General features: G+C 38.1%; 58 protein-coding genes (1 of these 58 only partly in view). 48 read left to right on the forward strand and 10 right to left on the reverse strand.

Features of this window, described 5'->3' with window-relative positions; translation table 11 throughout:
• Window positions 1-1,230, forward strand: the 3' portion of a protein-coding gene (locus ACOZIR_RS21955; RefSeq protein WP_045293794.1) for a CTP synthase. Its footprint begins 378 nt before the window's first position; only the last 1,230 of its 1,608 coding nucleotides appear in the window; its start codon lies beyond the left edge, outside the window; the stop codon is at window positions 1,228-1,230.
• 38 nt (window positions 1,231-1,268) lie between these two features.
• Here ACOZIR_RS21955 and ACOZIR_RS21960 read toward each other — a convergent pair whose 3' ends face one another.
• Window positions 1,269-1,799, reverse strand: a complete 531-nt coding sequence (locus ACOZIR_RS21960) for a DUF2529 family protein (RefSeq protein ID WP_045293793.1) — start codon at window positions 1,797-1,799, stop codon at window positions 1,269-1,271.
• Window positions 1,800-2,036: 237 nt separating this feature from the next.
• Between ACOZIR_RS21960 and ACOZIR_RS21965 the strand changes: the two genes are divergently transcribed.
• The 40 genes from ACOZIR_RS21965 to fabZ all read left to right on the forward strand — a co-directional run bounded on the left by ACOZIR_RS21965 (window position 2,037) and on the right by fabZ (window position 38,053).
• Window positions 2,037-2,411, forward strand: coding sequence for a response regulator (locus ACOZIR_RS21965; protein WP_087944205.1), 375 nt, complete (start codon window positions 2,037-2,039; stop codon window positions 2,409-2,411).
• 225 nt (window positions 2,412-2,636) lie between these two features.
• Entirely contained in the window at window positions 2,637-3,494 is an 858-nt protein-coding gene (locus ACOZIR_RS21970) for a class II fructose-bisphosphate aldolase (RefSeq protein ID WP_013059826.1), read from the forward strand.
• Window positions 3,495-3,631: 137 nt separating this feature from the next.
• Window positions 3,632-4,276, forward strand: a complete 645-nt coding sequence (gene fsa / locus ACOZIR_RS21975) for a fructose-6-phosphate aldolase (RefSeq protein ID WP_013059825.1) — start codon at window positions 3,632-3,634, stop codon at window positions 4,274-4,276.
• A 207-nt stretch (window positions 4,277-4,483) separates the two neighbouring features.
• Window positions 4,484-5,770 (forward strand): UDP-N-acetylglucosamine 1-carboxyvinyltransferase, encoded by a 1,287-nt coding sequence (locus ACOZIR_RS21980; protein WP_028411974.1) that lies wholly within the window; start codon window positions 4,484-4,486, stop codon window positions 5,768-5,770.
• Between the two features lie 524 nt (window positions 5,771-6,294).
• Entirely contained in the window at window positions 6,295-7,569 is a 1,275-nt protein-coding gene (rho, locus tag ACOZIR_RS21985) for a transcription termination factor Rho (RefSeq protein ID WP_013059823.1), read from the forward strand.
• 154 nt (window positions 7,570-7,723) lie between these two features.
• On the forward strand, window positions 7,724-7,924 hold the full coding sequence (rpmE, locus tag ACOZIR_RS21990) for a 50S ribosomal protein L31 (protein ID WP_013085477.1): 201 nt from the start codon (window positions 7,724-7,726) through the stop codon (window positions 7,922-7,924).
• A 203-nt stretch (window positions 7,925-8,127) separates the two neighbouring features.
• Entirely contained in the window at window positions 8,128-8,742 is a 615-nt protein-coding gene (locus tag ACOZIR_RS21995) for a thymidine kinase (protein WP_153252841.1), read from the forward strand.
• 138 nt (window positions 8,743-8,880) lie between these two features.
• On the forward strand, window positions 8,881-9,948 hold the full coding sequence (gene prfA / locus ACOZIR_RS22000) for a peptide chain release factor 1 (protein ID WP_013059820.1): 1,068 nt from the start codon (window positions 8,881-8,883) through the stop codon (window positions 9,946-9,948).
• The gene (gene prmC / locus ACOZIR_RS22005) at window positions 9,948-10,799 is read left to right on the forward strand and encodes a peptide chain release factor N(5)-glutamine methyltransferase (RefSeq protein ID WP_328120443.1); all 852 of its coding nucleotides are present in this window, start codon (window positions 9,948-9,950) and stop codon (window positions 10,797-10,799) included. Before prfA ends, prmC begins: the two co-directional genes overlap by 1 nt.
• A 121-nt stretch (window positions 10,800-10,920) precedes the next feature.
• Window positions 10,921-11,811 carry a stage II sporulation protein R gene (gene spoIIR, locus ACOZIR_RS22010; RefSeq protein ID WP_421535821.1) on the forward strand — a complete coding sequence of 297 codons (891 nt, stop codon included), beginning with the start codon at window positions 10,921-10,923 and terminating at the stop codon, window positions 11,809-11,811.
• A gap of 85 nt (window positions 11,812-11,896) precedes the next feature.
• Entirely contained in the window at window positions 11,897-12,343 is a 447-nt protein-coding gene (locus tag ACOZIR_RS22015) for a GNAT family N-acetyltransferase (protein WP_033580397.1), read from the forward strand.
• 192 nt (window positions 12,344-12,535) lie between these two features.
• The gene (locus ACOZIR_RS22020; RefSeq protein ID WP_045293789.1) at window positions 12,536-13,576 is read left to right on the forward strand and encodes an L-threonylcarbamoyladenylate synthase; all 1,041 of its coding nucleotides are present in this window, start codon (window positions 12,536-12,538) and stop codon (window positions 13,574-13,576) included.
• A 67-nt stretch (window positions 13,577-13,643) separates the two neighbouring features.
• The gene (locus tag ACOZIR_RS22025; protein ID WP_028411979.1) at window positions 13,644-14,204 is read left to right on the forward strand and encodes a manganese efflux pump MntP family protein; all 561 of its coding nucleotides are present in this window, start codon (window positions 13,644-13,646) and stop codon (window positions 14,202-14,204) included.
• A 228-nt stretch (window positions 14,205-14,432) separates the two neighbouring features.
• A complete protein-coding gene (locus ACOZIR_RS22030; protein ID WP_071269972.1) occupies window positions 14,433-14,861 on the forward strand; it encodes a low molecular weight protein arginine phosphatase in 429 nt (142 codons plus the stop codon).
• Window positions 14,862-14,941: 80 nt separating this feature from the next.
• Complete coding sequence (rpiB, locus tag ACOZIR_RS22035; RefSeq protein ID WP_045293787.1) at window positions 14,942-15,403, forward strand: ribose 5-phosphate isomerase B; 462 nt, start codon at window positions 14,942-14,944, stop codon at window positions 15,401-15,403.
• 14 nt (window positions 15,404-15,417) lie between these two features.
• Window positions 15,418-15,990 (forward strand): TIGR01440 family protein, encoded by a 573-nt coding sequence (locus tag ACOZIR_RS22040; protein WP_045293786.1) that lies wholly within the window; start codon window positions 15,418-15,420, stop codon window positions 15,988-15,990.
• A 117-nt stretch (window positions 15,991-16,107) separates the two neighbouring features.
• A complete protein-coding gene (glyA, locus tag ACOZIR_RS22045; protein WP_013059811.1) occupies window positions 16,108-17,352 on the forward strand; it encodes a serine hydroxymethyltransferase in 1,245 nt (414 codons plus the stop codon).
• Between the two features lie 214 nt (window positions 17,353-17,566).
• The gene (gene upp, locus ACOZIR_RS22050) at window positions 17,567-18,196 is read left to right on the forward strand and encodes a uracil phosphoribosyltransferase (protein WP_013059810.1); all 630 of its coding nucleotides are present in this window, start codon (window positions 17,567-17,569) and stop codon (window positions 18,194-18,196) included.
• 22 nt (window positions 18,197-18,218) lie between these two features.
• Window positions 18,219-19,370 (forward strand): non-hydrolyzing UDP-N-acetylglucosamine 2-epimerase, encoded by a 1,152-nt coding sequence (gene wecB / locus ACOZIR_RS22055; protein ID WP_340141664.1) that lies wholly within the window; start codon window positions 18,219-18,221, stop codon window positions 19,368-19,370.
• Between the two features lie 67 nt (window positions 19,371-19,437).
• Window positions 19,438-21,630 carry a S8 family serine peptidase gene (locus tag ACOZIR_RS22060; RefSeq protein ID WP_045293784.1) on the forward strand — a complete coding sequence of 731 codons (2,193 nt, stop codon included), beginning with the start codon at window positions 19,438-19,440 and terminating at the stop codon, window positions 21,628-21,630.
• Window positions 21,631-21,927: 297 nt separating this feature from the next.
• Window positions 21,928-22,149 carry an AtpZ/AtpI family protein gene (locus ACOZIR_RS22065; protein WP_013085464.1) on the forward strand — a complete coding sequence of 74 codons (222 nt, stop codon included), beginning with the start codon at window positions 21,928-21,930 and terminating at the stop codon, window positions 22,147-22,149.
• Window positions 22,150-22,155: 6 nt separating this feature from the next.
• Complete coding sequence (locus tag ACOZIR_RS22070) at window positions 22,156-22,527, forward strand: ATP synthase subunit I (RefSeq protein WP_013059806.1); 372 nt, start codon at window positions 22,156-22,158, stop codon at window positions 22,525-22,527.
• Between the two features lie 18 nt (window positions 22,528-22,545).
• Window positions 22,546-23,256 carry a F0F1 ATP synthase subunit A gene (atpB, locus tag ACOZIR_RS22075; protein ID WP_013059805.1) on the forward strand — a complete coding sequence of 237 codons (711 nt, stop codon included), beginning with the start codon at window positions 22,546-22,548 and terminating at the stop codon, window positions 23,254-23,256.
• A gap of 90 nt (window positions 23,257-23,346) precedes the next feature.
• The gene (gene atpE, locus ACOZIR_RS22080) at window positions 23,347-23,559 is read left to right on the forward strand and encodes a F0F1 ATP synthase subunit C (RefSeq protein ID WP_013059804.1); all 213 of its coding nucleotides are present in this window, start codon (window positions 23,347-23,349) and stop codon (window positions 23,557-23,559) included.
• A 102-nt stretch (window positions 23,560-23,661) separates the two neighbouring features.
• Window positions 23,662-24,180, forward strand: a complete 519-nt coding sequence (locus ACOZIR_RS22085) for a F0F1 ATP synthase subunit B (RefSeq protein ID WP_013085463.1) — start codon at window positions 23,662-23,664, stop codon at window positions 24,178-24,180.
• A complete protein-coding gene (locus ACOZIR_RS22090; RefSeq protein WP_340141665.1) occupies window positions 24,177-24,722 on the forward strand; it encodes a F0F1 ATP synthase subunit delta in 546 nt (181 codons plus the stop codon). Before ACOZIR_RS22085 ends, ACOZIR_RS22090 begins: the two co-directional genes overlap by 4 nt.
• A gap of 15 nt (window positions 24,723-24,737) precedes the next feature.
• A complete protein-coding gene (gene atpA / locus ACOZIR_RS22095) occupies window positions 24,738-26,246 on the forward strand; it encodes a F0F1 ATP synthase subunit alpha (protein WP_045293783.1) in 1,509 nt (502 codons plus the stop codon).
• A gap of 105 nt (window positions 26,247-26,351) precedes the next feature.
• Entirely contained in the window at window positions 26,352-27,209 is an 858-nt protein-coding gene (locus tag ACOZIR_RS22100; RefSeq protein ID WP_013059800.1) for a F0F1 ATP synthase subunit gamma, read from the forward strand.
• Between the two features lie 36 nt (window positions 27,210-27,245).
• Window positions 27,246-28,667, forward strand: coding sequence for a F0F1 ATP synthase subunit beta (gene atpD / locus ACOZIR_RS22105; protein ID WP_013059799.1), 1,422 nt, complete (start codon window positions 27,246-27,248; stop codon window positions 28,665-28,667).
• A 26-nt stretch (window positions 28,668-28,693) separates the two neighbouring features.
• The gene (locus ACOZIR_RS22110) at window positions 28,694-29,098 is read left to right on the forward strand and encodes a F0F1 ATP synthase subunit epsilon (protein WP_045293782.1); all 405 of its coding nucleotides are present in this window, start codon (window positions 28,694-28,696) and stop codon (window positions 29,096-29,098) included.
• Window positions 29,099-29,373: 275 nt separating this feature from the next.
• Window positions 29,374-29,610: a DUF1146 family protein gene (locus tag ACOZIR_RS22115; RefSeq protein WP_013059797.1), complete on the forward strand. Its 237-nt coding sequence runs from the start codon at window positions 29,374-29,376 to the stop codon at window positions 29,608-29,610.
• 160 nt (window positions 29,611-29,770) lie between these two features.
• Entirely contained in the window at window positions 29,771-30,511 is a 741-nt protein-coding gene (locus tag ACOZIR_RS22120) for a YwmB family TATA-box binding protein (protein ID WP_013059796.1), read from the forward strand.
• Window positions 30,512-30,542: 31 nt separating this feature from the next.
• Window positions 30,543-31,847, forward strand: coding sequence for a UDP-N-acetylglucosamine 1-carboxyvinyltransferase (murA, locus tag ACOZIR_RS22125; RefSeq protein ID WP_028411990.1), 1,305 nt, complete (start codon window positions 30,543-30,545; stop codon window positions 31,845-31,847).
• Between the two features lie 161 nt (window positions 31,848-32,008).
• The gene (spoIID, locus tag ACOZIR_RS22130; protein WP_045293781.1) at window positions 32,009-33,031 is read left to right on the forward strand and encodes a stage II sporulation protein D; all 1,023 of its coding nucleotides are present in this window, start codon (window positions 32,009-32,011) and stop codon (window positions 33,029-33,031) included.
• Window positions 33,032-33,192: 161 nt separating this feature from the next.
• A complete protein-coding gene (locus ACOZIR_RS22135; RefSeq protein WP_045293780.1) occupies window positions 33,193-34,023 on the forward strand; it encodes a M23 family metallopeptidase in 831 nt (276 codons plus the stop codon).
• A 275-nt stretch (window positions 34,024-34,298) separates the two neighbouring features.
• Window positions 34,299-34,562 (forward strand): sporulation transcriptional regulator SpoIIID, encoded by a 264-nt coding sequence (spoIIID, locus tag ACOZIR_RS22140; protein ID WP_013059792.1) that lies wholly within the window; start codon window positions 34,299-34,301, stop codon window positions 34,560-34,562.
• Between the two features lie 187 nt (window positions 34,563-34,749).
• Complete coding sequence (locus tag ACOZIR_RS22145) at window positions 34,750-35,751, forward strand: rod shape-determining protein (RefSeq protein ID WP_045293779.1); 1,002 nt, start codon at window positions 34,750-34,752, stop codon at window positions 35,749-35,751.
• Window positions 35,752-35,865: 114 nt separating this feature from the next.
• Complete coding sequence (locus tag ACOZIR_RS22150; protein WP_045293778.1) at window positions 35,866-36,690, forward strand: flagellar hook-basal body protein; 825 nt, start codon at window positions 35,866-35,868, stop codon at window positions 36,688-36,690.
• A gap of 23 nt (window positions 36,691-36,713) precedes the next feature.
• Complete coding sequence (locus ACOZIR_RS22155; protein ID WP_045293777.1) at window positions 36,714-37,535, forward strand: flagellar hook-basal body protein; 822 nt, start codon at window positions 36,714-36,716, stop codon at window positions 37,533-37,535.
• 83 nt (window positions 37,536-37,618) lie between these two features.
• Window positions 37,619-38,053: a 3-hydroxyacyl-ACP dehydratase FabZ gene (gene fabZ / locus ACOZIR_RS22160; protein ID WP_013059788.1), complete on the forward strand. Its 435-nt coding sequence runs from the start codon at window positions 37,619-37,621 to the stop codon at window positions 38,051-38,053.
• 28 nt (window positions 38,054-38,081) lie between these two features.
• Here the strand turns inward: fabZ and ACOZIR_RS22165 are convergent, their stop codons facing one another.
• Both ACOZIR_RS22165 and ACOZIR_RS22170 read right to left on the reverse strand, forming a co-directional pair.
• Window positions 38,082-38,504, reverse strand: a complete 423-nt coding sequence (locus ACOZIR_RS22165; protein WP_045293776.1) for a helix-turn-helix domain-containing protein — start codon at window positions 38,502-38,504, stop codon at window positions 38,082-38,084.
• A 523-nt stretch (window positions 38,505-39,027) separates the two neighbouring features.
• Window positions 39,028-39,465, reverse strand: a complete 438-nt coding sequence (locus ACOZIR_RS22170) for a YwpF-like family protein (RefSeq protein ID WP_045293775.1) — start codon at window positions 39,463-39,465, stop codon at window positions 39,028-39,030.
• Window positions 39,466-39,561: 96 nt separating this feature from the next.
• Here ACOZIR_RS22170 and ssb point away from each other — a divergent pair, with 96 nt between their 5' ends.
• Window positions 39,562-39,924, forward strand: a complete 363-nt coding sequence (gene ssb / locus ACOZIR_RS22175; RefSeq protein WP_028411997.1) for a single-stranded DNA-binding protein — start codon at window positions 39,562-39,564, stop codon at window positions 39,922-39,924.
• Window positions 39,925-40,408: 484 nt separating this feature from the next.
• Here ssb and ACOZIR_RS22180 read toward each other — a convergent pair whose 3' ends face one another.
• The 3 genes from ACOZIR_RS22180 to ACOZIR_RS22190 form a co-directional block, all read right to left on the reverse strand.
• Window positions 40,409-41,455, reverse strand: coding sequence for a LysM peptidoglycan-binding domain-containing protein (locus tag ACOZIR_RS22180; RefSeq protein ID WP_421535822.1), 1,047 nt, complete (start codon window positions 41,453-41,455; stop codon window positions 40,409-40,411).
• Between the two features lie 297 nt (window positions 41,456-41,752).
• Window positions 41,753-44,383 carry a DEAD/DEAH box helicase gene (locus ACOZIR_RS22185; protein ID WP_045293772.1) on the reverse strand — a complete coding sequence of 877 codons (2,631 nt, stop codon included), beginning with the start codon at window positions 44,381-44,383 and terminating at the stop codon, window positions 41,753-41,755.
• Window positions 44,376-45,938 (reverse strand): hypothetical protein, encoded by a 1,563-nt coding sequence (locus tag ACOZIR_RS22190; protein WP_045293771.1) that lies wholly within the window; start codon window positions 45,936-45,938, stop codon window positions 44,376-44,378. The genes ACOZIR_RS22185 and ACOZIR_RS22190 overlap by 8 nt, the downstream gene beginning before the upstream one ends.
• Before the next feature lie 241 nt (window positions 45,939-46,179).
• Here ACOZIR_RS22190 and galU point away from each other — a divergent pair, with 241 nt between their 5' ends.
• From galU to ACOZIR_RS22205, 3 genes are all read left to right on the forward strand, one after another.
• On the forward strand, window positions 46,180-47,064 hold the full coding sequence (gene galU / locus ACOZIR_RS22195) for a UTP--glucose-1-phosphate uridylyltransferase GalU (protein WP_028412001.1): 885 nt from the start codon (window positions 46,180-46,182) through the stop codon (window positions 47,062-47,064).
• Window positions 47,065-47,310: 246 nt separating this feature from the next.
• A complete protein-coding gene (locus tag ACOZIR_RS22200) occupies window positions 47,311-48,594 on the forward strand; it encodes a nucleotide sugar dehydrogenase (RefSeq protein WP_088049183.1) in 1,284 nt (427 codons plus the stop codon).
• A gap of 66 nt (window positions 48,595-48,660) precedes the next feature.
• Window positions 48,661-49,368: a WecB/TagA/CpsF family glycosyltransferase gene (locus tag ACOZIR_RS22205; RefSeq protein ID WP_045293767.1), complete on the forward strand. Its 708-nt coding sequence runs from the start codon at window positions 48,661-48,663 to the stop codon at window positions 49,366-49,368.
• A gap of 36 nt (window positions 49,369-49,404) precedes the next feature.
• On the opposite strand, the gene ACOZIR_RS22210 is transcribed toward ACOZIR_RS22205, so the two are convergent.
• On the reverse strand, window positions 49,405-50,934 hold the full coding sequence (locus ACOZIR_RS22210; protein WP_045293765.1) for a flotillin family protein: 1,530 nt from the start codon (window positions 50,932-50,934) through the stop codon (window positions 49,405-49,407).
• A gap of 29 nt (window positions 50,935-50,963) precedes the next feature.
• The gene (locus ACOZIR_RS22215; RefSeq protein ID WP_045293763.1) at window positions 50,964-51,488 is read right to left on the reverse strand and encodes an NfeD family protein; all 525 of its coding nucleotides are present in this window, start codon (window positions 51,486-51,488) and stop codon (window positions 50,964-50,966) included.
• Between the two features lie 629 nt (window positions 51,489-52,117).
• Here ACOZIR_RS22215 and ACOZIR_RS22220 point away from each other — a divergent pair.
• Window positions 52,118-53,170 (forward strand): glycosyltransferase family 4 protein, encoded by a 1,053-nt coding sequence (locus tag ACOZIR_RS22220; RefSeq protein WP_013059776.1) that lies wholly within the window; start codon window positions 52,118-52,120, stop codon window positions 53,168-53,170.
• A gap of 39 nt (window positions 53,171-53,209) precedes the next feature.
• Here ACOZIR_RS22220 and ACOZIR_RS22225 read toward each other — a convergent pair whose 3' ends face one another.
• Window positions 53,210-54,208 (reverse strand): LCP family protein, encoded by a 999-nt coding sequence (locus tag ACOZIR_RS22225; RefSeq protein WP_045293761.1) that lies wholly within the window; start codon window positions 54,206-54,208, stop codon window positions 53,210-53,212.
• Window positions 54,209-54,403: 195 nt separating this feature from the next.
• Complete coding sequence (locus ACOZIR_RS22230; protein ID WP_421535823.1) at window positions 54,404-55,039, reverse strand: YigZ family protein; 636 nt, start codon at window positions 55,037-55,039, stop codon at window positions 54,404-54,406.
• 439 nt (window positions 55,040-55,478) lie between these two features.
• Here ACOZIR_RS22230 and ACOZIR_RS22235 point away from each other — a divergent pair, with 439 nt between their 5' ends.
• Both ACOZIR_RS22235 and ACOZIR_RS22240 read left to right on the forward strand, forming a co-directional pair.
• Complete coding sequence (locus ACOZIR_RS22235) at window positions 55,479-56,627, forward strand: sensor histidine kinase (RefSeq protein WP_013059773.1); 1,149 nt, start codon at window positions 55,479-55,481, stop codon at window positions 56,625-56,627.
• A 77-nt stretch (window positions 56,628-56,704) separates the two neighbouring features.
• The gene (locus tag ACOZIR_RS22240; protein WP_013059772.1) at window positions 56,705-57,388 is read left to right on the forward strand and encodes a response regulator; all 684 of its coding nucleotides are present in this window, start codon (window positions 56,705-56,707) and stop codon (window positions 57,386-57,388) included.
• The last annotated feature ends 283 nt before the right edge of the window (window positions 57,389-57,671 follow it).

Raw genomic sequence — 57,671 nt, forward strand, 5'->3', positions numbered from 1 at the left:
TTCCGTGCAGGCAAAGAAACAAACGCAGATGTTGTTATTACTGAAATCGGCGGAACGGTAGGAGATATTGAATCACTTCCTTTCCTAGAAGCTATTCGTCAGATCAAAAGCGATATTGGCCGTGACAATGTTATGTACATTCACTGTACACTTGTGCCGTATTTAAAAGCTGCTGGTGAAATGAAAACAAAACCAACACAGCATAGTGTAAAAGAATTACGCAGCTTAGGTATTCAGCCAAATGTTATCGTTGTTCGTACGGAGATGCCAATTTCTGAAGATATGAAAGACAAGCTAGCTTTATTCTGCGATATTGATCCAAAAGCAGTTATTGAGTGTGCAGATGCTGAAACATTATATGAAATTCCACTATCTCTACAAGAGCAGCACTTAGATCAAATCACATGCGATCACTTGAAATTAGATTGCCAAGAAGCAGAAATGACTGAGTGGAAAGCACTTGTTGAGAAAGTAAAAGGACTTTCAAACACAACAAAAATTGCATTGGTTGGTAAGTATGTAGAGCTTCAAGATGCTTATATTTCTGTTGTAGAAGCAATGAAACATGCTGGATATGCATTCGATGCAGATGTAAATATCAAGTGGGTAAACTCTGAATTTGTAACAAAAGAAAATGTTCAAGATTTACTTGGTGATGTAGATGGTATCTTAGTTCCAGGTGGATTTGGTGATCGTGGAATCGAAGGTAAAATTGTGGCAACACAATATGCACGTGAGCAAAAAGTTCCATTCTTAGGTATTTGTTTAGGTATGCAGCTGGCATCAGTTGAGTTTGCACGCAATGTATTAGGATTAGAAGGCGCACATTCAGCAGAAATTGCACCTGAAACAAATTATCCAATTATCGACTTATTACCAGAACAAAAAGACGTAGAAGACTTAGGCGGTACATTACGCTTAGGATTATATCCATGTAAATTGTCTGAAGATACGCTTGCATATGAAGCATATCAAGATGAAGTGGTGTATGAGCGTCATCGTCACCGTTATGAATTTAACAACGAATACCGTCAACAGATGGAAGAGAAAGGCTTTATCTTCTCTGGTACAAGCCCTGATGGCCGTTTAATTGAAATTGTAGAGCTTAAAGACCACCCATGGTTCTTGGCTTCACAATTCCACCCAGAATTCACGTCTCGTCCAACAAGACCGCAACCATTGTTCAAAGAATTTATTCGCGCATCAATGGTGTCAAGCCAAAACAAATAAGTGAAATAAAAACACGCTGTCTTTAGACAGCGTGTTTTTTATTCATATTCTTCTACGATTTCTTTTAATGTGAAAATTAAACCGTAGTACGCATATAAAGCGACCATCATTGCTGGAAAACCAAATCTTGAGCCGTCTTCTCCAGGAATAAGCGGCTTTAACAATTTTGTATCAATATGAGCATCTGCGAGTGCTGTTAAAGAAGGCTCGGCTATTTCTTTAGGGACAGCAGCAATGCTGACAAATGGAATATCCCGTTTCTTTAAACGTTCAGCTATTTCTACTGCTTTGTGATCTGTTGAAAATCTAGAGACAAGCAGTACGCGATCGACGCTAGTTAGCTGGTCCAATTCATGTAAAGGCAAAGCTTTTGTCTGACTTAAAGGTTCTGCGCTGCTTAGTGCTTCAAGCGTAATGGCGTGCATTTCTTCTACACCGTAAATATAAATAAATCCTTCTCCGACAGAGGCCTGTGCTAAAATACGCGCAGCATCTTCAAATTGGAATTCTTCTTGTTCTTCAATTCGTTTAAAAAAACCTGAAAGTTGAGTTGTGAAAATTTTAAGCATAGAATCTCCCTTCGATTTAAGCGGCTAAAGCCGGCTATCTACACATTATAACGAAAAAAGCTATCTGTATTCTATCTTGAAATGAGCTACAATGAAAGTAAAGTGCAATGAAGTTAGATGGACGACAAAAAAAGCTATGTTTTGTAACAATTTCTCTAATTAGCAGGGATTTTTGTTTTAAAGGCGAAATACATATGTTAGTTTTGTCTGTATAAGAGGAATATAAAAGGTGGGATTATATTGGCAGAGAAAATTTTAATTGTTGATGATCAGTATGGTATACGTATTTTATTAACGGAAGTGCTGCAAAAAGAAGGCTATACGACATTTCAAGCGGCGAACGGCTTCCAGGCGATTGATATTACAAAAGAGCAAGCACCGGATCTTGTCTTATTAGATATGAAAATTCCAGGAATGGATGGAATCGAAATTTTAAAAAGGTTAAAGCAGCACGACGAAACAATTAAAGTTATCATTATGACCGCTTATGGTGAATTGGATATGATTCAAGAAGCAAAAGATTTAGGAGCATTAACTCACTTTGCAAAACCGTTTGATATTGATGAAATCCGCAAAGTTGTTAGGGAATATATACCAGTAAAGTCGAATTAAGGTTTTGGTAGGGTTTTCATCCTAACAAATTTTGAATATCAGCCTAAAAATGTTGCTGTTTTCATTGTTAGTTGGTATCCTAATTACTGTATTCATAATTCGACAATCTATTATGTAAAGATGCGCGTTGTTTCTACATGAAACACTCAATTCAAGAGCATACTATTTGAGTGTGCCTTTTGGTTAGCATCTAAATCTAAGGTTGATTTTAAGGAGGATTTCGATATGCCTTTAGTATCAATGAAAGAAATGCTTATTACAGCAAAAGAACAAGGCTATGCAGTAGGTCAATTTAACTTAAATAACTTAGAGTTTACTCAAGCTATTCTTCAAGCAGCAAAAGAAGAAAACTCTCCAGTTATTCTTGGTGTATCTGAAGGTGCAGCACGCTACATGGGCGGTTTCAAAACTGTTGTAGCAATGGTTGAAGCTCTAATCGAAGATTACGACGTTCAAGTACCAGTTGCAATTCACTTAGACCACGGTTCAAGCTTTGAATCATGTGCAAAAGCAATCCACGCTGGATTCACTTCTGTAATGATCGATGCTTCTCACCACCCATTTGAAGAAAACATTGCAATTACTTCTAAAGTAGTTGAACTAGCTCACTTCCACGGAGTATCTGTAGAAGCAGAACTAGGAACTGTTGGTGGACAAGAAGACGACGTTATTGCTGAGGGCGTTATCTATGCAGATGCTAACGAGTGTGAAGAACTTGTTAACCGTACAGGTATCGATTGCTTAGCTCCAGCATTAGGATCAGTTCACGGACCATATAAAGGTGAACCAAACCTAGGTTTTGCTGAAATGAAAGAAATCGGAGATCGTACAGGCTTACCATTAGTTCTACACGGTGGAACTGGTATTCCAACAAAAGATATCCAAAAATCAGTTTCTTTAGGTACTGCTAAAATCAACGTAAACACTGAAAACCAAATTGCTTCAGCTAAAGCTGTTCGTGAAGTATTAGCTGCGCAACCTGAACAATATGATCCACGTAAATACTTAGGACCTGCTCGCGAAGCAATCAAAGAAACGGTTCAAGGTAAAATGCGTGAATTCGGTTCTTCTAACAAAGCATAATTTGAAATCTTCGGATGGCCTGTTTGCAGTTAGTTGAGTCTGAAAAATAAAACCGTCTTATTTTTATTGTAAGGCGGTTTTATTTTTACTATAATTTTCTTATCATTCTGAATACATAACACAGGGGGATGGCATTCATGAAGTTTTTTATTGATACGGCTAATTTAGATGAGATTAAGGAAGCGCATTCATTAGGTTTGTTAGCGGGGGTTACAACAAATCCTAGTTTAGTAGCTAAAGAGAACATCACGTTTGAAGATCGTCTTCGTGAAATTACAGAGTTCGTTGAAGGATCTGTAAGTGCAGAAGTGATTGCGCTTGATGCAGAAGGCATGATTCGCGAAGGAAAAGAGCTTGCTGCGATTGCGCCGAATATTACAATCAAGGTACCGATGACTCCGGATGGCTTAAAAGCAGTAAAAGAATTTACTAGTTTAGGTATTAAGACAAACGTTACGCTTATTTTCTCAGCTAACCAAGCGTTAATGGCAGCAAGAGCAGGTGCTACTTACGTATCGCCTTTCTTAGGAAGGTTAGACGATATTGGTTTTAATGGCCTCGATTTAATCTCAGATATCGCAGATATTTTTGCGATTCACGACATTCCATCAGAAATTATTGCAGCATCTATCCGTCATCCGATGCACGTAACAGAAGCTGCAAAAAATGGAGCACATATTGCGACAATTCCTTACAAAGTTTTAATGCAATTGTTCAAACATCCGTTAACAAATGCAGGAATTGACCAATTTTTAGCAGATTGGGAAAAACGAAATGTCTAAACATGTATAAATTTGTGTGGCATTTACCATCCTGACAGGTGAATGCCATATTTTTCTTTTATCTTGTCGAAACTATACATGATTTTTTCATTTTCGTGTACACTAGTAGGTAATAGGAAAAATAACCATTCTTTTAGGTATTCTTTGTACCAAAATTTTCCTCAATTACTAGGTGAGAAACTTTCTTTCACTAGAAGGGAGCTATAAATGGAAAAGTTAAAAATACAAGGTGGCTTTACCTTAAGTGGATCCGTCCGCGTCAGTGGTGCTAAAAATAGTGCCGTTGCGCTTATTCCAGCAACAATTTTAGCCGAGTCACCTGTTACAATTGAAGGTCTGCCTGATATTTCAGACGTGCAGTTATTAGGGGATTTAGTTGAAGAAATTGGTGGGAAAGTAACCATTGATAACGACGAATTAACAGTAGATCCATCCGGAATGGTTGCAATGCCTTTACCGAACGGAAAAGTAAAAAAATTACGCGCTTCTTATTATTTAATGGGGGCGATGTTGGGACGCTTTAAAAAAGCGGTAGTTGGTCTTCCTGGAGGCTGTTACCTCGGTCCAAGACCAATCGATCAGCACATTAAAGGCTTTGAAGCTCTTGGTGCGAAAGTAACAAATGAGCAAGGAGCTATTTACATTCGAGCTGATGAACTGATTGGTGCTCGAATTTATTTAGACGTTGTGAGCGTAGGAGCAACAATCAATATCATGCTAGCTGCTGTGAGAGCAAAAGGGCGTACCGTTATCGAGAATGCTGCGAAAGAGCCAGAAATTATCGATGTAGCTACGTTACTGACAAGTATGGGTGCCCGCATTAAAGGTGCAGGGACGGACGTTATTCGAATTGATGGAGTAGATCAATTAAAAGGATGCCGTCATTCCATCATTCCAGACCGAATTGAAGCAGGGACGTATATGATTATGGGAGCGAGTATGGGAAAAGAAGTTGTTGTTGACAACGTTATCCCTCAGCACCTAGAGTCATTAACGGCTAAAATGCGTGAAATGGGTATTCATATCGAAACAAGCTCAGATCAGATTCTTGTAGCGACTCGTCAGCTGTTGAAGCCTGTAGATATTAAAACGTTAGTATATCCAGGTTTTCCAACTGATTTACAGCAGCCATTTACGACGCTTCTAACAAGAGCATCAGGTACAAGCGTTGTGACAGATACAATTTATGGTGCAAGGTTTAAGCATATTGACGAGCTGAGACGAATGAATGCATCTGTTAAGGTAGAAGGACGTTCTGCTATTATTAATGGTCCTATTCACTTACAAGGTGCACGTGTGAAAGCATCCGACCTACGAGCAGGCGCAGCCCTTGTAACCGCTGGCTTAATGGCTAAAGGGATTACAGAAGTAACGGGTTTAGAGCACATTGACCGAGGTTACAGCCATTTAGTAGACAAGCTATCGGATTTAGGGGCAATGATTTGGCGTGAAGAGATGACTCAAGAAGAAATTGAACAATTTCAAAATTCATAGAGACAAATTGCACAACAGTCATGAAAGCAAATTCTAGAAATGAGCCGTTTAATAAGCTACACAGGTGTAGGAACGTTCTTCTATGTCTGTGTAGCTTATATATTTATGAATAGGGTAAATAGATAAAAAGGGAAGCTAAAAGATAAATTTCACTTCTTATTTTAACGTCCAGTTTATTTCCTTTAATGTGAAATTATGAAAAGGTTTTCCTTGCTTCTCGTAAGCTATTAAATTTCCTTTTTTTTATTCATCTTCTAAAGTAAAAAAAGATTGATTAAAAAGATAGAAAAAGGTTAGAATATAAATTGCTACGTTAAATTTATCAAGATAATATAAATGGTTTTATGTCGGAATTATTCTTCTAAAAGTGTATGGTTAATCAATTGATTCTACTTATTATACTTCAAAGGTTATATTCTCCATTTTCACAGATTTATTCCATCCATATCATCTCTCAATTTTATATTTGAATTTAATATGGGAGGAACGGTTAAAAATTATTCATTATAAAGCGTGGTGTCCTAATGAACTTAACATTATCCAGTTTAGAAAATATGAAATTAAAAGAGCTATATGAACATGCTCGTGAGTATAAAGTTTCGTACTATAGTAAATTAACGAAAAAAGAACTTGTCTTTGCTATTTTAAAGGCTCAAGCTGAACAAGATGGGCTTTTATTTATGGAAGGCGTTCTTGAAATTATTCAGTCAGAAGGATTCGGTTTCTTACGACCAATTAACTATTCACCGAGTTCAGAAGATATTTATATCTCAGCTTCACAAATTCGTCGCTTCGATCTGCGTAATGGAGACAAGGTATCGGGGAAAGTTCGTCCTCCAAAAGAAAATGAGCGCTACTACGGATTATTACATGTAGAAGCAGTAAACGGAGAAGATCCAGAAACGTCAAAAGATCGCGTGCATTTTCCAGCGCTAACGCCGATTTATCCAAATGAGCAAATGCTGCTGGAAACTCAGCCAAGAAGTTTCTCGACGCGTATTATTGACTTGATTTCACCAATTGGATTTGGTCAAAGGGGACTAATTGTTGCGCCGCCAAAAGCAGGTAAAACGATGCTGTTAAAAGAAATTGCCAATAGCATCACAACGAATCATCCTGATGCCGAATTGATTGTTCTTCTTATTGATGAGCGTCCTGAGGAAGTAACGGACATTGAGCGTTCGGTTGACGGTGATGTTGTAAGTTCTACATTTGACGAAGTGCCAGAAAACCACATTAAAGTAGCGGAACTTGTCCTTGAACGTGCAATGAGACTTGTCGAACATAAAAAAGATGTTGTCATTTTAATGGATAGCATTACAAGACTTGCTCGTGCTTATAACTTAGTTATTCCACCGAGCGGTCGTACACTATCAGGGGGGATTGATCCAGCTGCTTTTCATCGTCCAAAACGATTCTTTGGAGCTGCGCGTAACATTGAAGATGGAGGCAGCTTAACCATTCTAGCAACAGCCTTAATTGATACAGGCTCTCGTATGGATGATGTTATTTATGAAGAATTTAAAGGTACGGGTAACATGGAACTGCATCTAGATCGTTCACTAGCTGAAAAACGTATCTTCCCTGCGATTGACATTCGTCGTTCAGGCACGCGTAAAGAAGAGCTGTTAATTCCAAAAGAGCATCTAGACCACTTATGGGCAATTCGTAAATCAATGGCAGATGCTCCTGATTTTGCAGAAAAATTCTTAAAACGTTTACGTCAAACAAAGACAAATGAAGAGTTCTTCTCGATGTTAACGGAAGAGAAAAAAACGCTTCTAGCAAATAAACGATAAGTTATAAAACATGTGGTTGCAAAAGCATACAACCCTTGTTATAATTTCATCATGTGTGTTGATAAAGTACACAGTGAAATAGTTATTATTTCATCACTATCTTTATCAATAAACTCTGTTTCAGAATGATTCAGGGCGGAAGGAGATGAAACGAATGAAAACAGGAATTCATCCAAACTATAAAACAGTTATGGTTAAATGTACTTGCGGAAACGAATTTGAAAGTGGTTCTGTAAAAGAAGAGATCCGCGTTGAGACTTGTTCTGAATGTCACCCATTCTACACTGGTCGTCAAAAATTCGCTGAAGCTGGTGGCCGTGTTGATCGCTTCAACAAAAAATACGGTCTTAAATAATCACATTGTCGAAACAAACAGGCAAGTAGCTTAACTTCTTGCCTGTTTTTTTGCTTATAAAAGTAGAAAATAGTATCTGCTTGATAAAAAAGTGGGTACTTTATCATAGGAATAAGATCTACATAGAAGACGTAGATTAAGTTAGTAGCGGTTCGCTCAGAAACGGAACGAGAAGAAGGGAGAGTCCCGCAGTGGTGTACGTAATGAAACAAAGCGGTTGGATAGAAGTAATTTGTGGCAGTATGTTTTCAGGGAAATCAGAAGAGTTGATTCGACGTGTGCGCCGTACGCAGTTTGCTAAACAAAAAGCACAAGTATTCAAGCCTGCAATTGATAATCGATATAGTGAAGAAGCTGTCGTTTCACATAATGGTACATCTGTTATGGCTTATTCAATCTCGGCATCGCGCGATATTTTAAAGCGAGTAAATGAAGAGACAGACGTAGTAGCGATAGACGAAGTACAGTTTTTTGACACAGATATTTTAGAAATTGTTCAATCTTTAGCAGATCAAGGCTTTCGTGTGATTGTAGCAGGGTTAGACCAAGACTTCAAAGGTGAACCTTTTGGACAAATGCCGCAGTTAATGGCTATTGCAGAATCGGTAACAAAGCTACAGGCCGTGTGCGCTTCATGTGGCTCTCCTGCGAGCCGTACGCAGCGTTTGATTAACGGTGAGCCTGCTTCTTATGACGACCCTATTATTTTAGTCGGTGCGTCTGAATCGTACGAACCAAGATGCCGTCATTGCCACGTTGTGCAAAAGTCAAAAGGACAAGCTGTGTCTGTGGACTCAAGCGAAATGGTCGAAAAATAAAGCAAGAATTTTATGATGATAAAAACAGAACGCGCAGTTCTGTTTTTTTGTTCATATACGTGTATTAACAAGGTTTTGACTCTATTTTAAAGCTATACTATAATTACAATGTTATGGATAAAGAATGAGGTGAATGACGTGTTTGATCGTTTAGAAGCGGTAGAGGCGCGCTATGAGAAGTTAAACGAACTTCTGAGTGACCCTGAGATCGTAAACAACCCCTCTAAGTTGAGAGAATATTCGAAGGAACAATCAGATATACAACAAACGGTAGCGGCTTATCAGGAATACAAAGATGTAAAAGAGCAGTTATCAGAAGCGAAAACGATGCTTGAAGATAAGCTTGATGCAGATATGCGCGACATGGTAAAAGAAGAAATTGCCGAGTTAGAAACGCAGCAAGAAGAGCTAGTTGAAAAGCTACGTATTTTATTAATTCCAAAAGATCCAAACGATGATAAAAACGTAATCATGGAGGTTCGCGGAGCGGCTGGTGGAGATGAAGCAGCATTATTTGCAGCTAATTTGTACCGCATGTATTCGCGCTTTGCTGAATCACAAGGCTGGAAAACAGAAGTAATGGAAGCAACGACTACTGGAGTAGGCGGTTATAAAGAAATTATCTTTATGATTAATGGTAAAGGTGCGTACTCAAAGATGAAATTTGAAAACGGTGCACACCGTGTTCAACGCGTTCCTGAAACAGAATCAGGCGGTCGTATTCATACATCTACAGCAACGGTAGCATGTCTTCCTGAAGCGGAAGAAGTTGAAGTGGACATTCATGAAAAAGACATCCGTGTAGATACATTTGCTTCAAGTGGACCTGGTGGCCAAAGTGTTAATACGACGATGTCGGCAGTTCGTTTAACACATTTACCAACGAATACAGTGGTATCATGTCAAGATGAAAAGTCTCAAATTAAAAATAAAGAAAAAGCAATGAAAGTATTGCGTGCTCGCGTGTACGACAAATTCCAGCGAGAAGCACAAGCAGAGTACGATGCAACGCGCAAACAAGCAGTTGGATCAGGAGATCGCTCTGAGCGTATCCGTACGTATAACTTCCCGCAAAATCGCGTAACGGACCACCGTATTGGTCTGACGATTCAAAAGCTAGATCAAATCTTAGAAGGCAAGCTTGATGAAATCATCGATGCATTAGTAATGGAAGACCAAGCGCGCCGAATGGAAGATTCGAACTAATGAAAGTATTTGAAGCCCTTAAGTGGGCTTCTTCTTTTTTGAAAGAGGCAAAGCGAGATGAAAACGCGGGAGAACTCTTGCTTCGCCATCACTTACAGATGACGAGAACTCATTTGCTAGGTGCTCTGCAGGAAGAAATAGAAGAAGAAACGCTAAAAAGATTTGAACAAGATGTTCATGCTCATAAAGCAGGGGTGCCTGTACAATATCTCATCGGGACGGAAGAATTTTACGGACGTTCATTTATTGTAAACGAACATGTATTAATTCCAAGACCCGAAACAGAAGAGCTCGTATACGGAATGATTTCTCGAATAAAAAAAGAATTTCAACACCAGCCTATTGAGCTTGTCGATATCGGAACGGGAAGTGGAGCAATTGCTATCACTTTAGCGTTGGAGCTTGACAGCGTCAATGTTACAGCAACAGATATAGCTATAGAATCTCTAAATGTAGCCAAGCAAAATGCCCAAAACCTGGACGCTGCTGTCACGTTTATACAGGGAGATCTATTACAACCATTTCTATCATCGAATCAGAAATTTGATGTAATTGTGTCTAATCCGCCTTATATTCCAGCAGATGATGAATTATCCACAGTGGTAAAAGATCATGAGCCAAACCGAGCTCTTTTTGGTGGAAAAGATGGCCTGGATTTTTATCGACGTTTCATGGAAGAGTTGCCATATGTGACGAAGTCAAATAGTATTATTGGATTTGAAGTCGGGGCTGGACAGACAAAAGATGTAGCTAAGATGCTGCAGAAAACGTTTCCGACGGCTTTTGTAGAATGTGTATATGATATTAACGGAAAAGATCGAATGGTTTTTGCACAACTTCGTGAGAACTAAAAAAATCAGAGGGAATGATTTTCCCTTTGATTTTTGAAAATGATGTATTTTTTTACTAAATTACTAGTTTAAGATATCTTGCTTTCGGCCATACTGTTCCTATGAAAGGGCGGTGGCCGAAATGAAGAAATATGCTATCATTTATTTTATTTTATTAATTATTGGAGCAAATGCTCAACTTATATATACACATAACCAAGTGCAGGCAGATCAGCCTGCAGTTATTCCAGACGAGGCAATTCGACTGCGTATTTTAGCGAACAGCGACGGTGAAAAAGATCAGTACGTAAAACGTCTGATTCGTGATCGTGTGAACGAACAAATTACAGAATGGGTAAAAGATTTAACATCTGTAACTGTAGCTCGAAAAACCATTAAAGAAAATTTGCCGACGCTTGAGACAATTGCGAAAGAAGTGCTAAAAGAAGAAGGCGTAAATGAATCTGTTCACGTTAAATTCGGAAAAGTAGAGTTTCCTACTAAGTTATACGGTCAGTTTTTATATCCAGCAGGTGAGTATGAAGCCGTACTTATTACTCTTGGCAAAGGAGAAGGAGCAAACTGGTGGTGTGTACTATTTCCTCCTTTATGCTTCTTAGATTTTTCAAACGGTGAAGCGGTAAAAGCGCCAGAGCCATCTGAAGAACCAAAGGCAGAAAAAGAAAAACCAGCAGCTTCTGAATCAAAATCCGCAGACAAAACAGATGATGCATCGGCTGAAAGTAAAGAACCCGCCGTGAAAACAGAAATTCAATCTGCAACTATTACATCGGATTCTATTGAGCAGAAAGCTGAGGAACCTTCTCAACCAACAGCATCTTCTAAAGAAGCAGCTGCAAAAGATACAAGCGACACAATAAAAGAAGAAACAAGCGCTAAGGCTGAAAAAAAGGAAAGTAAGGAAGCTGAAAAGTCTGTTTCATCTAAGAAAAAAGCTGGTTCTAAATCAAAAGAAGATTCTGTAGAAGTTAAGTTTTTTGTAGTAGAATGGGTATCTTCAGTATTTAATTAATAGAATCATTAAAAATAAAATTCAGTTCTACTTTTTTTAACCATCTCATAGATTTGTTACTAGAAAACAAGTTGAGGTGATTAAAATGAGAGAACAATTAAAAATTGCCAGTGAAAATGATTATATTCGAATTCAGAAGTTTTTACAAAAAGCGGGCATTAGCACAGCAGGTGTAGAAGAGCATATTCATCAATTTGTCATCATGGAAAGTGAAGAAGGCGAGCTGTTAGCAACAGTTGGGTTTGAAAAAGAAGGTATGGATGGAATTCTTCGCTCCCTTGTCGTGTCACCTTCTTTGATGCAATCTGATATTCTGCTGCTATTTAAAAGTATCGTTCAGCTGGCTCAAAAGCATGGTGTGAAGCAACTATATTTACTAACAAATAAGGCATCCTCTCTGCATTTTTTTCAAATGATGAATTTTCAGCAAACATCTTATAGTGCTCTACCTGATTTGTTAAAAGAACATTCTTATTTAAAACAGTTACCAAATCCTAAGGATGTCTACGTGATGTTTTATGCAGCTAGTTAAAAGAAAATGTGGATAAATCATTTTAATGGGGTATCCACAATGTTATTCACAAAAACCTAAGCTTTATCCACATTTTGTGGATAAAGCTTGTTTGCTGATATAATGAATGCATGTATTTTACTGTTTTTAATACATATTGTACTTTTAAAGTAAAAAAAACCTAGATATAGAAAGAAAAAGGAGTTGAGGAAGATGGAAACTAAGTTATGGGTTGTGGATAATTTTACGAATGAAAAAGATATCTATCCACAGATAGAAGAAGCAGCAGATTTGCTGCGCAATCACGAAGTAGTTGCTTTTCCTACAGAGACGGTGTATGGATTAGGAGGAGATGCAACATCGGATAAAGCTGTGGATAAAATTTTTGCAGCGAAAGGACGTCCTAGTGATAATCCTCTTATTGTTCATATTGGCGATAAAGAGCAGCTGCATACATTTGTAGAGTCAATTCCTTCAAAAGCAGAGAAAGTGATTGATGCTTTTTGGCCAGGTCCTCTTACAGTGATATTACCTAAAAAAGATCAAGTTTCAGATAAGGTTACGGCTGGTTTAAACAGCATTGCAGTGAGAATGCCATCACATCCGGTAGCTCTTGCATTATTGAAAAAAGTTGCTTTGCCTATCGCAGCTCCTAGTGCAAACCTCTCCGGCAAGCCAAGCCCCACTTTAGCTCGCCATGTGATGAATGATTTAGAAGGGCGTATTAGCGGAGTTTTAGACGGAGGAGCGACAGGGGTAGGAGTAGAGTCAACTGTCCTTGATTGTACTGAAGAGATTCCTATTATTTTACGTCCAGGCGGCATTACTCAGAAAGAGTTGGAAAATGTAATTGGTCCCGTAAAAGTAGATCGAGCGTTAATAAGTGATAAAGAAGCGCCAAAATCTCCAGGTATGAAATATACGCATTACGCACCTGATGCACCGCTTGTCATTGTTGACGGCAGTTCAGATTTTTTTCAATCTATTATTGATCACTATAAAGATCAGGGTAAGCGAGTAGGGGTATTAACGACATCTGAACATGAAAATGTGTATAAAGCGGATGCCGTCATTACATGTGGATCTCGCTCGAATTTAGAGACGGTTGCTACCCACTTATATGAGTCTCTTCGTTCATTTAATGAGTGCGATGTAGATATTATCGTTAGTGAAAGTTTTTCTGAAGAAGGAGTCGGTCATGCCGTTATGAATCGATTAATGAAAGCTGCAGGGCATCACGTGATTAAGCAATAAAATTCATCTTCTAAACCTTTTCGAATGTGCATATTTTGAAATAGGAGCACGTCCGAGGAGGGTAAAGATGAATGTATCTCAGTTAATTAGTGAAATGATTACGTTAGTCATTATGGCGTTTGCCTTAGGAATGGATGCTTTCTCAGTTGGTTTGGGAATGGGATTAATTCGTTTACGCTTTCGCCAAATTTTCTACATTGGTGTTGTTATCGGTATATTTCATATTTGGATGCCGCTGTTAGGCATGTTTATTGGACGACTTTTGTCTGATAAACTTGGGATGTTTGCTACCTATGGCGGTGGAATTTTATTGCTGATTCTTGGGGCACAGATGATTTATTCCTCCTTTAAGCATGACGATACGCCGTTTATTAAACCAGTTGGCTTTGGACTGTTATTTTTTGCGCTCAGCGTGAGTCTAGATAGTTTTTCTGTTGGACTTAGCTTAGGTATTTTTGGAGCAAGAACGTTTTTGACCATTATTGTTTTTGGCGTAGTGAGTATGCTATTAACTTGGTTAGGACTGCTGCTAGGCAGAAGAGTACAAGGCTGGCTTGGTTCATATAGTGAGGCACTGGGAGGGAGCATTTTATTAGCTTTTGGAATCAAATTGTTATTACCTTTTTAACTATATAAATAGGTAAAGGATCATGACCATGCAGGTTATGGTCTTTTTTTGCTTCTTTTAGATTACAGTGATAAAAGAAGGAAAGTGAAGGTGTTTTTTCGAGATAAATAAAGAGAATATGGATAAAAAATACCCAAAAAAGCTAACTGGATTTATGCAAGCAATAGAGATACAATAGGGTGGAATATCAACATAGTCGCACATAGTGAAAGCAAGGGAGGATGTATCTTGAAAAACATCTTATTTGTATGTACAGGAAACACGTGCCGCAGCCCTATGGCAGAAGCGTTGCTGAAAGCTAAAAAAATAGATGGAATAAACGTGAAGTCTGCAGGCGTATTTGCTTCAAATGGAAGTGAAGCTTCTGTCCATGCACAAGTTGCCCTTCAACAGAAAGGCATAGCTTGTTCTCATGCTTCGGCAGCATTAACGGAAGAACAATTGATGTGGGCTACTTATATTTTTACGATGACGGAGCAGCATAAAATGCTGATTTTGAACCAGGCTCCATACGTAAGTGATAAATTATTTACGCTAAAAGAATTTGCCGACGAACAAGGTGAAGTATCTGATCCCTTTGGCGGATCATTACAGACTTACGAACAGACTTTAGAAGAGTTAGAGCGTATGATTAACAAAATAGTCGACAAATTATAAAAGGTCCCATAAATTTTTGCAGACTTAAAATGAACAAAAATTTAATAGAAGACGAAGGTATGTATGAGGAGGAAACAAAGATGAAAGTAGCTATTGCATCTGACCACGGTGGTATAAATTTACGACAGGAAATTATCTCTTTAATGAAAGAATTAAATATTGAATATGTGGATTTAGGGTGTGAATGCTCAGCGTCTGTAGACTATCCGGATTATGCACTTCCTGTTGCTCAAAAAGTGGCGAGCCAAGAAGTAAGTCGTGGCATTCTTATTTGTGGAACAGGCATCGGTATGAGCATAGCAGCTAATAAAGTAAAGGGAATTCGCTGCGCTCTCGTGCATGATACGTTCAGTGCAAAAGCCACAAGAGAACACAATGATAGCAACATTTTAGCAATGGGCGAACGCGTCATTGGGCCGGGACTTGCACGTGAAATTGCGAAAATTTGGTTAATGACAGAATTTGAAGGCGGACGACATGAAAATCGCGTCAATAAAATTAAACAGTATGAGCAGCAAAACGATGCAACAGTAACGGTATAATGTGAACGTATTCAATGAAAGAAAGGAAGAAAAACGTGTCTGAACTTACGAAATGGAAAGAGCAGTTGGAAACAGTTTTATCTGATTTTTCAGCACAAGTGCAGTTATCTTCAGAACATACACTTGTCATTGGATGCAGTACAAGCGAGGTAATTGGTGAAAAAATAGGAACCGCCGGCGCAATGGAAGTCGCAGAAATGATCTTTGATACACTAGCAGATTTTCGAAAGGAAACGGGTGTCCACTTAGCATTTCAATGCTGTGAACATCTTAATCGAGCACTGGTAGTAGAAAGAGAATTAGCTCGTAAAGAGCGGTTAGAAATCGTTAGTGTTGTTCCTATTCATAAAGCAGGTGGAGCGATGGCTACACAGGCCTATGGCAAGCTTAAAGATCCTGTTTTAGTAGAGTTTATTAAAGCTGATGCTGGGATTGATATGGGAGATACATTCATTGGTATGCATTTAAAGCATGTCGCAGTACCCGTTCGTTGTACGTTGAACGCAGTTGGACACGCTCATGTTACTTTAGCAAAGACGCGTCCGAAACTAATTGGTGGAATGAGAGCGTTTTACGAACTTTCGTAATTAAATATATTAAAATAATACACATTTTTTCTTTTTTATTCTAAATAAATCATGTTACAATGTAGTTGAATTAACAAATAACGAACATTGCGAATACGAAATGAGGAGAGGATTTTGATGGAGAAACAACTAATGCAACAAGATCCAGCAGTTTATAATGCGATCAAGGATGAATTACAAAGACAACGTACTAAGATTGAGCTAATTGCTTCAGAAAACTTTGTAACAACAGCGGTAATGGAAGCACAAGGTTCAGTTTTAACAAATAAATATGCTGAAGGCTATCCAGCTAAACGTTACTACGGCGGTTGTGAACACGTGGACGTAGTAGAAGACTTAGCTCGTGATCGTGCAAAAGAAATTTTCGGAGCAGAGCATGTGAACGTTCAACCTCACTCAGGTGCACAAGCAAACATGGCTGTATACTTCACTGTTTTAGAAGCTGGAGACACAGTACTAGGTATGAATTTATCGCACGGCGGTCACTTAACGCACGGAAGTCCTGTTAACTTTAGTGGTGTTCAGTACAATTTCATCGAATATGGTGTAGATCGTGAAACACATCGTATTAATTACGACGACGTATTAGAAAAAGCTCGTACGCACAAACCAAAATTAATTGTGGCTGGTGCAAGCGCATATCCACGCGCAATTGACTTCAAGCGTTTCCGTGAAATCGCTGATGAAGTAGGCGCTTATTTAATGGTAGACATGGCTCACATTGCTGGTCTAGTAGCTGCAGGGCTTCATCAAAATCCTGTGCCACATGCTCATTTCGTTACAACTACAACACATAAAACACTACGCGGACCACGCGGCGGTATGATTTTATGTAAAGAAGAATTTGCGAAAAAGATTGATAAGTCAATCTTCCCTGGTATTCAAGGTGGTCCATTGATGCACGTTATCGCTGCAAAAGCAGTAGCATTTGGTGAAGCATTACAAGATGAGTTTAAGCACTATGCTCAAAATATCATCGACAATGCTAATCGTTTAGCAGAAGGATTAAAGAAAGAAGGATTTGCTCTTGTATCTGAAGGAACAGACAATCACCTTGTGTTAATCGACGTAAGCTCAATGAATTTGACAGGTAAAGTAGCTGAAAAAGCGCTTGATGATGTAGGTATTACAACAAACAAAAATACAATTCCTTATGATGAGCAAAGCCCATTTGTAACAAGCGGTATCCGTATTGGTACAGCTGCGGTTACAACTCGCGGATTTGGCTTAGAAGAGATGGATGAAATTGCTTCTATCATTGGATTAACGCTTAAAAATATTGAAGATGAAGAAAAACTAGCTGAAGCTAAAACACGCGTTGAAGCTTTAACAAGCAAGTTTGAAATGTATAAATCACTTTAAGAGAGACAGGCCTTTGTGCCTGTTTTTTTTATGAAGAAAGTGGTAGCAATTCAATCATTTTTTGAATAATGCTTGAACTCAAAAACTTTTTTCTGTAAAATGAATGCAATGTATAAATTTAATTAGCAAGAGATATGTTTTTACTAGTACGTACCATTCAATTCGTTGAATGGTATTTTAATGTGTACATCTTTATATATAAGGAGAGATATCAATGGGCAAAGTATACGTATTTGATCACCCGCTTATTCAACACAAATTAACTTACATACGCGATGTAAAAACGGGAACGAAAGAGTTTCGTGAATTAGTTGATGAAGTGGCAAGCTTAATGGCTTTTGAAGCGACACGTGATTTACCGCTAGAAGATGTTGAAATTGAAACACCGGTTTGCAAAACAAAGTCAAAAGTTATTGCAGGGAAAAAGCTTGGTATCGTTCCAATTCTTCGTGCTGGTATCGGCATGGTAGATGGATTTTTAAAACTAATGCCAGCTGCTAAAGTTGGACACGTTGGCTTATATCGTGATCCAGAAACATTACAGCCTGTTGAATATTATGTAAAGCTACCTAATGATGTAGAAGAGCGTGACTTTATTGTAGTAGATCCTATGCTTGCAACAGGAGGGTCAGCTGTAGAAGCAATCAACTCTCTGAAAAAAAGAGGCGCTAAAAACATTAAATTTATGTGTTTAATTGCTGCTCCTGAAGGCGTGGAAATTGTAAAAGAAGCACACCCTGACGTAGATATTTACATTGCAGCATTAGATGAAAAATTAAATGACCATGGATATATTGTTCCAGGTTTAGGTGATGCAGGGGATCGTTTATTCGGTACAAAATAATTTGTAGATTTGGGTGATGAACATGAAGCAGCCAATTAAAGTAATGACGATATTCGGGACAAGACCAGAAGCAATTAAAATGGCTCCTCTAGTATTAGAGCTTAAAAAGCGACCAGAAGAGTTCCAAGCAATTGTTACAGTAACGGCTCAGCACCGTGAAATGTTAGACCAAGTATTGAGCATCTTTGACATTCAGCCTGACTATGACCTGAACATTATGAAGGATCGCCAAACTCTTATGGACGTAACGACTAGAGGATTAGAAGGCTTGGACGACGTAATGAAAAAAGTAAAGCCGGACATCGTACTTGTACACGGTGATACAACTACGACGTTTATTGCTGGGCTAGCAGCTTTTTATAATCAAATTCAGGTCGGGCATGTTGAAGCAGGTTTGCGCACATGGAATAAATATTCTCCATATCCGGAAGAAATGAACCGTCAGCTTACAGGTGTTCTCGCTGATTTGCACTTTGCTCCAACAGATAAGTCTGCAGCTAATTTGCAAGCGGAAAACAAAAAAGAAGAGCGAATCTTTGTCACTGGTAACACAGCTATCGATGCGTTGAAAACAACAGTAAAAGAGACATATGAGCATGAAGTGTTAACGAAATTGGGAGATGATCGTCTTATTTTGTTAACGGCACATCGCCGCGAAAATTTAGGCGAACCAATGAAAAATATGTTCCGTGCTGTTAAACGTATTGTGGATGAACATGAAAATGTGCAAGTTGTGTATCCTGTTCATTTGAATCCAGTAGTTAGAGAAACAGCAAATGACATCTTAGGAAATGACCCGCGCATTCATTTAATTGAACCGTTAGATGTAATTGACTTCCATAACTTCGCTGAGCGCGCTCATATTATTTTGACAGATTCGGGCGGTGTTCAAGAAGAAGCGCCTTCATTAGGCGTACCTGTATTGGTACTTCGCGATACAACAGAGCGACCGGAAGGAATTGAAGCAGGAACGCTCAAACTAGCAGGCACGGAAGAAGAAACGATTTATACGCTAGCAAAAGAGCTGTTAATAGATGAAGACGTATATAAGCAAATGTCACAAGCATCGAATCCTTACGGAGACGGTTTAGCTTCTAAACGCATTTGTGATGCTATTAGCTACTATTTCAACCGCCGTGAAAACAAACCGAAAGCTTTTAATCCGCTTTCGTAAGATTTCTAAACACCTTTCACATGAAAAGTGTCTCTTTGAGACACGATAGTGTGAGAGGTGTTTTTTTATGTGGATTAAATGGTTAATGATTAGCTTTATATTGGGAAGTGGGGGAGGGCAAATGTCGCTCAATCCAATATTTCCTTCTATAAAACAAGAAATGAATCATCAGAAAAAATCAATCATTGTGATGATTGAAAAAGAAAAATTCACGAAATTTAAAAGTCAGCTACAAAAAAATTATCCTAATATAAAGATTAAGAGCGAATTTCACACGGTATTTACAGGACTTTCATTAAACGGCTCCATCTCGGATTTGAAAAAAATATCCGGGAATCCATCTATTATTAGTTCACATTCTATTAAAAACTATCAGGTTACAGAAGAAAATAGCGTAACGTTCATTGGTTCAGAACAGGTAAGAGGCTTATTTGATACTCATAATCAGCGCTTAACAGGAAAAGGGATCAAAGTAGGCGTTATCGATACGGGGGTTGATTATTCTCACCCTGATTTAAAACAAACCTACAGAGGAGGGTACGATGTAATAGATGAAGATTATGAACCGATGGAAACCACTCGTGAGCAAGGAGAACCGACTCTGCACGGTACTCATGTAGCTGGTATTATTGCAGCGAATGGGAATATTAAAGGCGTAGCACCCCAAGCGGAAATCTACGCATACCGAGCTCTTGGACCTGGGGGAGCTGGAACGTCTGAAAGTGTTATTCTAGCTATCGAAAAAGCAATTCAAGATGATGTAGATATTATTAATTTATCATTAGGAAATGATGTGAATGGCCCCGATTTACCAACAAGCTTAGCGTTAGATCGAGCTGTTGAAAAAGGAATTGTAACGGTTACATCTAGCGGCAATTCAGGTCCAGGTTTATGGACCGTGGGTTCTCCAGGTACAGCGGGAAAAGCTATTTCGGTTGGCGCTTCTGTTTCCCCGACAACAGTTCAATTTCTAACAATCGGATTTAATAAAGAAAAAATTATGATGGCGCCGGTAGAAGGGTCGCGCCCATGGACGTTTAATCAAACGCTGCGTGTAATAAATGAACAATACTCTAAAGAGCAAAAGCATGCGTTAGGTAACGTCATTTTGCTAAAAACAGAGGGAAATGCGGTTGAAAAAAAGATTAAACAAGCTGAACAGGCGGGAGCAAAAGCCGTTATTTTATATAGTCCGACCGAAAGAAGTATAATCGGTAAACTAAAAGAGTCAGTAAATATTCCAGTGATATGGGTAAGTAAAAAAAGCGGTGATACCATTAGTCAATATATAGAGTCTCAACAACCGTACTTACGCACTGGCCAGCAAGTGGTGCAAGACTTGCTCACATCTTTCAGTTCAAGAGGGCCTGTAACGACTACTTGGGGAATCAAACCAGACGTCGTCGCACCAGGTTACTTCATTAATAGTACAGTTCCTGGAGGGTATGAACGCATGCATGGCACAAGTATGGCTGCGCCCCATGTAGCTGGAGCATGTGCGCTGATTTTACAAGCTCACCCTAAATGGTCTCCTGAACAAGTCAAAGCTTCATTGATGAACACCAGTAAAGTAATGCAGCAGCTAAACGGTCAAACGTATCGCGTATATGAACAAGGAGCGGGAAGAATTCAAATAGCAAAAGCCGTCACAGCAGAATCTTTATTTTATCCATCTTCTTTATCTTTTGGTATTTTTACGCGTCCATCAAAGAAAGTTTTATCTTTTAAAATTGATAACCAGTCTGATAAAGCAAAAACGTACCGTTTAAACGTTCCGAAAAGGGATGAAGGAGTGAACTGGGATGTTCCATTACCCGTCACGGTGCTACCCCATCAGACAAAAGAGATAGCTGTCACTTTATCGGTGCAGCCCCGTTTTAAAAATAAAGGTATATATGACGGATATTTGGAAATAAATGATTCACGTGAAACATTTTCGCTTCCTTATATGTACATGATTAGCATTCCAGATTATCCTCGTGTCATGGGATTGCAAGTAGCAGCGGAAAAAGAGAAAAATACGTATAGCTATGAACTGTTTTTGCCTGAAGGAGCAGATCAGTTAGGCGTCGCTCTTTTTGATAAGCAGTCTTTACAGTTTGTATCGTATTTAGATGTTGACGTGGATGTAGAAAGAGGCATGAGAAAGCGAAAAATAACGATTGATGAATCGCTTGTACCGGGAGTGTACCAAATATTTGCATTTGTGAAAAAGCATAGACAAGAGCAGGTTGTACACAGTACAATAACGATTGAATGAACCTCTTTAAATGTTTTCATTTAAAGAGGTTTTATGTGTGGCAGAAATGTGAACAATAAGAAGAGATTGTGAAGTTTTTAGCTTAAACACATTGACATTAAATATACGCTATTGTATGCTTACAGGGAATATAAATGATAAGGTTTTCAACCTGTGAAAACCGTTGATATTTCTGCGCATTTTATTAGCTGTTTTTACCTTTTTTAGCAATTTTTTTTGCCTTCCTATCATATATTGAGCTATGAAAACGATAGAGAATTCGGAAAAAAGAAAATTTTGCAAAAGGGGTATGAGTTTATGAAAGATCGCAACCGTCATCCTTTGCAAGCGATGGCATTAGTGTCAATCATTCTATCACAGTTAGCAGGTTCAGTCTTAATTGGCTTATTCTCTGGAAGATGGGCTGATCAATGGCTTGACACCGAACCACTATTTTTGATTTTAGGCCTTCTTTCAGGGCTAGCAGCAGGTGTTTTTATGATGCTGCGAACAGTCCACCATTTTTTTTCAGGAGATTAATAATTCATGCAGGATTTGCAGCACGTTTTTCCAAGACTTCGTTCATACATATTGTATTTGTTAGCATTATACGTTCTCGGCTGGGGATTTACAAGTTATAAGGCTGTTTTTGCAGGTTTAATTTTAGGAACCGCCCTGAGTTTGTATAATTTGTGGAACTTAGTAAGAAAGTTTGAGCAGTTTGGACAGGCGTTGGATGAGGGGAAAAAGCCTCGTTCAATTGGGACTGTTGTAAGATTTGCAACAGCTGCTCTCGCAGTTGTGATTACCATCTCTTATCCAAAAACCTTTCATATTATTAGTGTAGTTGTGGGATTAATGACGTATTATGTTGTCATTATCATAGATTTAGTTGTTCAAAATATGCGTAGAAGATAGAAAGAGAGGTGAACACAGTTGGGTCATGAATCACCAACTATAGAGTTTCTAGGCCTTACTTTTAGTCAAAGTAACTTGCTTATGGTTACCGTAGCTTCTGTTATTGTATTCTTAATTGCAGTTTTATGTACTCGTACTCTTGCTATGAAGCCAAGCGGTGCACAAAACTTTATTGAATGGGTCTTAGATTTTGTTAAAGGACTCGTTAATAGCAATATGGATTGGAAAACAGGTGGCCGCTTTTTGACGCTAGGTGTAACTTTACTTATGTACATTTTTGTGTCAAATATGTTGGGTCTTCCATTTGCCATCGTGATTGACCATAACTTATGGTGGAAATCGCCAACCGCTGATCCAGCAATTACGCTGACGTTAGCCGTTATGGTAGTTGTACTATCACATTATTATGGTATTAAAATGCGAGGTTTCTCTGCATACACGAAAGATTACTTCAAGCCAATGGCATTTTTATTCCCGCTTAAGATTATCGAGGAGTTTGCCAATACGTTAACGCTTGGCCTTCGTCTTTACGGTAATATTTATGCTGGGGAAATTTTGTTAAGCTTGCTAGCTGGTTTAGCAACAACAGGCTTCCTAGGTACAATTGGAGCTGCTATCCCAATGCTTTTATGGCAAGGATTCAGTATTTTTGTAGGCGCAATTCAGGCCTTCATTTTCACAATGTTAACGATGGTTTATTTATCTCACAAAGTGAGTAGCGACCATTAATTTATAAAGCTTTGTTCAAGTAATACCCAATTTGGACAAAACAAAACTTAGTTAAACAAAATCATATATATTAAGGGAGGACTTTATAAAATGGGTTTAATAGCATCTGCAATTGCGATTGGTTTAGCGGCACTAGGTGCTGGTATTGGTAACGGTCTTATCGTTTCTAAGACGATTGAAGGCACAGCTCGCCAACCAGAAGCACGTGGTACATTAACTTCAATGATGTTCGTTGGGGTTGCCTTAGTTGAGGCGCTTCCAATTATCGCCGTAGTTATTGCATTCATGGTACAAGGTAAATAATAATGTGTTACATGTGGCGAAGATCATTCAAAAGAACCTTCGCCATTACTTTATGTCTTTAAGAAGTAAATTATATATGTGGAGTCTCTGAAGGGAGTGAACATGGCCGTGTCGAACATGTTTGTGTTAGGAGCAGCAGGCATTAATGGTGGAGATATTCTTTTCCAATTAGTGATGTTCCTTATCCTACTTGCGTTACTTCAAAAATTCGCGTTTGGTCCTGTAATGGGAATCATGAAAAAACGTGAAGAGCATATTGCCGGTGAGATTGATGAAGCAGAAAAGCAAAATGAGGAAGCGAAGAAGCTTGTTGAAGAGCAGCGTGAAATCTTAAAGCAATCTCGTCAAGAAGTGCAAGTAATGATGGAAAACGCTAGAAAGTCTGCAGAAGATAAAAAAGAAGAAATCATTGCGGCAGCACGCGAAGAGTCTGAGCGTCTAAAAGCTGCAGCAAAACAAGAAATCGAACAGCAAAAAGATCAAGCAGTTGCTGCGTTACGTGAGCAAGTTGCTTCATTATCTGTTTTAATTGCGTCGAAAGTTATTGAAAAAGAACTTTCTGAACAAGATCAAGAGAAGTTAATTCATGAATATATCCAAGAAGTAGGGGATGTACGATGAGTCAACCAGCTGTAGCCAAGCGCTATGCACTAGCTCTTTTTCAATTAGCAACAGAAAAACAGATGATCGATGAAATGCAAGACCAGCTACAAATCGTTGAAGAGGTGTTTGCTAAAACACCTGAATTAATGGATGTATTAACTCATCCAAAAATTACAATTGAGCGAAAAAAACAGTTTGTAAGTGAGGCATTTGCTGAACTTTCACCAACTGTTCAACATACGGTTCTTCTATTATTAGAGCGTCACCGCATTCAAATTGTTAGCCAAATGGTACAAGAGTATCGTTTCCTAGCGAACGAAGTACGTGGCGTGGCAGATGCAACTGTTTATTCTTTCAAACCTTTAAGCGCAGATGAGAAAAGAGCAATCTCGCAATCATTTGCTTCAAAAGTTGGAAAACATACGTTAAATATTTCAAATGTAGTAGATAAAAGCCTAATCGGCGGCGTGAAGCTTCGCATTGGTAATCGTATCTATGATGGCAGCATTAGCAGCAAATTAGAAACGATCCACCGAGGACTTCTTGCACACAGATCGTAGATAGGGGTGAAATTCATGAGCATCAAAGCTGAAGAAATTAGTGCGCTGATCAAGCAGCAAATTGAAAACTATCAGTCTGAGATTAAAGTGAGTGATGTAGGTACTGTTATCCAAGTTGGGGATGGTATCGCACGTGCTCATGGCCTCGACAATGTCATGGCTGGAGAACTGGTTGAATTTTCAAATGGTGTCATGGGAATGGCACAAAACTTAGAAGAAAACAATGTAGGTATCATTATTTTAGGACCATATACGGAAATTCGTGAAGGTGACGAAGTTCGCCGTACAGGACGCATCATGGAAGTTCCAGTAGGAGAGCAGTTAATCGGTCGTGTTGTTAACTCATTAGGTCAGCCAGTAGACGGCTTAGGCCCAGTAGAAACAACAAAAACACGTCCAATTGAAGGTGCTGCACCTGGCGTTATGGATCGTAAATCAGTACATGAGCCGCTTCAAACAGGTATCAAGGCGATTGACGCACTTGTGCCGATCGGTCGTGGACAGCGTGAGTTAATTATCGGTGACCGTCAAACGGGTAAAACATCGGTAGCAATCGATACAATCTTAAACCAAAAAGATCAAGATATGGTATGTATCTATGTAGCGATTGGCCAAAAAGAATCAACAGTTCGTAACGTAGTAGAGACATTACGTAAACACGGTGCTCTAGATTACACAATCGTTGTAACAGCATCAGCTTCACAACCAGCTCCACTATTATTCTTAGCACCATACGCTGGAGTAACAATGGGTGAAGAGTTTATGTATAACGGTAAGCACGTACTTGTTATTTACGATGATTTAACAAAACAAGCATCAGCTTATCGTGAACTTTCATTACTATTACGCCGTCCTCCAGGTCGTGAAGCGTATCCAGGGGATGTATTCTATCTGCACTCTCGTTTATTAGAGCGTGCGGCAAAGTTATCGGACGCAAAAGGCGGAGGTTCATTAACAGCTCTTCCATTTATTGAAACGCAAGCAGGAGACGTATCTGCTTATATCCCAACGAACGTAATTTCGATTACAGACGGACAAATTTTCTTACAGTCAGATCTATTCTTCTCAGGCGTACGTCCTGCGATTAATGCTGGTCTTTCTGTATCACGTGTAGGGGGATCTGCACAAATTAAAGCGATGAAAAAGGTAGCAGGTACACTGCGTCTAGACCTTGCATCTTATCGTGAGCTTGAATCGTTTGCTCAGTTCGGTTCTGATCTTGACCAAGCAACTCAAGCAAAATTAAATCGAGGAGCGCGTACAGTTGAAATCTTAAAACAAGGTTTACACAAACCGCTTCGTGTAGAAAAACAAGTAGCTGTGCTTTACGCATTAACAAAAGGCTTCTTAGATGATGTTCCAGTATCAGATATTACACGCTTTGAAGACGAGTACTTAACATGGTTAGAATCAAACCGTAAAGAAGTACTTGAATCAATCCGTGCAACTGGCGGCCTTCCTGAAGCTGGCGTATTCGAATCAGCACTTGAAGAATTCAAGAAAACATTTATTGCATCTGAATAATATATTGTCAGCATGGTATGTTAAGACAATCTTTCAATAAGGTGAAGGTGAACAAATGTTCACCTTTCATACCACGTGATCTTCTAAAACAAGGTGGTGAAACCTTTGGCATCATTACGTGATATACAAACTCGAATCACATCGACGAAAAAAACGAGCCAGATTACGAAAGCAATGGAAATGGTTTCAGCTGCAAAGCTGAATAGAGCGGAACAAAATGCAAAATCGTTTGTTCCATATATGGAAAAAATTCAAGAGGTAGTCTCAAGCGTAGCCCTAGGCAGCAGAGGCGCTTCACATCCAATGTTAACTGCACGCAGCGTGAAGAAAACTGGTTATATCGTAATCACTTCAGATCGCGGTCTAGCAGGAGCATATAACAGTAATATTTTGCGAAAAGTATCTCAAGCTATTGAAGAACGCCATCAATCACCTGATGAATACGGTGTGATTGCAATTGGACGAGTAGGGAGAGATTTCTTCGTAAAACGCGGTATTCCGGTTTTGCTTGAAATCACAGGCTTAGCAGATCAGCCAGCTTTTGCTGACATTCAAGGGATTGCTTCACAAACAGTTCAAATGTTTGCGGACGGTACATTTGATGAACTTTACTTATACTACAATCACTTTATCAATACGATTTCACAAGAAGTGACGGAGAAGAAGCTATTGCCTCTAACAGATCTTCAACCTTCTGGTAAACTTGTTGGTTATGAATTTGAACCATCACAAGAAGAGATTTTAGAAGTACTACTTCCTCAGTATGCAGAGAGTTTAATTTACGGTGGCCTGCTTGATGGAAAAGCAAGTGAGCATGCTGCTCGTATGACAGCGATGAAAAGTGCAACAGACAACGCAAAAGATCTTATCAATAATCTTACATTGTCATATAACCGTGCACGTCAAGCGGCAATTACCCAGGAAATTACGGAAATTGTTGGCGGAGCGGCAGCGTTAGAATAGAAAGTTTAATGGAAAAGCAAGTTAGGAGGGAACACGATGACAAAAGGACGCGTTACTCAAATCATGGGTCCAGTTGTAGACGTAAAGTTTGACAACGGACACCTTCCGGCAATTTATAACGCCCTTAAAATTTCACATAAACCGAGCAGTGCAAGTGAAGTTGCAATCGAATTAACATTAGAAGTTGCGATTCACTTAGGTGATAACACAGTTCGTACAGTAGCAATGTCATCCACTGACGGCTTAGTTCGTGGATTAGAAGTAGAAGATACAGGTGCAGCAATCTCAGTACCAGTTGGTGACGTTACGTTAGGTCGTGTATTTAACGTATTAGGTGAAAAAATCGACTTAGACGCCCCAATCGATGCAGGTGCACGTCGTGATCCGATCCACCGTCAAGCACCAAAGTTCGAAAATCTATCTACACAAGCTGAAATTCTTGAAACAGGTATTAAAGTAGTAGACTTATTAGCTCCTTACATTAAAGGTGGAAAAATCGGTCTATTCGGTGGTGCCGGTGTAGGTAAAACAGTATTAATTCAAGAGTTAATCAATAACATTGCTCAAGAGCACGGCGGTATTTCGGTATTCGCTGGTGTAGGTGAGCGTACACGTGAAGGTAATGACTTATACCATGAAATGACAGATTCTGGTGTTATTAAGAAGACGGCTATGGTATTTGGACAAATGAATGAGCCGCCTGGTGCACGTCAGCGTGTTGCATTAACAGGATTAACAATGGCAGAATATTTCCGTGACGAACAAGGTCAAGACGTATTATTCTTTATCGATAATATCTTCCGTTTCACACAAGCGGGTTCAGAAGTATCGGCATTACTTGGCCGTATGCCATCAGCAGTAGGTTATCAGCCAACATTAGCGACGGAAATGGGTCAGCTTCAAGAGCGTATCACGTCAACAAGCGTAGGTTCTGTAACATCGATTCAAGCGATTTACGTACCAGCCGATGACTATACGGATCCAGCTCCAGCGACAACATTTGCTCACTTAGATGCAACAACAAACTTAGAGCGTAAATTATCAGAGATGGGTATTTACCCTGCGGTAGATCCATTAGCATCTACATCTCGTGCTTTATCTCCTGAAATTGTTGGAGAAGAGCATTATGCAATTGCGCGTCAAGTTCAACAAACGTTACAGCGTTATAAAGAGTTACAAGATATCATTGCAATCCTAGGTATGGATGAGTTATCTGATGAAGATAAACTTGTTGTACAACGTGCTCGTCGCGTTCAATTCTTCTTGTCTCAAAACTTCCACGTAGCAGAACAATTTACAGGTCAAAAAGGTTCTTATGTTCCTGTAAAAGAAACTGTTAAAGGATTTAAAGAGATCTTAGAAGGTAAATACGATCATTTACCTGAAGATGCATTCCGTTTAGTTGGTCGCATTGAAGAAGTTATTGAAAATGCGAAACGTATGGGAGTAGAAGTTTAATTTAAGGGACATAGGAGGTTTTTTAAATGAAGACAATCCATGTCAGTGTAGTGACTCCTGATGGCCCAGTTTACGAATCAGAAGTGGAAATGGTAAGTACCCGAGCACAGAGCGGTGAGCTTGGTATTTTACATGGCCATATTCCGATGGTTGCTCCTTTACAAATTGGAGCCGTCCGCTTGAAGAAAGCAAGCAGTACAGAACTTGTGGCTGTTAGCGGAGGATTTCTTGAAGTAAGACCTGACAAAGTAACAATTCTTGCACAGGCTGCTGAAACAGCTGAAGAGATTGACGTAGCTCGTGCAGAAGAAGCGAGAAAGCGCGCTGAAATGCGCCTTGATAGCAAACAAGACGACGTTGATGTTAAGCGTGCTGAAATTGCCTTAAAACGCGCAGTCAATCGTTTAGATATTAGTCAACGTAAGTTCTAAAAAAAAGCCCTCTCAAACGAATGAGAGGGCTTTTTTGCTCTATTATATAAAAGAGGAAGAGTAAATAGCATTCGTCTATGATTACATATTTCATTTAACTAAACGTATCCATCTTCTTTATTTCTCCTAATAATGGAAAAGGATCTTAAAATAGGGAATAAAATAAATGTTTTTCATGTTACCGTTTACGAATTTGCATAAGTGTGCTTTAATATGAAAAGAAGAGACGATGATCGTCTCTTCTTTTCATATGGTGTTTAAAAGGAGTGCTTTTATTGTTTGGAGGAATTGAGCAGCAAACGTTACTAACCATGATTTCACATTTGATTTTTATTGTGATTACTTGGTATGCTTTGCAAGGCTTTCAAATTGAAAAGCTGATGAAACCTAATCATGTGTTTCAAGCAAAATTAATGCTTATTTTATTGACCATTACGATTTCATCAACAGTAAGTAATTTCTTTTTGGATTATTTATTTTGGTCACAGCGCATTCCCTCATTTTTTCAATGATTGGCAAGCTATGAGTCTATGATAAAATAGACGTCCATTCATTGAAGATATACGAATTTATACGCTAATGTATGTCGCTATGTCTAAATATGACGACCCTTTTCATGTATGCATCATCGCCTTCTGGAAAGACTGATGAGTACGGAGAGGGAGTGGCGAAATGTTTAAAAAAATTAGTGTCTTTTTGGCTATTTTCATTACTGGTTTATTCGTATATCATGGAAGTTATGTGAGCAATGCCCAAAACAATGAAACTACTATTGAGAAGATTGTTCACACCTTAAATAAGCAGCATGTTTCGTTAACGGAAGTATCGTTGTATGCAAGAGAAGAAGTAAAAGCTGTTACTGACCAAAAAACCTTTTATTCGCAAGCTAAAAGTATCAAAAGTAATTTTAGAGGTTTTAAATGGGAAGTGAAGAGGGAAAGAGACCTATGGAAAGCAATAGGTACACGCAAAAGTGAAGATGTGAACGAAGTCATTCTGTTAACTTATGCGATCGATGAACACAGCAATGCGTACATATCGTATCATGTAACGGGACAAGGTTTAAAAGAAAAAAATATGACCCATTTTCAAAATGTATTTCAGACAAATTATGAAAAAATTTTCCTATCAGAACCCATAATTTTCTCTTGTGCAACGGGGGAAATCAATGATAAGATGGAAAGTGTTTTGTCTGTTGAAATTCAAGACCTATTACGAGCTTTCAATGCTAAACCAGTGGAATCTCTAGTGGAAGAGTCATTTACCTCTGTTTCAGCATATACTGGACTGTGGAAAGAAGCTCTTCAAACGAAAAAGCAGGAAATGAACTTACAAATTGCATTACGCAAGACAAGAATGGGCGGTCAAACAACCATAGTTGTTGGCACACCTATCATTACGTCTGAATATTAATATAGAGAAAATGGACGCGGAGGGGAATACCTTGGAAAAAATCATCGTCCGCGGTGGAAATAGATTAAGCGGTACAGTTAAAGTTGAAGGAGCAAAAAACGCCGTTTTACCTATTATCACTGCAACCTTATTAGCTAGTGAAGGAAAAACAATTCTAAATGATGTACCAGCTCTCTCCGATGTATTTACGATTGGCGAAGTTTTAAGACATCTGAATGCAGAAGTAGATTTTGAAACAAATCGTGTAGTTGTAGATGCATCAAGAGAGTTAAAAACAGATGCACCTTTTGAATATGTAAGAAAAATGCGCGCTTCAGTACTTGTAATGGGTCCTTTATTAGCGCGTATGGGTGAGGCTCGTGTAGCTTTACCTGGTGGATGTGCGATTGGATCAAGACCGATTGATCAGCATCTTAAAGGCTTTGAAGCAATGGGTGCTAAGGTTCAAGTAGGAAATGGTTTTATTGATGCAAAAGTTGAAGGCCGATTAAAAGGTGCTAAAATTTATTTGGACTTCCCAAGTGTAGGTGCCACAGAAAATATTATGATGGCAGCAGCATTAGCGGAAGGCACTACAATTATGGAAAACGTAGCAAAAGAACCTGAGATTGTCGACTTAGCAAACTTCTTAAACGCAATGGGCGCTAAAGTTCGCGGTGCAGGAACTGGTACGATCCGTATTGAAGGTGTTAATAAATTATATGGTGCAGAACATGCAATTATTCCAGATCGCATCGAAGCTGGAACATTCATGGTAGCAGCAGCTATTACAGGTGGAAACGTACTTGTACGCGGTGCAGTAGCAGAGCACATCAGTTCACTTGTTGCTAAAATGGAAGAAATGGGTGTTGAAATTACTGAAGAAGGCGACGGCTTACGTGTTGTAGGACCTGAAAAGCTAAAATCAGTAGATATTAAAACAATGCCTCATCCAGGGTTCCCTACGGATATGCAATCTCAAATGATGGCATTATTATTAGCAGCAGAAGGCACAAGTATGATTACAGAAACAGTTTTTGAAAACCGCTTTATGCACGTAGAAGAGTTTCGCCGCATGAACGCTGATATTAAAATTGAAGGACGCTCTGTTATTATTAACGGACCTTCTCAACTACAAGGCGCTGAAGTAGCAGCAACAGATCTTCGTGCAGCAGCAGCGTTAACATTAGCAGGACTTGTAGCAGATGGCTATACGCGTGTAACGGAATTAAAACACCTTGATCGTGGTTATGTGAATTTCCACAATAAATTAGCCGCTTTAGGCGCTGATATTGAACGTGTAAATGACGAAACAAAGCAAGTAGAACAAACTCAACAGGCTTCAGACGTCAAGTAAATATGTCATAAAAAAGCATCTCGTAGCGAGATGCTTTTTTTGTCGTTGGACGACCCTTATGGCCGGTTTGCTGTCATAAAAGGTTGTCCATCTCCATACATATGGAATATAGGGATATAGGTTTTCCTTGTCAAAATAATAGATATGGAGGCTAGGCGTTCATGAAACAAGCAAAGCCAATCGTCGTACTAGGAGTCATCTTTTTTTTCGTTGTGTTACTCATCCCAACCCTTCTCGTTGTTCCTTTTACTGAAAAGACAGATGGAAAGCTACATGAAAATGTCAAACAGACCCCAAAAAACGAAAAACTACAAAAAGTGACAGCGTCTCCTCTTGACGTCAATGTTTATCGTACGGAAACGAAAAAAGTAGAAAAACTGCCGCTCGAAGACTATCTTGTCGGGGTAGTAGCAGCTGAAATGCCTGCTACTTTTGAACTTGAAGCACTTAAGGCTCAAAGTTTGGCAGCCAGAACCTATATTGTGCAAACTATGATGAATGGAAATAGTCATCTTCCCCAAGGAGCGGATGTGACTGATACCGTAGAGTACCAAGTATATTTAAATAAAGATGAGCTAAGAAGCAGATGGAACAAAGACTATGATTGGAAAATCAAAAAAATTCAAGAAGCAGTGAAGGACACCCAAGGTCAAATTCTTACGTATAAAAATAAGCCAATTAATGCTACGTTCTTTTCTACCAGCAATGGTTACACTGAAAATTCAGAAGCGTATTGGAAGAATTCTATTCCTTATCTAAAAAGTGTAGCTAGTCCATGGGATAAAAAGTCTCCTGAATTTACAAATCAGAAAGTAATGTCTGTTGCTAGCTTTGAACAGAGGCTTGGAGTGAAATTAACAAACAGTGGATCAGTAGGTGAAATCGTCTCTAGAACGCCCGGGCAGCGCGTAGATTACGTAAAGATAAACGGTAAAGAACTGTCGGGAAAAGATGTTCGGGAAAAATTGGGTTTATCGTCAGCCGACTTTCATTGGACAAAAAAAGGTAATGATATTGTCATCAACACAAAAGGATATGGGCATGGTATTGGGATGAGTCAGTACGGAGCAAATGGTATGGCACTAGAAGGAAAAACGTATAAAGATATTGTTACTCATTATTATACAGGTGTTGCGATTACCCCTAACGATCAGTTTGTTGCACAATTGACAGCTAAACGCTAATTTAAAGACCCTTATAGCAGGGTCTTTTTTTATGTTTTTCACTTTTTTTAAATAAAATGTATATTTTAGATTCATCTGTTGAAAAATAATCGAAAAAATTTTTTATCGCTGTGTATATATTCATTCAATTGTGTTCAGACTGATTGCTGAGGTGATGATATATGAGAGAGGAAGAAAAGAAACGTACTTCTCCAAAATCGAAAGTTCAAAAATTAGTTAGAAAGCGTTGGGTGTTCCCGGCTATCTATTTAGCGAGTGCAGCAATTATTCTTACAGCAGTCCTTTGGTTTCAAGCTAATGGAAATGATATTAGCAAAGAAGACAAAAGCGGCTATAGCCAAGACGGTACGGCTTATCGAGACGAAGCTGTAGAGGTAAATGCCTCGCTTGAAAATTTAAAAATGCCAGTTGCTAGTGAAGCATCAGCTATCGTGAAAAAGCCTTTCTACGACGATCAAGCATCTGAAAAACAACAAGAAGAAGCACTAGTTTTCTACAACAATACGTATCATCCAAACACAGGTGTTGACTTAGCTGTTAAGGGAGATAAATCATTTGATGTTGTAGCAGCAGCTAGCGGTACAGTAACAAAAGCAACAAAAGATCCTTTACTAGGTTATGTAGTAGAAATTGATCACAAAGATGGTTTAGTAACACAGTATCAATCTCTTGAGAAAGCCGATGTAGAAGTAGGAGATATTGTTAAACAAGGCCAAACGATCGCAAAAGCTGGAAAAAGCTTATATAATCAAGAAGCAAAAACACATGTGCACTTTGAAGTTCGTAAAGATGGTGTAGCAATTAATCCAAGCAGTTATTTTGGAAAATCTGTTAGTTCTATCAAAGAAGTCAAAGCAGCTGAAGTGACAGAACCAAAAGACGATTCTTCTTCTGAAGAATCAAAGGATAGCGAAAAATCATCTGATGAAAAGACTAAAGAAGATAAAGATTCAAAACAACCTTCAACAGATACGTCTAAACCAAATGCATAAGGCAAGGCTATAAATACGAAAAGAAGCTGGATAAAACCGAGCTTCTTTTTTTATGAATTTTTCTAAAATGAGATGCATTATGTTAAAAAAGTAAATAAAAAACACTAAATTTTCAAAAAAATATAAGAAATCACTTGTCCTTACTGACTTTTCTAGCATATATCTGCACACAAGCTAATAAACTGTTACAAACCTATAAAGAGAATGTTAGAAAAGGGATAATATATACATTCCCTTGGATACTTCTCATATCCAATTTGGGGAGGGCGAGTAGTGTGCACGATTACATCAAAGAGAGAACTATCAAGATTGGAAAGTATATTGTAGAAACAAAGAAAACAGTTCGTGTAATTGCGAAAGAATTTGGCGTTTCGAAAAGTACTGTCCATAAAGATTTAACAGAGCGTCTACCAGAAATAAATCCTGAATTAGCAAATGAAGTAAAAGAAATTCTTGATTACCATAAATCTATTCGGCATTTGCGTGGAGGAGAAGCAACAAAATTAAAGTACAAAAAGGAAGAAGAAACTGTAAAGTAAAAGAATGCCCAATATTGCCTTTTTTATAGAGGTAGTATAGGGCATTTTATTTTTTTGGATAAAATAGGTATATAATAAATATTTTTGCTAATAACAACATACATATACAAATTGTGATAAAATAGTAAATTAGGAAAAAAGAATGGTTATCATGCAAAGATATGTAAATAGAAGGAGGATTTAAGGTATGTTAGCAAAAGACATTGGTATCGATTTAGGTACAGCTAACGTCTTAATTCACGTTAAAGGCAAAGGAATTGTGTTAAATGAACCGTCTGTTGTGGCGATTGATAAAAATACAAATAGAGTGCTAGCAGTAGGAGAAGAAGCGAGACGTATGGTAGGAAGAACGCCCGGTAATATTATTGCCATTCGTCCCTTAAAAGATGGTGTTATTGCTGACTTCGAAATTACAGAGTCTATGCTCAAACACTTTATTAACAAATTAAATGTAAAAGGTTTTTTATCCAAGCCTCGCATTCTAATTTGTTGTCCAACGAATATTACCTCTGTTGAACAAAAAGCAATTCGCGAAGCCGCTGAAAAGAGCGGTGGAAAAACCATTTATTTGGAAGAAGAACCAAAAGTCGCGGCTATTGGCGCTGGAATGGATATCTTTCAGCCGAGCGGAAACATGGTCGTAGATATTGGTGGAGGTACAACTGATGTGGCTGTCCTTTCAATGGGCGATATCGTAACAGCAGCCTCTATTAAGATGGCTGGTGATCGTTTTGATGCCGAAATTTTGCAGTATATTAAGCAAAAATACAAGCTCTTAATTGGAGAGCGTACAGCAGAAGAAATTAAAGTGAAAATTGGTACGGTGTTTCCTAAAGCTCGTAATGAAGAATTGGACATTCGAGGGCGAGACATGGTTTCAGGCCTACCTCGTACGGTTACTGTTTATTCTGAAGAAGTAGAGGAGGCACTTAGAGAGTCTGTCAGCGTCATTGTACAAGCTTCGAAAAGTGTATTAGAGCGTACACCTCCCGAACTTTCTGCCGATATTATAGACAGAGGCGTTATTTTAACTGGGGGTGGAGCACTGCTTCACGGTATGGATCAGCTGTTAGCGGAAGAATTAAAGGTGCCTGTGCTAATTGCAGAAAATCCAATGGGTTGTGTAGCTGTTGGAACAGGTATTATGCTCGATAATATTGATAAACTATCTCGTCGCAATATTGTTTAAATAAATGAAGACTCCTCTATTGGCTCGTTTCATACAGAGGAGTCTCTTCTTTTATCTATTATACTCTGTCAGCCGGCTATAATGAACAACGTTTACTTGTAAGGAGGATGAAGTATGTTTAAAGGGTTTTACACGGCAGCAGCGGGTATGCTGTCTCAGCAGCGTCAAACTGACTTATTAACGAATAACATAGCGAATGCTAATACGCCAGGATTTAAAGCAGATCAAGGTACGTTAAAGGCATTTCCTGAGATGTTACTGCAGCGAATGGAATCTGAAGATTTACCCACTGACCGTAACATCTCTGTTCAGAACAAAAAGGACATAGGTACGATTAATACGGGTGTGTATATGCAAGAAACAGTTCCAAATTTTACACAAGGTGATCTTCAGCAAACGTCTCAATCAACTGATATTGCATTGATGGAGCAACATATGCCTACAAAAGAGGGCGGACTATTTTTTGTGGTAAAAAGCCCTAATAATACGCCTCAATATACAAGAAACAGTAATTTTACATTAGATCAAGAAGGGTTTTTAACTACGTCTACCGGAGCTTATGTATTAAATACAAATAATCAGCCAATTCAACTGAAAAGTGAAAATTTTATAGTAGATTCACAAGGTAACGTAACGGAAAATAATCAGCAGGTTGCACAAATCGGTATTGCTTATGCTAGTGATTTACAAACGATTAAAAAGGCAGGGAATGGATTGTATGAAACGTTGAACAATCAGCCATTGTCTTCAGTAAGGAATAATCCAGGAATTTCTTATCAGTTAAAGCAAGGATTTGTTGAACGTTCCAATGTAGATGCTGCTCAAAGTATGACTGATTTACTAACGGCTTACAGAGCTTTTGAAGCAAACCAAAAAATAATGCAAGCTTACGATAGAAGCATGGATAAAGCGGCAAATGAAATTGGACGCGTGCGCTAAAAGCAACAGGGGAGATGAGTAGAATGAACCGTACAATGATAACAGCCGCCAATACGATGGGACAGCTGCAGCAGCAGCTTGATGTCATTAGTCATAATCTATCTAATACAAATACGACAGGATATAAATCGAGAGATACTTCATTTAATGATATGCTGTATCAACAAGTAAACAATCAAGAAGATAAGGGAACAGAAAAGCGGCTTACACCAGCCGGAATTCGGCAAGGCACAGGCGCTTATTTAGACCAAACGAGCTTGAATATGACGCAAGGTGCTTTTGAGAATACAGATAAACTATTAGATGTAGCTGCATCGAATCCAAACGTTTATTTTCAAGTTGCCGTAAACGATTCCCAACAGCCTGTACAATATACGCGAGATGGTTCATTTCACCTTAGCCCTGAAGGCCCGAACAATGTTAAATTAGTAAACGGGTCTGAACAGGATGTGCTGGGTGAAAATGGCCAAGCTATTATTTTTAGTAACGCGTTCAAAGATATACAAATTGATGGAAGTGGAACGATAACGGTTACTACGAACACGGGTGTTGAACAATTTACCCTTGGGTTAACAAATGTTCAAAAGCCGCAGATGCTAGAAGCTAAAGGAGAAAATTTATTTGCCTTTTCAGCAGGGATGAACCAACCGAATATGTTTACAGATTTGATTGGAAAAGCTCGTGACACAGCAGGCGTAGAGCAAGGGAAATTGGAACAGTCAAATGTAGATTTGAGCAAGGAACTCACTGATATGTCCATTGCTCAACGTGCGTATCAGTTTAATTCCCGCTCTATTTCAATTGCAGACCAAATGATGGGCTTGGTGAATGGAATCAGAGCTTAAGCAAGTAGTTGCTTCTCAATTGAGCATTCTGTATATTGATAATAGTATCGTATGTTACATGCGGTTTGAAAGGAGACTTATTTATGCTTGATATTGAACAAATTAAAGAAATTATTCCACACCGATATCCATTTTTATTGGTCGATCGTATTTTAGAAGTGGAAGAGGGAAAAAAAGCAGTTGGTTTAAAAAACGTATCTGCCAATGAAGAATTTTTTAACGGGCATTTCCCTGACTATCCTGTGATGCCAGGGGTTTTAATTGTAGAAGCTTTGGCTCAGGTAGGAGCAGTAGCTATGCTGAAAAAAGAAGAAAACCAAGGACGTTTAGCATTTTTTGCAGGCATTGACAACTGCCGTTTTAAAAAGCAAGTAAGACCTGGTGATCAACTGCGTTTAGAGGTGGAAATTGTACGTGCGCGTGGATCTATTGGCAAAGGAAAAGGTATCGCAACTGTAGATGGAGAGTTAGTCTGCGAAACAGATATTATGTTCGCTTTAGGCGATAAAAAAGAATAGTACATAAGAGCTGCTGATGCAGCTTTTTTTATTGGCGCTGCAAAGCAGAAAAAAGTTTCTTTAATAAAGGTATAATATCCGTTAGCAACTCTTTTTGAAGAGCTGGTGACAGAGATGAAAATTGTAAGAGCAAATTTTTCAATGAGGGCTGTTTATCTATGAGTTTTAAAATTGCGTCGTCGCGTGAATCAGATTCACGTTTTCTTGTTAAGTAAAGAAGTTGGAAATCATGTAAATGATCTTGTTTGTAAGAGGAAGGCTCAATAAGTTGGTCTAGCGTAACTTGAAAACAACTACATAAAGATAGAAAGTCAAAAATGGAAGGTGTTTGCTTCGAACATTCCCATTTCGAAATAGTTGTACGCGAAACATTTAATTGGCTTGCTAATTCTTCTTGTGAAAACCCTCTTTTTAGTCTGAAATGCTTAATTCTTTCTCCAAAACCCTTCATATGCATCACCTAATTTCGTAAAGATAAGTATATGTCTTATTGTTCGAATCTAGTTCATATTCTTTCTAATATGCCAAAATCGCACAATATGAAACATATACACTTTATCTTCTGCAATAAAGGGAATAAAACCTGTTTTTATCTCTTTTTTTCTCTAAAAAGATTCATTTTTCTGTATGAATATAAAAAAAAGAACAAAAATAGAGATTTTTATAGTAAAAAAATCCTATTTTTTGTTCGGTATATTGAAAAAAATGGTTGAATAACGGGGAAAAATGCATTAATATACGAATTACAAAGAAAAAAGGAGTGAAAAAATGACAAATTTTTATTTGAAAAGGCAAGGCGCTCGCATAAGAGATAATCGCTTCAAACGTTCTAGTTGTGCTCATTTATTTTTAGGAAAAAAAGAAAGGTACCTCTCCAGTGAGTTCTCTTTTCTTTACCCTTCTCATGGACCAACGAAAAAGGCCGCAAACAATAATCCTCTTTTTTAAATCCAGACACCTTGAGATGAATTGACTTATTTTTTAGATGTACTTTTTACCGGTCTGTTTCGAAGCTGCAGTTTGAACTGTTGAAGTAAATCTTGACCTGATAACCCTTGGTTAATTAAATCCTCTAAGAGCATTTCAGCATAATGAAGTCTCCGTTCTTTTAAAACACCTTTCATCAACAAACTAATACGATTTTCACCAATTGAAGTAATAGAAGCCACGGTAGCCATAAAGGTAGCCGGATCATTTGTTTCTTTCGTAATTTTGGCTTCTACCGTCACTTTTTGTTTATTTTTCAACAAAACATGAAATTCATCGTACCATTTCTTATCAATAACTGCTTCTAAAATCCAGTTATTTTCGCCGTCTTCTTTATTAATAATAAGGCCGTTGGTTAGTGAGACAGACTGACGCTTTTCTTGATCATCAACCAATTGAAATGACACAAGTTTAAATGTTTTCATTGATGTTTCCTCCTTTGCGTAAATAGTAGGTTATCCATATTATAACATGAATGAGCTTAAAGATTCCCATTATTCAATCAGTTGGAGTGGTAGACTATGATTAACCATATTGTTCTTGTAGGAAGACTGACAAAAAAACCGGAGCTTCGATATACCCATGAAGGGATTGCAGTATCTACTATTACTTTAGCAATTAATCGAACGTTTCGAAATGTTGAAGGTGAATATGATGCTGATTTTGTCAACATTACTCTGTGGAGAAAAAATGCAGAAAATACAGCTGCTTACTGTGATAAAGGAGCGGTTGTAGGTGTGGTAGGGCGTGTACAAACGCGCACATTTGAAAATAATCTTCAGCAACGAGTATATATGACCGACGTTGTGGCTGATGCGGTTAAATTTTTAAGTGGAAAGCCATCCGATTCGTCTTCATTTGGTTCAAATCAACAAGAAGAATAAAGTTATCTAGTATGAAAGGGGGTGGTTAGTTCAGCTAAGGTTTTAATTCCCCTTATCTATCGTAATGGAAGATAGATCCTCTTTAAGAGCAAGGCTCTTTCTATGTTCTCAAGAGAGAAAATTAAAGTATTCACTATCCCCGAACGATTCCTCTATTTCAGCCGTTAAATCATTTAACGGTTTTTTTGCTGTATATAAGAGGTTGAGGCATAACTGAATCAATGCAATCTAAAGACAAACAACCGGGATAAATAAGCTGGTATGGATGACTTGTTACACCGCTGTTGATTTCCGTGCAAGTCTTTGCTTTCCGCGAGTGGCCGATGAGCCTTACCCTCCACTCAGCAGCTAGAAGCACCTACATATATGAAACCTGCGTCCACCCTACCATTGAAAAGATCCGAACGAGTTTGATTTTCCACCAAGAATCAAACTCGTTCGGGTCTTCCTTCAACTAACATACTTTTGTCTCAGCTTCTATCAGTTATTTAGCAAATCTTTTTGCACCTAAGTAGCGTTTGCTCCAGTAGCTGTTATCTAAGCTTGCAATGGTTACACCTGTAGAAGATCCAGCATGAATAAATTGGCGATTACCAAGGTAAATGCCCATATGTGTAGGACCGCTAGAATATGTATTAAAAAACACTAAGTCTCCAGGCTGTGGATTACTTACGGGTGTTGATACACTCCAATAACCAGCCGTCGTATAGCGCGTTGTAGAAATTTGTTGTTTCGTTACGTAATAAATGAATCCGCTGCAGTCAAAACCAGAAGGAGTTGTGCCACCCCATTTGTAAGGAACACCTATATAACGTTTTGCATCTGAAATCATTTGAGATACATTTAATGTTCCAGTAGAAGTTGAAGGTGTAGATGTACTTGGTTTTGTTGTCGACGTAGTTGTTTGGCTGCTTTTTGATACCTTTAATTGTTGATTTACATAAATCGTATTAGACGTTAATCCGTTTATTTGTTTTAATTCGCTGACGCTCATGCGGAATGCCGAAGCTATTTTAGACAGGCTATCTCCACGCTGAACTTTGTAAGTTCCGTTTGCATCCTTAGAAGGAGTTTCTGCTGGTTTACTCGTAGTTGGAGTCGATGCGCTGGTGCTTCCATTTACTTTTAACGTTTGGTTAATATAAATGATGTTGGAAGAAAGAGCGTTCAAACGTTTTAATTCTTCTACGCTCATATTAAAACGAGTAGCCACTTTCCAAAGGGTATCGCCGCTTTGAACTTTATAGGTTGAACCAGTAGCAGGAGCTGAAGGCTTTTCTTCCTTATTAGATGGTTGAGAGGTTGAAGCAGAAGGAATCGATAACGTTTGTCCTATACGAATTGTATTTGAAGATAACTTATTTACGCTTTTTAAAGCTTCTACCGTTGTATGATATTTGGTAGATAATGACCAAAGTGTATCTCCAGCTTTCACTTGAACAGTTGAAGCAGATGCTTCAGCTGAAGCTTGATATAAGAATGTTCCGCCAACAATGGCCCCTAGAGATAAAGCGAGCTGCCTTTTTTTCATTAATAAATCCCCCTAATTATGTAAATGTTTCGTGTTTATTTTTCCAATATGTCTATTAAATTACAAAAATATTATATGTATAAATATGCTGGAATTTAAAGAGAAAGTAAAGGGTCTTTTTCGCTATAAAAATACCTTTTTATTCAAAAAACGATATTTATCGCGTTTTTTGTATCTTTATCAGTAGTTGAAGAACGATTTGCACTTATTTTTTTATGTCGAATGATCTAATAAAAAAAGAGGACAAGTAAAAAAGTCCTCTTTTTGGTAACGGTGTAACACATTTTATAATTTTTCTTATTCATTTCTGTAAGCAAGAAGCTCTTGTAGCTCTTTATTCGAAAGTTCTGTGACCCATTGATCTCCTTGGATGAGTTCATTGTTTAGAAGTTGTTTTTGATTGATCACTTCATCAATTTTTTCTTCAATCGTTCCTCTTGTAATAAATTTATGAACATGAACAAATTTCTTCTGACCAATTCGATGGGCCCGATCGGTTGCTTGGTTTTCAACGGCCGGGTTCCACCATCGGTCAAAATGAATAACGTGATTTGCAGCCGTTAAATTCAATCCAGTTCCACCTGCGCGAAGAGAAAGGATAAAGATGGCTTTTTTCCTTGCTTGAAATTGGGCAACCATTTCATCTCTTTGTTCTTTTGACAAACTTCCGTGAAGGAATAAAACTGGCTCGTTGATTTCTTTTTCTAAGGTTCTTTGCAGCATGAGTCCTGTTTCAATATACTGAGTAAAGATTAAACAGCTTTCTTGCTGTGTGCGAATGCTCTCTACGAGTTCAATAATTTTTTCATTTTTATGAGATCGCCGTACCGTTTGTTTTGCTGCACTTTCCTTTAAGTACAGAGCGGGATGATTGCATAATAATTTTAGCTTATTTAGTGTTTGCAAAATCAGTCCTTTTCGTTCAAATCCTGTTTTTACCTCTGTTTCTTGAAGCATTTCTTGAACTAGCTCCTGGTAAAGTGAAGCCTGTTCCGCTGTCAGCGGGATATATTCTTTTTGTTCTTGTTTATCAGGCAGTGAGCGGGCGATGTTTTTATCTTGTTTTGTTCTTCTCAATAAGAAAGGCTGAATGAGGGCTTTAAGCTCAACAGTTCGTTCAGGTTTCTCTCCTTTTTCAATGCCGGCTACAAATCGGTTTTTAAATGAATTGATTGTTCCTAAGTAACCAGGATTGATGAATTCAAATAATGACCATAGTTCCAGCAGACGGTTTTCAATGGGAGTTCCAGTTAGCGCAATTTTGTGTCTTCCTTGCAGCTGCCGGATGGCTCTTGCCTGTTTAGTCTGCGGATTCTTAACATGTTGGGCTTCGTCTAAGGAAATGCTGTTCCACATAAACCCTTTCAACAATTCGAGATCTAAAAGAGCAACTTGATACGTTGTGATCACAACGTCAGTGCTTTCACATATCTTCTCAAATGCATCTCCGCTGGCTCTTTTTGTCCCGTAATGAACATGAACACGAAGAGAAGGGGCAAACTTCTGGAATTCTTTTTCCCAGTTTCCGATTAAAGAAGTTGGACAGATGATGAGAGAAGGAAAGCTATGTGCCTGATGAATGTTTGTTAAATAACTAATTAGTTGAATGGTTTTGCCTAGTCCCATATCATCTGCTAGACATCCTCCTAAGTTAAACTTTCTCAGAAACATAAGCCAATTTACACCTTGCTGCTGATAAGGTCTTAGTGCACCTTTAAATGTCAAAGGAGGCAGCACTTCTGGCAGCCGTTCTAAATCCGTTAAAGATGTAATAAATGATTGAAAAGAAGCCGGGAGTTGGAACTCAACTTTTACCTCTTCTTCATCAGTTTTACTGTCTGCCATGTAGGTTAGCTTCGTTTTTAAAATTTCATGAATTGAGACGCCTTTTTTACTAGCTTCTTTAACAATTTTCTGCGCTTGTTTAATTAATCTAGAATCCAGTCGAATCCACTGGCCGTTAATAGATAATAATCGGCGTTTTTGTTCGACTAATTTCCGAAACTCTTCTTCTGAGAAAGTTTGATCGCCAATAGAAAATGACCAGCGGAAGCTGCTGATAGCTTGTTTACCAAATAATGCGGATGAAGTACTTTCAATGGCGCCAGATACTTTTATAGTGGCTTTTTTTAATGATTCCCACCAGCTTGGCAAATGGATAGAGACACCTTGTTTGATCAATGCTGCACTATCTTGAGTTAGAAATTCCCATACTTCCTCATCTGTTAGGACAGACTGAATAAACGCTCCTTTTTGGTATAAAGTAGGAGCCAACGCTTTCCATCGTTCGTGTTCGTAAGCGATATATGATTCGTAGTGATGCCACTCTTTGGGAAGATTTCTTTCCAGTATAAAAGGTTCTTTGGCTTCATCATGGGGAATCACGAATGTTTCAGCCGTCCATACATCTCCATCAGTCGTTGGCTCTATAATACGCAGCGAAAGATCAAAGGGAGGATTATAGCTCTCGCCTTCTATGCTTATTAAAAAGTCTTTTCCTTCTTTTTTTAATAGGCTCTCTTTAATTTGTGCTCTCCACTCTTGTTCAGCAGCCTGTGAAAGCGAGCCAGTCATTTGCTTTTTAAAAGGAAGAGAATGAAATTTCCCTTGGATAATCCTTTTTGTCATATCGACTGCAATTTGCTGATAAGCTTCTGCTGAAGCGGACAAAGCCGGTTTCAACACATGCTGTTGAATAGGTGACTGTATGAAAGTGAACATTTGCCATGGAGAAAGAAGAATTCCTTTTTTTCCATTAATCTCAACCGGTGTAATTTCGCTTCCATAGTAGGTCTGTTCATGCCATAGAAACAGCGCATCTTTCCATGTATCAGGGAGCAAAATTTGGCCGCTAGGTGATACACAGTAGAGGAAAAAGTCATCGTGTACAGGTTCGACTTCAAGTGTTAAGTGAAACAAATCAAACATTCAGTAAATCTCCTTTTTCTAATAGTTGTTGAAATGCGCGCTGTTTTTTTGTTTTTATCGTTAATTCTTCTATATAATGTTCCCATAGTAGAGAGCGATTCATTTGTAGATAAAGTCTCTTTAATTCTTGTAAGTAGATATAGGCTTCTTGATAACTGCTTTTCTTTTTTTCATAAATCAGCTTTGAAATCATGTGATGATAAAGAGGGATAACCAGCTTTTCATCTTTTTGTTTTAAGGCTTCTATCGTTGGCTCGTCATATTTGATGCTGTCATACTGAAGAAGCACCTGTAATTCAACCCACTTTTTCAATTGGTCAGAAGCATACAAAAACTCACTATACTCAATAAAACTATAGGGAAGTAACGTTTGTAATGCTTCGGTATACAAAGTTTGATCGTTCGTTAAGTCTTTATAGTGCTGAAATAAATTTGCAATCATGGATACCATGTTTCGGCTTCCTTGATAAGTAGTCGGAACGGTGCGGACGTAATCTCCTATATAGGCCATTATATAAAATCCCCACTGAGCAAAGCGGTCAGTTTCTTTTTCGTGCAATAAATCATTTAACCAAGGGATAAGATAGGGAATCATTTGTAATGTTTCATCGCTCAAACGTTCTTTTGCTTCTCTATCTTTTCCTTGAAGAAATAAAAGATAGGAAAGAGCTGTATTATTTATGAAAGAACCATGCTGGGCTTTTAATTCGCGTTCCTCATTTTTTCGCCATCTTTCTAACGTGAAGACTTTTTGCCAAATAACGCGATAAATTTCAATACGCTCATATTGTAAAGGCATATCTTTATGCAATAATTCTCGGATGTATGGAATGCTGTCTTCTATAATAGATAATGCATCCCGATCGTATTTCGTTTGCTTTAATGAATCAGCGGTAGCATAAATTTCATTTGTTATTTTGTATACGTGACTATATACAAATGATTCCTCAATATTAGTAGAAAGCAGATGAGTCTGTAATTGAGCTGATAGTTTATTGAATGAATGAACCGCTCCATACATACAAAATAGAGCATAAAGCAATGGATGCTCAGGAGCCTTTTTGACTAAGGCACGGTAATAATATTGATAATATTCATGATAAATGGAACGGTCATTTTCGTTTCGCCCCTGCATAAAAAGCGTATACTGCTCTTCAAAAGTTTGTTTCCACTCTTGGAAAGTTGCCTTTGGCTTTTTTAACACTTGTTTGGCAGATAGCATAGTCAAAGCTGCCTTTTCATGGTTTCGCCATTCTTTGAATAGGGGCGAAAGCGGTTCTATTAATGAATACATATAAAAAAACGCTGCAAAGCAGTGTTCACAAAATCCGCGATGCTGACAAGAACAGGTACTTTCAGGGAGCGTCTGCTTGTTTAGTTCAACATAAAACGAATCGATTTTAACGTTTAATATCTGTTCATCATTGTGCAAAATGAAGAATGAATGGGTGCGGTAAAGGTCTAGTCCTGCTTGGGCATTCGTGCGATAGCGTGCATCACTGTACGGGAAATGATGTATAAATTGGTGCTGTAAGTGATCTGAAAACGAACTCATAATCCCATTCCTTTCTATACATAAGTGGAACATAAAATTATATTTATAAGTGATTAATTTTCTTTTCATTATAAATGATAAAAATAGAATTATACAAAATCTTTTGTTATGATAAAGCAGAATCCAACATGACTCTTTATAAAAAGAAATGGATTCAACATGACTTTGTGTACATACTCAATCGAAGACTTACTATACTATAACCAATAAGCACGATTGACATTGACAGGAGGAAAAGTAAGTGAAAATTCGTAAAGCTATTATTCCAGCAGCTGGATTAGGGACACGCTTTTTGCCGGCTACAAAAGCACAGCCTAAAGAAATGCTGCCAATTGTAGATAAACCAACGATTCAATACATTGTGGAAGAAGCAGTAGCATCAGGTATTGAAGATATTTTAATTGTAAGCGGTCGCGGAAAACGAGCAATTGAGGACCATTTTGATAAATCATATGAGTTAGAAGAAACATTAGCTGCAAAGGAAAAGTGGGACATGCTTGAAGAAGTGCAGGGGATTTCGAATTTGGCTAATGTTCACTACATTCGTCAAAAAGAACCTAAAGGATTAGGTCATGCCATTCACTGTGCCAGAAGTTTTATCGGAGATGAACCTTTTGCTGTTATGCTAGGCGATGATGTAGTTCAATCAGAAACACCTTGTTTGAAACAGTTAATGGACGTATACGAAAAATATGAATGCGCTGTAGTTGGTGTACAGGAGGTGCCTAGGAAAGAAACCTCAAAGTACGGAATTGTAGGTCCTAAAGGAGAGCCTCTTGAAAAAGGATTATTAGACGTAGAAACGCTCGTTGAAAAACCGAATCCAGAAGATGCCCCTTCAGGCTATGCAATTATGGGGCGCTATATTTTAACACCGGAAATTTTTGATATCTTAAGCAGAGAAGAAATTGGTGCAGGAGGAGAAATTCAATTAACAGATGCTATTTTACGTCTGAATGAATTTCAACGTGTTCTTGCTTATTATTTCGAAGGAAAACGTTATGATGTTGGAGATAAATTTGGATTCATTAAAGCAACAATTGATTTAGCCTTACAAAGAGAACCGCTGCGAGAAGAGTTAGTGAGCTATTTTAGAGAAATTGTCGAAAAAGAAGGGCATATGTAAAAATAGATTTACTAGGGGAACTATTGGGAATCATGGAGATTTTCAATAGTTCTTTTGGGTTAGAGCCCGTTGTACAAAAGATGGTTATATCGTTTATTGATGAATTCTCATAAAATGTTACATAATAATAAGTAAAAGAAATTATTTCATGTTTTTATATAAATGCTATCATGAAATGACATTTTTCGATATAATATCAGATAGGTTTTATTTATTAAGCATGTCATATAAAGGAGATTTTCTGCAATGACAAAGAAATTGTGTGTAGTTGGTTTAGGATATATAGGTTTACCGACAGCTGTTATGTTTGCCAATCACGGCTTATATGTACATGGTGTTGACGTAAATGAAAAAGCAGTAGAATTAATTAAAAATAAGCAACTTCATATAGAAGAAAACGGCTTACAAGAACGTTTAGAATCAGCGGTTGACAACGGCCACTTCACGGTAGGCACAACAGCTGAAGAGGCGGATATTTTTATTATTGCTGTACCATCACCAATTAATGAAGATAAAACGGCAAACTTGAACTATGTTCGAGAAGCGACAAAATCCATTGTTCCTTACGTTCGTAAAGGAAATTTAGTTATTTTAGAATCCACAGTTCCTCCCCGTACAGTAGAAGATGTGATGCTACCTGTGCTAAGAGAAACTGGTTTAGAATTAGGCAGTGAGTTATTTGTTTCTCATTCACCGGAACGCGTTATTCCAGGAAAAGTATTTGAGGAACTAGTAAATAATGACCGTATTGTCGGTGGTATTAACGAAGAGTCTAGTCGTTTGACTGTTGAGCTTTATAAAACATTTGTAAAAGGAAATATTCACGTAACGGATGCTACAACAGCTGAAATGGTGAAAGTAATCGAAAACACATATCGTGATGTGAACATTGCGTTTGCCAATGAACTGGCGAAAATTAGTGAGAAAATTGGTGTAAATGCGTGGGAAGCGATTAAGTTAGCGAACTATCATCCACGTGTAAACATTCATTTACCAGGTCCTGGTGTAGGCGGTCACTGTATTGCTGTTGACCCTTGGTTCTTAACGGAGCTTCAGCCCGAACTGGCAAAAATTATTTCTCTTTCTCGTCATACAAATGATTCAATGCCTGAATATACAGCATTGAAAACGAAAAGCCTACTAGATGAAAAGGGCATTCAACATGGACGTGTAGCTGTTTTAGGTTTAGCTTTTAAAGGAAATATTGACGATATGCGTGAAAGTCCATCAACAGATGTACTTCATCATTTAGAAAAGCTGGGCGTTGATTACACAGCATTTGATCCTCATATCAAAGAGAATAAAATCGAACGTCAGACGCAAAGTTTGGATGAAGCTGTTGCACATGCGGATGTGATTCTTATTTTAACAGATCATAATGAGTTCAAAGAGCTTCTTCCATCATCTGTTGAAAATCATATGCGTACAAAGATTATTTTTGATACGAAAAACTGCATTCAGCGTGATCAATGGAAAGCAGCAGGCTTTGACGTAGTGTTACTTGGTGATTCAAAAGTTTCTACTTTATAAAAAGACGGGCTGAACAGCCTGTCTTTCGTTTGTAAAAAACTAAAAAATCAACATACGGGTGATTTAATGAAGGAAAACATCTTAGGAATAGACGTTTGTAGCGACACGTACGATGAGCTAGCGGTAAAGTTACTTCAGGATATAGATAAAGGCCGAAAATCATTTATTGTAGCAATCAACCCTGAAAAGATTATGAAAGCACAAGAAGACAGGGAATTGAAGTCACTATTAAATCAGGCGACTTATCAAATTCCAGATGGAATCGGTGTGATTTTAGCTTCAAAGCTCAAAAAGGGACGTATTCGTGAGCGTGTAACGGGTATTGATATGATGCTGAAGCTGTGTAAAGAAGCAACGAATAATGGTAAAAGAATTTTTTTATACGGAGCCAAGCCTGGAATTGCAGATGAAGCCAAAGCTAAGTTGGAAGAGATGTTTCCAGGGATTTTAATTGTTGGAACATTAAATGGCTATGAAAAAAATGAAGCAGTCATTGAACATACGATTAATGATTCAGGAGCAGAAATTGTTTTTGTGGCTTTAGGCAGTCCAGCCCAAGAAAATTGGATTATTGCTCATAAAGAAAAACTTAATCCTTCTGTTTATCAAGGCGTAGGAGGTTCGTTCGATGTTATTTCAGGACGATTGAACCGAGCACCTGCTGTTTTTCAAAAGTTTGGTTTAGAGTGGCTTTATCGATTGTTAAAAGAACCATGGAGATGGAAGCGTCAGTTAGAATTACCTAGGTTTCTTCTTCGAGTGTTAAGAGGTTAAAAAAGCATGCGGATTATATCCGCATGCTTTTTATTTTTAGATATCTTCTTTTTTGTTTTGTTGCTTGATTTCATCCGTTAGTTCGTGCAAGCTTTGTCGCACATTTCCTTTTCCAGAAAAGTTCTCAATCAATTCCTTCACATCTATACCTGAGGATGCTTTCAGAGATTCTTGAAGAGAAGACATTAAGTTTGTTGCATAGCCAGTCACTTTATTAGCTCCGCTGTTTTCACCGTTGCTTCCTGTATCCACAACCGTAATTTTATCAATATTTGCTAAAGGACTTGCAACTTGTTTTGCATATTCAGGAAGCATTTTGATAATCATATCTAAAATAGCCGCTTGACCGAACTGCTCGAATGCTTCAGCTACTTTTTGTTTAGCTTCTGCTTCAGCTAAACCTTTTAAGCGGATAATCTCAGCTTCAGATTCACCTTGGGCGCGCTGAGCATCAGCTTTTGCTAACCCATCAATTCGAACGCGTTCAGCTTCAGCTTTAGCCATTGCTTCAATTCGATATTTGTTGGCGTCTGCTTCAGCAAGCTGTTTTGCTTTTTCAGCTTCTGCGGATTGCTCAACAGAGTAACGATCTGCATCTGCTTTCTTTTTTACTTCAGAATCGTATTGACGCTCACGACGAAGAATTTCTTTTTCTTCCAATTCAATTTGTTTCTGACGTTCAATAATGCGAATTTGCATTTCTTGTTCTGTTACATCTTGTTTCGCGCGGGCTGTTTCTAGATCATATGCTTGGTCAGCACGAGCTTTGGCAATATCTTGTTCGCGACGATATTCAGCGGTTTTTAACTGATTCATTTTTTCAGCTTCCGCGATTTCTGTATTTCGCTCGAGCTCCGCTTTTTGGGCATCTTTATGAGCTTCAGCACGCTTGATTCTTGTTTCTTTTTCAGCTTCCGCTGTTGCAATATCAGCATCTCGCTTAACTTGAGCAATACGAGGTTTCCCTAGCGATTCTAGATAGCCGTTCTTATCCCGAACGTCTTTAATTGTAAACGATACAATAATTAATCCCATTTTAGCTAGGTCTTGTGAAGCTACGCGCTGTACTTCTTGAGAGAATTTTTCACGGTTTTTATAAATTTCTTCTACCGTCATAGAACCAAGAATCGAGCGAAGGTGACCTTCTAAGACTTCTCTAGCTTCGGTTTCACGATCTTCTTTTGCTTTGCCCAAAAACTGCTCAGCGGCCGTTGCAATTTCTGAAATAGAACCTCCAATTTTGATGATTGATACCCCATCAGCCATAACAGGAACACCTTGTTCTGTATATACTTCAGGTGTAGACACTTCCAGTTTGCTTGATAGCAAGCTCAGAGGCTCAGCCTGTTGAAAAACTGGCAGAACAAACGTACCGCCGCCGCGAACAATTTTAATCCGGTTTCCGGATTCATCGACGTGCACGTTTTTATTTCCCAGATAGCTCCCTGTTACAATTAACGCTTCATCTGGACCTGCTGTACGGTATTTTGTAATAAATACGGCAATCAGCGCAATTAATAAAAAAACAACAATTCCAACGACAGCTAATATAGGTATTGAAAACATAAAACTCCCCCTAATGCTATTTATAATGATTAATTGGTCATAACTTCTTCATAAATCACAACGAGTGCGTTGCCCCTTTGTATATCTACCACAAGCACTTTGCTGCCTAAAGGTATAGCAGTGTTTTTAAAGCTGGCAGCGGGTTTGGAGATCGTGCCGCTAACCCCTTCGATAAATACTTCTCCATAACCATCTGCAGGAACGGAAGTAATAATGGTACCAAGTCTTCCTTTTAACGAATCTTCAGTAAAAGCAAGAGACTCTTCAGCCGATGATAAAGGAATCAATACGAAAACGTTGAGCAAAATAACGAGTAGAAGGGCAATAAGAGCGGAAATCGAAATAATCCAATAATTTTGCAATGACGTATAGGTGAACAAATATCCACTGGCACTAAAGAATGTTAAAAAAGAAAAAAGAAGAGTGGGGTTAAAAAAAGGTGTCGCTTCAGATAATCCATCTAATAAATCGCTAAATAAAATGTATAAGAAGGTTAGACTTCCGCAGATAATTAATCCATACAAATACACTGTTTGAACAGATAGACCGAGCATAGTTCATTCAACACCCCCTTTATGTAAGATGATTGATGCTGTTTCTACTATGTATTACGAACCGTATTGAAAAAAGTTTCATTTTTTTGATTAAATTCCTTTTTTTGTTTAATTTTATCTCTATCCATTTCACTATATTTTAACTTTTAAATGATATAAGATAAGGACAACGATTCAGAGAATGCGGTTTGAAGTAGTGGACATGCATAGGCCAAAAGTTTGTTCATATAATGAGTGGGGCTATGTGAAATAAAAATAAAGGTTTAAATATGCTTAATAAAAAGGAAAAAGAGTTAAAGATGACGAATAAATTAGACGAAAAGGGGGGAGTTCGCTTATATTTTAATAAAATATAGTAAAGAAAATGTTCTACATAAAATAACCGCATAAGAATAAAGTAAATCAGCTGTTTATACACCAAAAAATATAGTTCCTTTCTATTAATAGTTTGTAAATGTGCTAATTTTTGAGAATAAATTTCTATTTAAGTAGTAGAATCATTGTGATATAATCCATTTTGGGAATAAGTAAGTAATTATTGTTATACGCAATTTGAAATACTATCCAATTATATAAAGTTGGATACATTTTTTATGGTTTTGGTTAACATAAACCTGAGGAGGGTCTCCATGCTATATTTGACCTTGTTTATTTGTTTTATTACATCTATTCTGATCACTCCGCTGGTTAAGAAGCTGGCGTTTAAAATAGGTGCAACGGATAAACCAAATCAACGAAAAGTTCATCAAAAAATTATGCCTCGCCTTGGAGGTTTGGCGATATTTTTTAGTTTTCTTATTGGATACCTCGTTTTACAGCCTGACAGTAAATATGCGCTGCCGATTTTAATCGGAAGCATCATTATCATCATTACCGGTGTCTTAGATGATATGATTGAGCTATCCGCTAAAATCAAATTAGGCGGTCAGCTAGTAGCGACATTAATTGTTGTTGTATACGGTGGAGTCCAAATTGACTTCATTAACTTGCCGTTTGGCGGAAAATTAGAATTCGGAATGTTAAGTATTCCAATTACGGTATTATGGATTGTAGGAATTACCAATGCTATTAATTTAATTGATGGATTGGATGGATTAGCTGCCGGCGTTTCCTCTATTGTATTGATTACCATCTCGGGTATGGCTATTATGATGGGCAATGTGTTTGTGACAAGCATGGGTTTCATCGTATTGGGAAGTACGCTCGGATTTTTGTTTTACAACTTTCACCCCGCTAAGATTTTCATGGGCGATACAGGAGCACTATTTTTAGGCTATATGATTTCTGTATTGTCTCTGTTAGGATTTAAAAATGTAGCGGTTATTTCCTTTATTGTTCCAGTTATTATTTTAGGGGTACCAATTTCAGATACGTTCTTTGCTATTATTCGCCGAATCGTAAAAAATCAACCGCTATCGGCTCCTGATAAATCTCATTTGCATCATTGCTTGTTGCGCTTAGGGTACAGCCATAGACAAACGGTTTTAATTATTTATGGAATGAGTGCGATATTTGGTTTAGCGGCAGTTATCTTCTCAAAGGTACAAACAATGTGGGGTTCTTTTCTTGTACTAGCTATCCTCCTTGTAGCGATTGAAATTATCGTTGAAAAGATAGGGCTAGTTGATAAGACATACAGGCCGATCCTTAATATGGTTCGTGGGCTACGTTTAAAAAACTAATAAAAAAAGACCTCTTGGATATCCAAGAGGTCTTTTTAATTATTCTGTTGTATCTGAAGTTGATTCAATGCCTAAATGCTTGCGGAGCTTTTCACTTACTTTTTCCACTGAATCATTGTCTAGTTTGAAGTAGTAAACGCCGTTAATTTTTTCATCGCTGCCGTCTAAGTTAATGGTTTCGATGTCTACTTTTTTCGAAGCATAATCATAAAATGAAAGCATTTCACCGAACATTAAATTCGTTTTCATATTATCGCCAACAGCTTCAATAAGATTGCCATATTTATTTAGTGATCCAATGGAAGCAGCTTTTTTAATCATGGCTTCGATCAACTGCTGTTGTCTTTTTCCTCGCTCAATATCGTTGTCTTGTTTTCGTGTTCGAGCAACAGCTAGCGCTTCTTCGCCATTTAAATGTTGGTTTCCTGGTTTTAAGACAATAGCATTATGACGATCTTTTGAGTCCTTTTCACTCATCGCATAAGGTACATCAAAATCGATTCCCCCAAGTGAGTCTACAATGTCTGTGAAAGCTTTAAAATTCACTTTAACATAGTAATCAACAGGGACATTAAACAGCTGTTCTACCGTTTCTACAGTTGCTTTTGGACCTCCGTACGCATGCGCATGCGTAATTTTATCTTTTTTGTTCACTTCAGGTATATAAACCCGCGAATCTCGAGGTATGCTTACAAGCTTTACGGTTTTATTTGTTTCGTTAAAGGTCGCCAAAATCAAAGCATCTGTACGGGCTGATTTTCCGAACTTCCGGGTTTCACTATCATCTACGCCCATAAATAAAATGGATATATCATCTTTTTTGGGATCGATTTTACGATCACGCATAGGAGAGTTATCGCGTTCTCCAAGTCCTTCATAAGAATCAGAAGCTACTGTTTTAGCTTTAACAAATAAATAAGAGCCATAAGCGGTTGCAGAAAGCCCTAAAATAAGGATAGGTAACAGAAAAAATGTAAAAAGCCTTCGTTTTCTTTTCCGTTTGTTTACTCTTTTTTGAAAACGTCTATATTGAGCCATACGGTTTCTCCTTTTATTCGTATATTCGAACACTTATTGTGACACTTAGTATGTGTTATAAATTGGAATGTATGAATCAAACTCGTCAAAGCTATGCGTCTTTACGAGGTTTTTACTCATTGACAAGTAGCGCAACCATCAGAATAGTTGCGCTATTTATCAATTGTACAATGTTTTTTAATAAGAGTAAATAATTCATTCTACATCTTCTTCTAAATAGGTCGTCTCACCTGCTCGAATATCTGCTTGGCCGTTTGTTAGCTCGGTCATCCATTCAGTAAATGCTTCCGTTTGAGATTCCTCTACAAATGTTTCAATCTCTACCATGTCTGCGTAGTGGATTTCTTTTAATAGATAAACGGAACTGCGAAGCTCATTTTCTAATTTTCCAAGCCATGTATAGTCGACGGTTGTATGCATAACCGCCATGAGAGTTCGTTTGACTGTACCTAATTCATTTAACGCTTCGGAAACGGATTTTCCATACGCGCGCACCAAGCCACCTGCGCCCAATTTAATGCCTCCGAAATAGCGCGTAACGACGACCACCGTATCTTTTAAGCCTCTCTTTTTAAGCACTTCTAACATCGGTACGCCTGCTGTTCCACTTGGTTCTCCATCATCGTTTGCTTTTTGAAATTGATCCCGTTCTCCAATTAGGTAAGCTGAACAGTTATGAGTAGCATTCCAGTGCTGTTTTTTAATGTCTTGAATAAATTGCTGAGCTTCTTCCTCAGTTACTACACGTTTCATATGACAAATGAATCTAGATTTTTGAATAGTGATTTCATGTGAACCTTCTTGTTTTACGGTATAATATTGTGATAACAATCAAAAAATCCTCCTTAGCGTTATAAATAGAAGAAAAACGGGTATTTACGTACTGTTTACTTGCTATTAGTATAGAATGTTTATGAAAAGACATCAATTAATCAAATTCAACATCACTTAAACAAGCCATACAGAATATACGTTATAATAAAGCAGTGTGCAGGCTTGTATAGCTAAATAATGAAATGATTTAAACAGGCAGTTAGTCACTATTGAAGAGTGAGCGTAAATGGTAATCTATTCAAATAACGCGAGTCAAGCGTCGATTGATGTCGAGTTTGAGGGTACTAAAAACAACCGTTACTTTTTGGATATAAAAAGTCAGATAGGGAGAAAATATGGATCTTATCCTCACAATTCAGATAGGTCATACGAATACTATATATAGCATGAACGTATAGACATTTCTCCGAATGTGAGTATAGTTTGGGGTGAGTAAATGTCGAAACATAAATTAACAAGCAAGGCACTTGATGAAATTTTTGAGAAGATTATTGGCACAGTAGGAGATAGTAAAAATGAAGTCTATCGTCTTTCTGAAGATGCCAGACAAGAATATCAGCAAATTAAAGAAGAGTTAGAAGTGTTAAAAGGAAAAGTTCTTGAGACGATAGAGCAAGGCGATAAATTGGAAACTCAGGCAAGGTTGGCTCGAAAGCGTTTGTCTGATGTGAGCCGACATTTTCAAATTTATTCAGAGCCTGAAGTAAAAGATGCTTATGAAAAAGCACATGAATTACAAACCAAGCTGCTGATGAATCAGCAAAGCGAATATCAGCTGCGTAATCGTCGAGATGAACTAGAAAGACGCTTGCTTACATTGGAAGAAACGATTAAACGTGCAGATCACCTAGTAGGTCAAATTTCCGTTGTGTTAAATTATTTAACAAGTGATTTAAAACAAGTAGGGGAAATAGTAGAAGATGCTATTCAAAAAGAGTATTTTGGCTTTCGGATTATTGAAGCTCAGGAAGAGGAACGGAAACGTTTGTCCAGAGAGATTCATGACGGCCCAGCTCAAATGCTTGCAAATGTTATGATGAGATCGGAATTAATTGACCGAATTTACCGGGAACGTAGTGCAAAAGAAGCAATGGAAGAAATTCGAGATTTACGAAAAATGGTTCGTTCTGCCCTATACGAAGTGCGTCGAATTATATATGATTTAAGACCGATGGCACTTGACGACTTAGGTCTAATTCCGACGCTGCGTAAATATCTTGATACAATTGAAGATTATAATGAAGGCAAGCCTCGGATTACGTTTATTTCCATTGGACAAGAGAAGCGAACTGCTTCAAAATTAGAAGTAGCACTGTTTCGTCTAGTGCAAGAAGCTGTAACGAACGCATTAAAACATGCAGACGCAACGGAAATCCAAGTGAAGATAGAGTTCAACAATGAACACGCTATTTTGCTGGTCAAAGATGACGGCTGTGGTTTTAATCAAGAAGAGAAAAAAGAGAATTCGTTCGGCTTAATAGGAATGAAAGAGCGTGTTGATTTGTTAGATGGGACTATTTCTGTTCATTCGAAAATTAATCAAGGCACGCTTGTTATGATTAAAGTACCGATTATAGCCGCTTAAAAAGGCAGAGATATGTATATAAATAGGGGTCAATATAGAGTAAAACATTTGTTGTTCGATTTGGGGAGGAATCAAACATGCAGACAAGAATTATCATAATCGACGATCACCAATTATTCCGTGAAGGAGTAAAAAGAATTTTAGATTTCGAAAAAGATTTTGAAGTAGTTGCAGAAGGTGACGACGGTAGCGAAGTTATTGACCTTGTAGAAGAACATCAACCTGATGTTGTAATCATGGATATTAACATGCCGGCTGTGAATGGTGTAGAAGCTACGAAAAAGCTTGTAGAAGTAAATCCGGACGCTAAAGTTATTATCTTATCTATCCATGATGATGAGACATATGTAACTCATGCCTTACAAACAGGTGCACGAGGCTATCTGCTAAAAGAAATGGATGCGGATGCGTTAATTGAGGCAGTGAAAGTAGTTGCAGAAGGTGGTTCATATTTACACCCGAAAGTAACGCATAGTTTAGTAAAAGAGTACCGTCGACTGGCAGCTCAAGGGCAATCGTCTTCTTATCCGCACGAACCAATTGAGATTCGCCGTCCGCTACATTTGTTAACACGTCGTGAGTGCGAAGTGCTACAACTGTTGGCTGATGGTAAAAGTAACCGAGGAATCGGAGAAGCATTATATATTAGTGAAAAAACCGTTAAAAACCATGTGAGTAATATTTTGCAAAAAATGAATGTAAATGATCGTACTCAAGCTGTTGTTGTGGCAATCAAAAACGGCTGGGTAGAAGTAAGATAAGTTCAAAAGTCTGATATACCACTAGGTATATCGGACTTTTTTTTTCTTTTTATAACTTTTTTTGAAATTGTGGGTAAAAAGTCATGTGTAATGAGAGAGGGAAACAACCGATAAGTTAAGGGAAGAAGATATCTTTTAGGAAGGCGATGGATGATACCTTTGCGCATTTACTCGTCTTTCAAATTCGCTTAAGGATAAAGGAAATCTTAAGGATCCTACAACTTTCGACGAAAGCATCCATACCTCAAAACAATGTTCATCAATTTGATGCAAGCTCTTGTAA

The organism is Priestia sp. D3YE.R1, from assembly GCF_049199565.1.
Lineage (GTDB): Bacteria > Bacillota > Bacilli > Bacillales > Bacillaceae_H > Priestia > Priestia aryabhattai.

Bases quoted from the DNA above. Each gene is read 5' to 3' on its own strand.
- ACOZIR_RS21960 (WP_045293793.1), bottom strand. From the start codon at position 1,799: ATGCTTAAAATTTTCACAACTCAACTTTCAGGTTTTTTTAAACGAATT.
- ACOZIR_RS21970 (WP_013059826.1), top strand. From the start codon at position 2,637: ATGCCTTTAGTATCAATGAAAGAAATGCTTATTACAGCAAAAGAACAA.
- fsa (WP_013059825.1), top strand. From the start codon at position 3,632: ATGAAGTTTTTTATTGATACGGCTAATTTAGATGAGATTAAGGAAGCG.
- ACOZIR_RS21980 (WP_028411974.1), top strand. From the start codon at position 4,484: ATGGAAAAGTTAAAAATACAAGGTGGCTTTACCTTAAGTGGATCCGTC.
- rho (WP_013059823.1), top strand. From the start codon at position 6,295: ATGAACTTAACATTATCCAGTTTAGAAAATATGAAATTAAAAGAGCTA.
- rpmE (WP_013085477.1), top strand. From the start codon at position 7,724: ATGAAAACAGGAATTCATCCAAACTATAAAACAGTTATGGTTAAATGT.
- ACOZIR_RS21995 (WP_153252841.1), top strand. From the start codon at position 8,128: ATGAAACAAAGCGGTTGGATAGAAGTAATTTGTGGCAGTATGTTTTCA.
- prmC (WP_328120443.1), top strand. From the start codon at position 9,948: ATGAAAGTATTTGAAGCCCTTAAGTGGGCTTCTTCTTTTTTGAAAGAG.
- spoIIR (WP_421535821.1), top strand. From the start codon at position 10,921: ATGAAGAAATATGCTATCATTTATTTTATTTTATTAATTATTGGAGCA.
- ACOZIR_RS22015 (WP_033580397.1), top strand. From the start codon at position 11,897: ATGAGAGAACAATTAAAAATTGCCAGTGAAAATGATTATATTCGAATT.
- ACOZIR_RS22020 (WP_045293789.1), top strand. From the start codon at position 12,536: ATGGAAACTAAGTTATGGGTTGTGGATAATTTTACGAATGAAAAAGAT.
- ACOZIR_RS22025 (WP_028411979.1), top strand. From the start codon at position 13,644: ATGAATGTATCTCAGTTAATTAGTGAAATGATTACGTTAGTCATTATG.
- rpiB (WP_045293787.1), top strand. From the start codon at position 14,942: ATGAAAGTAGCTATTGCATCTGACCACGGTGGTATAAATTTACGACAG.
- ACOZIR_RS22040 (WP_045293786.1), top strand. From the start codon at position 15,418: ATGAAAGAAAGGAAGAAAAACGTGTCTGAACTTACGAAATGGAAAGAG.
- glyA (WP_013059811.1), top strand. From the start codon at position 16,108: ATGGAGAAACAACTAATGCAACAAGATCCAGCAGTTTATAATGCGATC.
- upp (WP_013059810.1), top strand. From the start codon at position 17,567: ATGGGCAAAGTATACGTATTTGATCACCCGCTTATTCAACACAAATTA.
- wecB (WP_340141664.1), top strand. From the start codon at position 18,219: ATGAAGCAGCCAATTAAAGTAATGACGATATTCGGGACAAGACCAGAA.
- ACOZIR_RS22060 (WP_045293784.1), top strand. From the start codon at position 19,438: ATGTGGATTAAATGGTTAATGATTAGCTTTATATTGGGAAGTGGGGGA.
- ACOZIR_RS22065 (WP_013085464.1), top strand. From the start codon at position 21,928: ATGAAAGATCGCAACCGTCATCCTTTGCAAGCGATGGCATTAGTGTCA.
- ACOZIR_RS22070 (WP_013059806.1), top strand. From the start codon at position 22,156: ATGCAGGATTTGCAGCACGTTTTTCCAAGACTTCGTTCATACATATTG.
- atpE (WP_013059804.1), top strand. From the start codon at position 23,347: ATGGGTTTAATAGCATCTGCAATTGCGATTGGTTTAGCGGCACTAGGT.
- ACOZIR_RS22085 (WP_013085463.1), top strand. From the start codon at position 23,662: ATGGCCGTGTCGAACATGTTTGTGTTAGGAGCAGCAGGCATTAATGGT.
- ACOZIR_RS22090 (WP_340141665.1), top strand. From the start codon at position 24,177: ATGAGTCAACCAGCTGTAGCCAAGCGCTATGCACTAGCTCTTTTTCAA.
- atpA (WP_045293783.1), top strand. From the start codon at position 24,738: ATGAGCATCAAAGCTGAAGAAATTAGTGCGCTGATCAAGCAGCAAATT.
- atpD (WP_013059799.1), top strand. From the start codon at position 27,246: ATGACAAAAGGACGCGTTACTCAAATCATGGGTCCAGTTGTAGACGTA.
- ACOZIR_RS22110 (WP_045293782.1), top strand. From the start codon at position 28,694: ATGAAGACAATCCATGTCAGTGTAGTGACTCCTGATGGCCCAGTTTAC.
- ACOZIR_RS22120 (WP_013059796.1), top strand. From the start codon at position 29,771: ATGTTTAAAAAAATTAGTGTCTTTTTGGCTATTTTCATTACTGGTTTA.
- spoIID (WP_045293781.1), top strand. From the start codon at position 32,009: ATGAAACAAGCAAAGCCAATCGTCGTACTAGGAGTCATCTTTTTTTTC.
- ACOZIR_RS22135 (WP_045293780.1), top strand. From the start codon at position 33,193: ATGAGAGAGGAAGAAAAGAAACGTACTTCTCCAAAATCGAAAGTTCAA.
- ACOZIR_RS22145 (WP_045293779.1), top strand. From the start codon at position 34,750: ATGTTAGCAAAAGACATTGGTATCGATTTAGGTACAGCTAACGTCTTA.
- ACOZIR_RS22150 (WP_045293778.1), top strand. From the start codon at position 35,866: ATGTTTAAAGGGTTTTACACGGCAGCAGCGGGTATGCTGTCTCAGCAG.
- ACOZIR_RS22155 (WP_045293777.1), top strand. From the start codon at position 36,714: ATGAACCGTACAATGATAACAGCCGCCAATACGATGGGACAGCTGCAG.
- fabZ (WP_013059788.1), top strand. From the start codon at position 37,619: ATGCTTGATATTGAACAAATTAAAGAAATTATTCCACACCGATATCCA.
- ACOZIR_RS22165 (WP_045293776.1), bottom strand. From the start codon at position 38,504: ATGAAGGGTTTTGGAGAAAGAATTAAGCATTTCAGACTAAAAAGAGGG.
- ACOZIR_RS22170 (WP_045293775.1), bottom strand. From the start codon at position 39,465: ATGAAAACATTTAAACTTGTGTCATTTCAATTGGTTGATGATCAAGAA.
- ssb (WP_028411997.1), top strand. From the start codon at position 39,562: ATGATTAACCATATTGTTCTTGTAGGAAGACTGACAAAAAAACCGGAG.
- ACOZIR_RS22180 (WP_421535822.1), bottom strand. From the start codon at position 41,455: ATGAAAAAAAGGCAGCTCGCTTTATCTCTAGGGGCCATTGTTGGCGGA.
- ACOZIR_RS22185 (WP_045293772.1), bottom strand. From the start codon at position 44,383: ATGTTTGATTTGTTTCACTTAACACTTGAAGTCGAACCTGTACACGAT.
- ACOZIR_RS22190 (WP_045293771.1), bottom strand. From the start codon at position 45,938: ATGAGTTCGTTTTCAGATCACTTACAGCACCAATTTATACATCATTTC.
- ACOZIR_RS22200 (WP_088049183.1), top strand. From the start codon at position 47,311: ATGACAAAGAAATTGTGTGTAGTTGGTTTAGGATATATAGGTTTACCG.
- ACOZIR_RS22205 (WP_045293767.1), top strand. From the start codon at position 48,661: ATGAAGGAAAACATCTTAGGAATAGACGTTTGTAGCGACACGTACGAT.
- ACOZIR_RS22210 (WP_045293765.1), bottom strand. From the start codon at position 50,934: ATGTTTTCAATACCTATATTAGCTGTCGTTGGAATTGTTGTTTTTTTA.
- ACOZIR_RS22215 (WP_045293763.1), bottom strand. From the start codon at position 51,488: ATGCTCGGTCTATCTGTTCAAACAGTGTATTTGTATGGATTAATTATC.
- ACOZIR_RS22220 (WP_013059776.1), top strand. From the start codon at position 52,118: ATGCTATATTTGACCTTGTTTATTTGTTTTATTACATCTATTCTGATC.
- ACOZIR_RS22225 (WP_045293761.1), bottom strand. From the start codon at position 54,208: ATGGCTCAATATAGACGTTTTCAAAAAAGAGTAAACAAACGGAAAAGA.
- ACOZIR_RS22235 (WP_013059773.1), top strand. From the start codon at position 55,479: ATGTCGAAACATAAATTAACAAGCAAGGCACTTGATGAAATTTTTGAG.
- ACOZIR_RS22240 (WP_013059772.1), top strand. From the start codon at position 56,705: ATGCAGACAAGAATTATCATAATCGACGATCACCAATTATTCCGTGAA.